Source organism: Ruminiclostridium josui JCM 17888 (assembly GCF_000526495.1).
GTDB classification, from domain to species: Bacteria; Bacillota; Clostridia; order Acetivibrionales; family DSM-1351; genus Ruminiclostridium; species Ruminiclostridium josui.
Genome location: NZ_JAGE01000001.1, coordinates 2048529 through 2106199, shown reverse-complemented (window position 1 = coordinate 2106199; position 57671 = coordinate 2048529). Strand labels below are relative to the sequence as shown.

General features: G+C 36.2%; 52 protein-coding genes, 1 tRNA gene, 1 other RNA gene and 2 pseudogenes (1 of these 56 only partly in view). 12 read left to right on the top strand and 44 right to left on the bottom strand.

What is annotated here, in order from left to right; genetic code table 11:
- From atpF to K412_RS20650, 4 genes are all read right to left on the bottom strand, one after another.
- Window positions 1-223 carry the beginning of a F0F1 ATP synthase subunit B gene (gene atpF / locus K412_RS0109850; protein ID WP_024832955.1) on the bottom strand. The gene continues 263 nt to the left of window position 1, outside the view, so only the first 223 of its 486 coding nucleotides appear in the window; it begins with the start codon at window positions 221-223; its stop codon lies beyond the left edge, outside the window.
- Window positions 224-417: 194 nt separating this feature from the next.
- The gene (atpE, locus tag K412_RS0109845; RefSeq protein ID WP_024832954.1) at window positions 418-648 is read right to left on the bottom strand and encodes an ATP synthase F0 subunit C; all 231 of its coding nucleotides are present in this window, start codon (window positions 646-648) and stop codon (window positions 418-420) included.
- A gap of 12 nt (window positions 649-660) precedes the next feature.
- A complete protein-coding gene (locus K412_RS0109840; RefSeq protein WP_024832953.1) occupies window positions 661-1368 on the bottom strand; it encodes a F0F1 ATP synthase subunit A in 708 nt (235 codons plus the stop codon).
- Window positions 1368-1634: a hypothetical protein gene (locus tag K412_RS20650; RefSeq protein WP_242835596.1), complete on the bottom strand. Its 267-nt coding sequence runs from the start codon at window positions 1632-1634 to the stop codon at window positions 1368-1370. The genes K412_RS0109840 and K412_RS20650 overlap by 1 nt, the downstream gene beginning before the upstream one ends.
- A 381-nt stretch (window positions 1635-2015) precedes the next feature.
- On the opposite strand from K412_RS20650, the gene K412_RS0109830 reads away from it, so the two are divergent.
- Together K412_RS0109830 and K412_RS0109825 are read left to right on the top strand one after the other, a co-directional pair.
- Entirely contained in the window at window positions 2016-2816 is an 801-nt protein-coding gene (locus K412_RS0109830; RefSeq protein WP_024832951.1) for a motility protein A, read from the top strand.
- 2 nt (window positions 2817-2818) lie between these two features.
- Window positions 2819-3592, top strand: coding sequence for an OmpA/MotB family protein (locus K412_RS0109825; RefSeq protein WP_024832950.1), 774 nt, complete (start codon window positions 2819-2821; stop codon window positions 3590-3592).
- Between the two features lie 84 nt (window positions 3593-3676).
- Here the strand turns inward: K412_RS0109825 and wecB are convergent, their stop codons facing one another.
- The 19 genes and pseudogenes from wecB to K412_RS0109735 all read right to left on the bottom strand — a co-directional run bounded on the left by wecB (window position 3677) and on the right by K412_RS0109735 (window position 24956).
- The gene (gene wecB, locus K412_RS22735) at window positions 3677-4828 is read right to left on the bottom strand and encodes a non-hydrolyzing UDP-N-acetylglucosamine 2-epimerase (RefSeq protein ID WP_024832949.1); all 1152 of its coding nucleotides are present in this window, start codon (window positions 4826-4828) and stop codon (window positions 3677-3679) included.
- Window positions 4829-5236: 408 nt separating this feature from the next.
- A pseudogene (locus K412_RS22900) lies at window positions 5237-5836 on the bottom strand (MraY family glycosyltransferase); the annotation flags it as partial.
- 260 nt (window positions 5837-6096) lie between these two features.
- Entirely contained in the window at window positions 6097-6534 is a 438-nt protein-coding gene (locus K412_RS0109815; RefSeq protein WP_024832948.1) for a deoxycytidylate deaminase, read from the bottom strand.
- A 63-nt stretch (window positions 6535-6597) separates the two neighbouring features.
- The gene (gene upp, locus K412_RS0109810) at window positions 6598-7227 is read right to left on the bottom strand and encodes a uracil phosphoribosyltransferase (RefSeq protein ID WP_024832947.1); all 630 of its coding nucleotides are present in this window, start codon (window positions 7225-7227) and stop codon (window positions 6598-6600) included.
- 11 nt (window positions 7228-7238) lie between these two features.
- The gene (gene rpiB, locus K412_RS0109805; RefSeq protein ID WP_034847397.1) at window positions 7239-7688 is read right to left on the bottom strand and encodes a ribose 5-phosphate isomerase B; all 450 of its coding nucleotides are present in this window, start codon (window positions 7686-7688) and stop codon (window positions 7239-7241) included.
- Between the two features lie 79 nt (window positions 7689-7767).
- Entirely contained in the window at window positions 7768-8274 is a 507-nt protein-coding gene (locus K412_RS0109800) for a low molecular weight protein arginine phosphatase (RefSeq protein WP_024832945.1), read from the bottom strand.
- 20 nt (window positions 8275-8294) lie between these two features.
- Entirely contained in the window at window positions 8295-9359 is a 1065-nt protein-coding gene (locus K412_RS0109795; protein ID WP_024832944.1) for an L-threonylcarbamoyladenylate synthase, read from the bottom strand.
- A 27-nt stretch (window positions 9360-9386) separates the two neighbouring features.
- Window positions 9387-10130, bottom strand: a complete 744-nt coding sequence (locus K412_RS0109790) for a ZIP family metal transporter (protein ID WP_024832943.1) — start codon at window positions 10128-10130, stop codon at window positions 9387-9389.
- A 95-nt stretch (window positions 10131-10225) separates the two neighbouring features.
- Window positions 10226-11305 carry a peptide chain release factor 1 gene (prfA, locus tag K412_RS0109785; RefSeq protein ID WP_024832942.1) on the bottom strand — a complete coding sequence of 360 codons (1080 nt, stop codon included), beginning with the start codon at window positions 11303-11305 and terminating at the stop codon, window positions 10226-10228.
- 258 nt (window positions 11306-11563) lie between these two features.
- On the bottom strand, window positions 11564-12766 hold the full coding sequence (locus K412_RS0109780) for a DUF4097 family beta strand repeat-containing protein (protein ID WP_024832941.1): 1203 nt from the start codon (window positions 12764-12766) through the stop codon (window positions 11564-11566).
- A gap of 36 nt (window positions 12767-12802) precedes the next feature.
- Window positions 12803-13171 carry a DUF2089 domain-containing protein gene (locus K412_RS0109775; RefSeq protein WP_024832940.1) on the bottom strand — a complete coding sequence of 123 codons (369 nt, stop codon included), beginning with the start codon at window positions 13169-13171 and terminating at the stop codon, window positions 12803-12805.
- Window positions 13172-13449: 278 nt separating this feature from the next.
- Window positions 13450-14754, bottom strand: coding sequence for a hemolysin family protein (locus K412_RS0109770; protein WP_024832939.1), 1305 nt, complete (start codon window positions 14752-14754; stop codon window positions 13450-13452).
- 147 nt (window positions 14755-14901) lie between these two features.
- Window positions 14902-17283 (bottom strand): CotH kinase family protein, encoded by a 2382-nt coding sequence (locus K412_RS0109765; RefSeq protein ID WP_024832938.1) that lies wholly within the window; start codon window positions 17281-17283, stop codon window positions 14902-14904.
- Between the two features lie 15 nt (window positions 17284-17298).
- A complete protein-coding gene (locus K412_RS0109760; protein ID WP_024832937.1) occupies window positions 17299-17970 on the bottom strand; it encodes a DUF4956 domain-containing protein in 672 nt (223 codons plus the stop codon).
- 24 nt (window positions 17971-17994) lie between these two features.
- Window positions 17995-18681 (bottom strand): polyphosphate polymerase domain-containing protein, encoded by a 687-nt coding sequence (locus K412_RS0109755; RefSeq protein WP_024832936.1) that lies wholly within the window; start codon window positions 18679-18681, stop codon window positions 17995-17997.
- 172 nt (window positions 18682-18853) lie between these two features.
- Window positions 18854-20500 (bottom strand): putative manganese-dependent inorganic diphosphatase, encoded by a 1647-nt coding sequence (locus tag K412_RS0109750; RefSeq protein WP_024832935.1) that lies wholly within the window; start codon window positions 20498-20500, stop codon window positions 18854-18856.
- Between the two features lie 90 nt (window positions 20501-20590).
- Window positions 20591-22060 carry a sensor histidine kinase gene (locus K412_RS0109745; protein WP_024832934.1) on the bottom strand — a complete coding sequence of 490 codons (1470 nt, stop codon included), beginning with the start codon at window positions 22058-22060 and terminating at the stop codon, window positions 20591-20593.
- Window positions 22050-22727 carry a response regulator transcription factor gene (locus K412_RS0109740; RefSeq protein ID WP_024832933.1) on the bottom strand — a complete coding sequence of 226 codons (678 nt, stop codon included), beginning with the start codon at window positions 22725-22727 and terminating at the stop codon, window positions 22050-22052. The genes K412_RS0109745 and K412_RS0109740 overlap by 11 nt, the downstream gene beginning before the upstream one ends.
- Window positions 22728-22952: 225 nt before the next feature.
- A complete protein-coding gene (locus K412_RS0109735) occupies window positions 22953-24956 on the bottom strand; it encodes a methyl-accepting chemotaxis protein (protein ID WP_173585610.1) in 2004 nt (667 codons plus the stop codon).
- Window positions 24957-25125: 169 nt separating this feature from the next.
- Here K412_RS0109735 and K412_RS0109730 point away from each other — a divergent pair, with 169 nt between their 5' ends.
- Window positions 25126-26730 carry a helix-turn-helix transcriptional regulator gene (locus K412_RS0109730; protein WP_024832931.1) on the top strand — a complete coding sequence of 535 codons (1605 nt, stop codon included), beginning with the start codon at window positions 25126-25128 and terminating at the stop codon, window positions 26728-26730.
- 105 nt (window positions 26731-26835) lie between these two features.
- Here K412_RS0109730 and recR read toward each other — a convergent pair whose 3' ends face one another.
- The 8 genes from recR to yabG all read right to left on the bottom strand — a co-directional run bounded on the left by recR (window position 26836) and on the right by yabG (window position 34066).
- The gene (gene recR, locus K412_RS0109725) at window positions 26836-27435 is read right to left on the bottom strand and encodes a recombination mediator RecR (RefSeq protein WP_024832930.1); all 600 of its coding nucleotides are present in this window, start codon (window positions 27433-27435) and stop codon (window positions 26836-26838) included.
- Window positions 27436-27478: 43 nt separating this feature from the next.
- Window positions 27479-27838 carry a YbaB/EbfC family nucleoid-associated protein gene (locus tag K412_RS0109720; protein WP_024832929.1) on the bottom strand — a complete coding sequence of 120 codons (360 nt, stop codon included), beginning with the start codon at window positions 27836-27838 and terminating at the stop codon, window positions 27479-27481.
- A gap of 61 nt (window positions 27839-27899) precedes the next feature.
- On the bottom strand, window positions 27900-29588 hold the full coding sequence (gene dnaX / locus K412_RS0109715) for a DNA polymerase III subunit gamma/tau (RefSeq protein WP_024832928.1): 1689 nt from the start codon (window positions 29586-29588) through the stop codon (window positions 27900-27902).
- Window positions 29589-29701: 113 nt separating this feature from the next.
- An RNA gene (gene ffs / locus K412_RS21800) (signal recognition particle sRNA large type) lies at window positions 29702-29965 on the bottom strand.
- Between the two features lie 399 nt (window positions 29966-30364).
- The gene (locus tag K412_RS0109710) at window positions 30365-31264 is read right to left on the bottom strand and encodes a DUF350 domain-containing protein (protein WP_024832927.1); all 900 of its coding nucleotides are present in this window, start codon (window positions 31262-31264) and stop codon (window positions 30365-30367) included.
- 19 nt (window positions 31265-31283) lie between these two features.
- Window positions 31284-31883 (bottom strand): hypothetical protein, encoded by a 600-nt coding sequence (locus tag K412_RS0109705; protein WP_242835594.1) that lies wholly within the window; start codon window positions 31881-31883, stop codon window positions 31284-31286.
- 30 nt (window positions 31884-31913) lie between these two features.
- Window positions 31914-32900, bottom strand: coding sequence for a hypothetical protein (locus tag K412_RS0109700; protein WP_024832925.1), 987 nt, complete (start codon window positions 32898-32900; stop codon window positions 31914-31916).
- Window positions 32901-33247: 347 nt separating this feature from the next.
- Window positions 33248-34066 carry a sporulation peptidase YabG gene (gene yabG / locus K412_RS0109695; RefSeq protein WP_479691916.1) on the bottom strand — a complete coding sequence of 273 codons (819 nt, stop codon included), beginning with the start codon at window positions 34064-34066 and terminating at the stop codon, window positions 33248-33250.
- Window positions 34067-34286: 220 nt separating this feature from the next.
- Here yabG and K412_RS0109690 point away from each other — a divergent pair, with 220 nt between their 5' ends.
- The 4 genes and pseudogenes from K412_RS0109690 (at window position 34287) to K412_RS0109675 (ending at window position 37653) form a co-directional block, all read left to right on the top strand.
- Window positions 34287-34649 (top strand): ArsR/SmtB family transcription factor, encoded by a 363-nt coding sequence (locus K412_RS0109690; RefSeq protein WP_024832923.1) that lies wholly within the window; start codon window positions 34287-34289, stop codon window positions 34647-34649.
- Window positions 34650-34679: 30 nt separating this feature from the next.
- Window positions 34680-34898, top strand: a complete 219-nt coding sequence (locus K412_RS0109685) for a cation transporter (RefSeq protein WP_024832922.1) — start codon at window positions 34680-34682, stop codon at window positions 34896-34898.
- A gap of 32 nt (window positions 34899-34930) precedes the next feature.
- Window positions 34931-36786, top strand: a pseudogene (locus K412_RS20640) (heavy metal translocating P-type ATPase).
- 279 nt (window positions 36787-37065) lie between these two features.
- A complete protein-coding gene (locus K412_RS0109675; protein ID WP_024832921.1) occupies window positions 37066-37653 on the top strand; it encodes a dienelactone hydrolase family protein in 588 nt (195 codons plus the stop codon).
- Window positions 37654-37917: 264 nt separating this feature from the next.
- Here the strand turns inward: K412_RS0109675 and K412_RS0109665 are convergent, their stop codons facing one another.
- The 5 genes from K412_RS0109665 to K412_RS0109645 form a co-directional block, all read right to left on the bottom strand.
- Window positions 37918-40083 (bottom strand): glycoside hydrolase family 9 protein, encoded by a 2166-nt coding sequence (locus K412_RS0109665; RefSeq protein WP_024832920.1) that lies wholly within the window; start codon window positions 40081-40083, stop codon window positions 37918-37920.
- A gap of 235 nt (window positions 40084-40318) precedes the next feature.
- The gene (locus K412_RS0109660; protein WP_024832919.1) at window positions 40319-40795 is read right to left on the bottom strand and encodes an NUDIX domain-containing protein; all 477 of its coding nucleotides are present in this window, start codon (window positions 40793-40795) and stop codon (window positions 40319-40321) included.
- 158 nt (window positions 40796-40953) lie between these two features.
- A complete protein-coding gene (gene putP / locus K412_RS0109655; RefSeq protein WP_024832918.1) occupies window positions 40954-42516 on the bottom strand; it encodes a sodium/proline symporter PutP in 1563 nt (520 codons plus the stop codon).
- A 98-nt stretch (window positions 42517-42614) separates the two neighbouring features.
- The gene (nagZ, locus tag K412_RS0109650; RefSeq protein ID WP_024832917.1) at window positions 42615-43943 is read right to left on the bottom strand and encodes a beta-N-acetylhexosaminidase; all 1329 of its coding nucleotides are present in this window, start codon (window positions 43941-43943) and stop codon (window positions 42615-42617) included.
- A gap of 111 nt (window positions 43944-44054) precedes the next feature.
- A complete protein-coding gene (locus K412_RS0109645; RefSeq protein ID WP_024832916.1) occupies window positions 44055-44651 on the bottom strand; it encodes a DUF4352 domain-containing protein in 597 nt (198 codons plus the stop codon).
- Window positions 44652-44835: 184 nt separating this feature from the next.
- Between K412_RS0109645 and K412_RS0109640 the strand changes: the two genes are divergently transcribed.
- From K412_RS0109640 to K412_RS0109630, 3 genes are all read left to right on the top strand, one after another.
- A complete protein-coding gene (locus K412_RS0109640; RefSeq protein WP_024832915.1) occupies window positions 44836-45381 on the top strand; it encodes an RNA polymerase sigma factor in 546 nt (181 codons plus the stop codon).
- Complete coding sequence (locus K412_RS0109635) at window positions 45378-46058, top strand: DUF4367 domain-containing protein (protein ID WP_024832914.1); 681 nt, start codon at window positions 45378-45380, stop codon at window positions 46056-46058. The genes K412_RS0109640 and K412_RS0109635 overlap by 4 nt, the downstream gene beginning before the upstream one ends.
- Window positions 46059-46141: 83 nt before the next feature.
- Window positions 46142-46585, top strand: coding sequence for a hypothetical protein (locus K412_RS0109630; RefSeq protein ID WP_024832913.1), 444 nt, complete (start codon window positions 46142-46144; stop codon window positions 46583-46585).
- Window positions 46586-47179: 594 nt separating this feature from the next.
- Here K412_RS0109630 and K412_RS0109625 read toward each other — a convergent pair.
- From K412_RS0109625 to K412_RS0109605, 5 genes are all read right to left on the bottom strand, one after another.
- Window positions 47180-47428 carry a GNAT family N-acetyltransferase gene (locus K412_RS0109625; RefSeq protein ID WP_024832912.1) on the bottom strand — a complete coding sequence of 83 codons (249 nt, stop codon included), beginning with the start codon at window positions 47426-47428 and terminating at the stop codon, window positions 47180-47182.
- 142 nt (window positions 47429-47570) lie between these two features.
- Window positions 47571-47662 (bottom strand) — tRNA-Ser (locus K412_RS0109620).
- A gap of 244 nt (window positions 47663-47906) precedes the next feature.
- Complete coding sequence (locus K412_RS0109615) at window positions 47907-48560, bottom strand: ABC-2 transporter permease (protein WP_024832911.1); 654 nt, start codon at window positions 48558-48560, stop codon at window positions 47907-47909.
- Entirely contained in the window at window positions 48553-49413 is an 861-nt protein-coding gene (locus K412_RS0109610; protein WP_024832910.1) for an ABC transporter ATP-binding protein, read from the bottom strand. The genes K412_RS0109615 and K412_RS0109610 overlap by 8 nt, the downstream gene beginning before the upstream one ends.
- Window positions 49406-49789: a GntR family transcriptional regulator gene (locus K412_RS0109605; RefSeq protein ID WP_024832909.1), complete on the bottom strand. Its 384-nt coding sequence runs from the start codon at window positions 49787-49789 to the stop codon at window positions 49406-49408. The genes K412_RS0109610 and K412_RS0109605 overlap by 8 nt, the downstream gene beginning before the upstream one ends.
- 364 nt (window positions 49790-50153) lie before the next feature.
- On the opposite strand from K412_RS0109605, the gene K412_RS0109600 reads away from it, so the two are divergent.
- Complete coding sequence (locus K412_RS0109600; protein WP_024832908.1) at window positions 50154-50465, top strand: hypothetical protein; 312 nt, start codon at window positions 50154-50156, stop codon at window positions 50463-50465.
- 48 nt (window positions 50466-50513) lie between these two features.
- Here the strand turns inward: K412_RS0109600 and K412_RS0109595 are convergent, their stop codons facing one another.
- Window positions 50514-51152 carry a class I SAM-dependent methyltransferase gene (locus K412_RS0109595; RefSeq protein WP_024832907.1) on the bottom strand — a complete coding sequence of 213 codons (639 nt, stop codon included), beginning with the start codon at window positions 51150-51152 and terminating at the stop codon, window positions 50514-50516.
- A 46-nt stretch (window positions 51153-51198) separates the two neighbouring features.
- On the bottom strand, window positions 51199-52707 hold the full coding sequence (locus tag K412_RS0109590) for a helix-turn-helix domain-containing protein (protein WP_024832906.1): 1509 nt from the start codon (window positions 52705-52707) through the stop codon (window positions 51199-51201).
- 291 nt (window positions 52708-52998) lie between these two features.
- Between K412_RS0109590 and K412_RS0109585 the strand changes: the two genes are divergently transcribed.
- Window positions 52999-55887: a cellulose binding domain-containing protein gene (locus tag K412_RS0109585; protein ID WP_024832905.1), complete on the top strand. Its 2889-nt coding sequence runs from the start codon at window positions 52999-53001 to the stop codon at window positions 55885-55887.
- A 99-nt stretch (window positions 55888-55986) separates the two neighbouring features.
- Here K412_RS0109585 and K412_RS0109580 read toward each other — a convergent pair whose 3' ends face one another.
- The gene (locus tag K412_RS0109580) at window positions 55987-57567 is read right to left on the bottom strand and encodes a ClC family H(+)/Cl(-) exchange transporter (protein WP_024832904.1); all 1581 of its coding nucleotides are present in this window, start codon (window positions 57565-57567) and stop codon (window positions 55987-55989) included.
- Between the last annotated feature and the right edge of the window lie 104 nt (window positions 57568-57671).

The window sequence follows — 57671 nt, the reverse complement described above, 5'->3', positions numbered from 1 at the left end:
CGCCATCTAATTTTATGTTCTTTATTTGCTCATCATATTTCTTGCGAGCTTCAGCTGCTTCTATCTTTGCATTTTCAGCATCCTTTAACCCCTGCTCTATGGAACTTTTTCTCTCTTCCATGAGGTTTGTAATGGGTTTAAAGAGGAATTTTCTCATAAAGAAAAACAAGATTAACAGGTTTAAAGCAACAAATATAAATGTATAACCATCAGGCTTTAACATGTTCTCACATCCCCTTATTACTGCCCGTATTTTTTCTATTTCAACTCAATAAATACTTATTTATATATAGTATATTACTAAGCTTTATTATTAATTTACTTACTGCTGCATATCTGTGAAAGATATTATTAACACCTCTCACAGATATGCCTAGTACAAAACAATATACCGTTCTCTCTTAAAAAACTTTGCTATTACATTTTTAAGAAAACCAGTACCAAAGCTACTACCAAACCATAGATAGCCGTTGCCTCTGCAAGAGCTGCACCTAGAAGTAGAGATGTTCTAATTGAACCTGCTGCCTCTGGCTGTCTAGCAATTCCTTCAACAGCTTTACCTGTCGCCAAGCTAATACCTATTCCTGCACCAATACCTGTAAATGCTGCTATAGCAGCTGCTATAGCTATTATACCTGTTCCTGTCATAATTTCACCCCCTTATTCTAATGCCTCTGAAATATATATAGAAGTCAAAAACATAAACACATATGCTTGAAGAATGCCATCAAATAAATCAAAATAACAGCTTAGTACTGCTGGTGCAAATATCGGAAATGCCATATAAATAAGCTCCATAACTATAAATGCACCTAATATATTACCAAATAGACGTAATGCTAACGATGTCGGCTTTATTACATAGTCAAGAATATTAAAAGGAAGCATAATTGGCGTTGGCTTGGCAAAGCTCTTTATCCAGCCGCCTACTCCCTTATATCTTATACCTGCGTAAGCCACTACACAAATTGACATTACAGCCAAGCATACAGTAACATTTATATTTCTTGTAGGGGGTCTTAATTTAAAGCCTTCTTCTCCTCCAGGAATAATATTAAATATTGAAACTGTATTTGCTAAAACTAAGAATAACATAACAGTACCAAGATATGGTGCAAATGCTTTCCAGTGATGGGGAATTGCATCCTTAACCATATTATTAATAAACTCTACGATTATTTCTGCAATATTCTGTCTCTTATTTGGAATTAAAGAAAGTTTACGTGTTAAAACAATAGCAAGAACGATCATTATAGCCATTATTATCCACATTGTGACAACAAGATCAGAAACGGGAATTTTAAGTCCAAACAGATTCATGGTAAATGCATTGTGTGGCTCCATTGCATGAGTAAGTTTTTCTCCCATTATATCACCTTCTCTCCAAACTGATTTTTTGTAATACCTAAGGTTTCTGTTATAGTATTCACCATTATAACTATCACAACCGATAAAGTACCTGTCAATGCAGCCAGCAAAGTATATACGCCAAAGTTCAATGCAAGGACAAATGTGATAGTAATAATTCCAAGATTAAATAAATATAGCACTAAATTAAGTGCAACTGCAACTTTTTTTTTGACACCGTTACACAAGTTCTTCAATACAAAATCAAATGCCGCTAATCTCAACACTGAAAATATCACACTGATGGTGAATATAAGTATTGTTGGTAGTGTATGACGTTTTACAAAAAAACATGCAATTAGTATCACCAAATATAAAACAAAAACCCTTTTTATAAAAAACTTTATTATATCACTCATATATTATTATTTTATTCTGCCAATCTCAATAAAAAGTTGTTAAGTTTTTCGCCAAAATTTACGATATTTATTTAGGTTAATTATCTTCATGCAATGATAATTAACCATTGGTTGGTAAGAAATTAATTAAATAATAGCATAGTAAAAAAGCTAAATCAATGGTACTTTGCTGAAAAGTGCTATAATGAGGTTAGTGAATTTAGTAAAAATGCACAAAAGAAATTCAAAAAATTCAGGAGTGGTCATTCTATGGATATTACAACCATTGTAGGTTTGGTACTAGGTCTTGGTGGGGTTATTGCAGGATATTTGGAAGAAGGAGGCCAACTTGGCGCCCTTTTCAAAGTAGCTCCGTTTCTGATTGTTTTTATCGGAGGTTTTGGTGCGACACTGGTTGCATTTCCTTTATCAGAAGTTAAGAAAATGCTTTCGACATTAAGTATGTTGTTTATTCAAAAGAAATATAACGAAATAGATATTATAAACGAGCTGGCAGATTTATCTGAGAAGGCCAGAAAAGATGGGCTTCTCAGTCTTGAGCAGGATGCCCAAACTAATAAGAATGACCTTATTAGAAAAGGCTTGGCTCTAGTTGTTGACGGTATCGAAACTGAAGTAATAAAGGATATACTTGCAAGAGAAACTGAACTTCAGGCTGAAATCTATGAGTCAGGTGCAAAAATATTTGAGGCAATGGGTGGAACTTGGCCTGCCATGGGAGTTTGCGGAACAGTTATGGGTATGATTAGTATCCTCAAAGATTTATCAGATTCCGCAGCACTTGGACCTAAAATATCCAGTGCTTTTATTGCAACCATGTACGGTGTTGCCTTCGCTAACCTTGTATGGTTGCCATTCGGCACCAAAATAAAGGCTAAAGCAGCACGTGAAACAATGATTAATGAAATAATAATAGAAGGTCTCTTATCCATACAGGCCGGAGAAAATCCACGTATTATTAAGGAAAAACTCAACCTTAACCTGATGGAAAAGTTAAACGGTGCTAAAAACAAATCAGCAGCTACTGCGGAAGAAGGAGCTGAGGCATAAGAATGGCTAAGGAAAAAATTGTCAAGGATAATAATGAGCGTTGGCTCTTGACTTATGCTGACCTTATGAACTTGTTGTTAATACTCTTTATAATATTGTATTCCATGAGCCAGGTTAACTCTGAAAAATTTCAGCAGCTCTCACAGTCTCTGAGTTCTGCTTTTGGTAATGGAGAACGACCGTCTATAGTTCATGGTGGCAGTTCAGGAAATTCTTTGATTGATTTTCCTGCCACAATGCCGTCTCCCGTAATACCTTCAAAGATTGAAGATCAGCAAATGGAGGCGTTGCAAGAGGAAATAAATGGCCTTGTGGACTCTGAGGGGTTAAAAGGAAACGTAGCTGTAACAATGCAGGAACGCGGTATAGTTGTTACAATAAATGAGAAAATACTGTTTAAAAGCGGAAGTGCTGTAATAGAGCCAAAAGATCAGGATACAGTAATAAAAATAGGAAAAGATATTCTGAGTAAGATTCCAAACAAGCATATCCGTGTAGAAGGTCATACTGACAACATTCCAATGAAGAGTGCCTTATATGCATCTAACTGGGAATTGTCGGCGGCAAGAGCAATAAATGTTTTGAAGCTTCTGGTTGAGAAAGGCGGTATTAACCCAAAGATGATTCACCCTGTTCCATACGGTGAATATTCACCGTTAGTTCCGAATACATCAGATGCTAACAGAGCAAAAAATAGAAGAGTTGATATTGTAATACTGAGAGATTCATCAAGCACTGGTGAAGCTGATACGGATAATGACAGTTTAGCTAAATAATCAATATTGAAAACATTTAAACTAAGAAGGGGTCGTTGCACAGTGAATATAAATTATTCATTGTACAACGGCCCCTTTAAAATATCAAACACTAAACTCCTGAGGTATTTCATCTGTTAAACCGAAGTGATACAGAAGTACCTTTACAATTCTTTCTGAAGCATGTCCATCGCCGTAAGGATTTACTGCCTTTGCCATTCTATCATAGTCTTCCTTGTCATCAAGAAGCTTTGAGGCATGTTCTATTATCTCGCTTTCAACTGTACCAGCAAGTCTTACTGTACCTGCTTTAACAGCTTCAGGTCTTTCAGTTTCTTTTCTTAATACAAGAACCGGTTTGCCCAAAGTTGGTGCTTCTTCCTGTATTCCACCGGAATCAGTCATTATCATATAAGATCTGGCCATAAGATTATGCATATCCTGGACATCCAGTGGAGGGATTAAGTGAACTCTTTCTTTTCCTCCAAGTATCTCTCTGGCTGTTTCCTGTACAACTGGATTCAAATGTACTGTATAAACCAGTTCAACATCTTCATACTTATCAACAATTGCAGAAAGTGCACGACAAATATTGTGAAGTGGTTCTCCAAGGTTTTCTCTTCTGTGGGCGGTAACAGCAATAACTCGTTTATTTTTGAAATCTATACTTCTGAGTTCTTCACACTGGAATGTATAGTCTTCCTTTACAGTTGTTTTTAATGCATCATTTACCGTATTACCTGTCACATATATTGAATCCTGACTTACGCCTTCTCTTAAAAGATTTTCCCTGTTTGTTTGAGTTGGCGCAAGATGAATATCCGCCATTGAACCAGTAAGTTTTCTGTTCATTTCTTCCGGATACGGAGAGTACTTGTCAAATGTCCTCAATCCAGCTTCTACATGTCCTACAGCTATCTGCTTGTAAAATGCTGCAAGGCTGCCCACAAAACATGTTGTAGTATCACCATGTACAAGTACTATATCAGGTTTTTCCTGATCCATAACCTTCTCAAGACCCTCAAGAGCTCTTGTTGTAATGCCTGTTAAGGTTTGTCTGCTCTGCATTATATTCAAATCATGTTTAGGTGTAATCTCAAACATTTTTAGTACCTGATCTAGCATCTCTCTGTGTTGGGCTGTTACACAGACAATTGAATCAATTTTATCGCACCTTTCCAGCTCCTTTACAAGAGGTGCCATTTTAACGGCATCAGGTCTTGTACCGAATATTGTCATTACCTTTAGTCTGTCCAACTTTCTACCTCCTATTATAGACATTCTTGACGGGTTGTACAGATAGTGAACCTCTTTTGCCTTGCTGGCACTGTTTACTTCACTCATATACATGGATCCGCCTACTATGAATATAGCTACCGCTATTACCAATATAATGGCACTAACGGGCCCTTTATAGTCAAGTACTACAGCGCATAGTCCCAATGCCGCACTTGCAACGTATATAACCAAGACCGATTGTTTCTGTGTAAGTCCCATATCAACAAGTCTGTGGTGTAAATGCCCTCTGTCTGCTTCCATTGGTGATTTACCGCTTGCAACTCTTCTAAGAATGGCAAAAAGCGTATCAAACAAGGGTAGTGCGAGAACCAGCAGCGGTACGGCTATAGCTATGGCCGTATACGACTTATATGTACCTTGAATGGATATCGTTCCCAACACAAATCCTAAAAAAGTTGCTCCCGTATCTCCCATAAAAATCTTTGCAGGATTAAAATTGTAAGGCAAGAAGCCCAGTAGAGAACCTGCAAGAATTGCAGCCAGTACTGCTGTACGAATATCGGGATCACCCCTCATTACAGAAACAAAGAACAAAGACAAGGAAGCTATTGATGATACACCTGCCGCCAACCCGTCCAAACCGTCAATAAAATTGATGGCATTTGTAATACCTACTATCCATATTATAGTCAAAGGGTATGAAATCCATGGCCCGAAGGTTGATATTCCAATGACTGAGAATGGATTAGTTACAAATTCGATTCTAGTACCGGTTAATGCAACTATAAGAGCAGCTACTATCTGAATAGGAAATTTAAGTTTTGCACTTAATGCCATCTTATCATCTATAAAACCCAATACTGCAATTATTAAACTACCTGCTATTAATCCAAGAAAACGTTTATCAAAAACTAAAGCAGTTTCTACATTTAATAGTTTGGAACTAACTATACTAAATAGTATAGAAACAAAAAATCCCGCAATTATAGCCAATCCGCCCAATAATGCGGTTGGTTTCTTGTGCATTCTTCGACTGTCCTTGGGAACGTCAACAACTCCTAATTTAAAAGCAAGGCTTTTTACTGCCGGAGTAGCTGAAAAAGCAACTATAAATGCAAGGGTGAAAGAAATAAAATACTCATATACACTCGACATTTAAACACCTTCTCGTATTATAACCATAGACAAATCCACACAAAAACATACCATCCAAACATCAAAATAGAGGGAGGCAGTCCCCCTCTGTTTAATATCATGTTTTTAGTGTCAACGCCCAGGTCATAGTTCTATAATCTAACAACCTCTATACCGGCTTCACCAAGTAGCGTCATCGCCAGTTCATCAGGATATTCACCATTAAATACGATTCTCACAATACCCGCATTAATGGCCAGTTTGGCACACAGAACGCAAGGTTGATTTGTAACATACAACGTAGCTCCGTTTACACTGATTCCGCTGTATGCAGCCTGAACAATGGCATTTTGCTCTGCGTGAATTGCTCTGCATAATTCATGTCGCTGCCCCGACGGAATATTCAACTTTTCGCGCGTGCATCCAACTTCAGAGCAGTGCTTACAGCCAACTGGAGCACCGTTATACCCTGTAGCAAGAATTCTCTTATCTTTTACGATAACGGCACCCACTTGTCTCCTTATACAGGTAGATCTGGTCTTAATCAGCTCTACAATCTGCATAAAATACTCATCCCAAGACGGCCTCATAAAGAACCCCCTAAAGCTAAAACTTTTGCTGAAGATAAAATCCAGAAATTATAACTGTTTGAATTATTTTGTTCCGAATAATCTGTCTCCAGCGTCTCCAAGTCCAGGAACAATATATGCATGATCATTAAGAATTTCATCTACTGCAGCACAGTAGATTTCAACATCTGGATGATCCTTCTGCATTCTTTCAATTCCTGCTTTTGCAGCAATAAGGCACATCAGCTTTATATTCTTTACGCCTCTCTTTTTTATAAACTGGATTGCTGCTGATGCTGAACCACCTGTTGCGAGCATTGGGTCAAGAACAACTATCTCTCTCTCCTCAACATCAACTGGCAGTTTGCAATAATATTCAATTGGCTCTAATGAATCAGGGTCTCTATATAACCCAATATGTCCTACTTTTGCCATTGGGATAAGTCTCAGCATACCGTCAACCATTCCCAGTCCTGCTCTCAATATTGGAACTATTCCAAGTTTCTTACCTGAAATAACCTTTGTTTTGGCCATTCCTATAGGAGTTTCAATTTCCACTTCTTTTAGGGGCATATTTCTGGTAACTTCATAGCCCATAAGCATTGCTATCTCTGCTACTAATTCTCTGAATTCCTTTGTATTTGTGTTCTTATCTCTAAGCAACGATATCTTATGTTGTATAAGCGGGTGGTCAAAAACAAACACATTCTCCATTTTTAAATTCCTCACTTTGTTAAATATTTTTTTTCAATGTCTGAAATTTTGTCAAGCCTTTTCTGGTGTCTGCCACCAAGAAATTCTGTTTCCAGCCATGTTTCAATTATATCGAGAGCAAGTCCCGGTCCAACAACTCTTTCACCTATGGCGATTACGTTGGCATCATTGTGCTGTCTACACATTTTTGCCATATAGCTATCTGTACACAGCGCTGCTCTTACACCCGGAACCTTATTGGCAGCAATTGATATACCAATACCGGTACCACATATAATAATGCCCTTTTCACATTCCTTACTGGCTACAGCCTCTGCTACAGCTCGTCCATAATCAGGATAATCGACTGAATCCGGGCAGTTTGTACCAAAGTCCTTCACCTCAAGTCCTTTACTCTCCAAAAACTTTATTATATCTGCTTTTAACAGATATCCCGCATGGTCACTTCCTATTGCAATCATAATTCCTCCAAAAATTGACAAAAATACTCTTCAACTATAATCATATCTTTAATTATTTTATAGTATAAATTATTACATGTCAAAAAAAACTCGTTTTGCTTAAAATCAGTTTTATACATTCATGTAATTCCTTGGCACAAGCCTCATACACGTCGTATGACATTCCATAGGGATCACTTATGTCTGCTGCACTTCCATCTGGGTTTAAATCCGGATATACATACTCTTTTAGTGTAAAAACCTGATCTTTTTTCTGTGGGTACAATCTTTTAATAATATCTCTGTGCTGTCGTGTCATTGTCAGAATTAAATCCGCCTGTTCTGCATCCGTATTGGTAAGGATTTTTGCCTTATGGGAAGATATATCTATATCCCACAGGTTTTTCATGGCTTTAACAGAATGTCCCGAAGCCGGATCACCGTCAAATGCACTTATTCCTCGAGATGTTGCTATTATCCTTGGGGAATCCTTTAAATCCTTTAATGCCTCTTTCATCAATCCTTCTGCCATACAGCTGCGGCATGTATTACCGGTGCAAACAAATATTATCTTTATGGAATCTGTTGTTGAACTACTTTCTTTCATTGTCAACCTCCAAAATAAAACTAAACAAGGTCCGCCTTTACAATATCATATCCGGCTGCTTTTACCATCCTATTCATTATTGCCAATCCTACGCCTTTTTGATCAACGGCTTCTGCCAGAATAATGTCCACTCCCCTGTCATCAAATTCTCTTAAAATTGAAAACAGACTGGATGCAATCGTTTCAGGACGATTTCTGTCTCCCATGGAAATCGTTTCATAGAGAATATACCTGTCAAAGGTCTGATCTGTAGAACAAACTCCTACTTTTTTGTCTTCCTTTTTATATTTTTCCGCTAAGCGGCAAACTACTTCAACCTGTTTGTCCATATCACCACTTTCAACTATAATAACATGGGCCTTGGGTGAATAGTGTTTATACTTCATCCCAGGTGACTTTGGTACATTTTCAGCAGTCACTTTCTCCATAATTGTTCTATCAATATCTATATGTCCTATAATTTCTTCAATTTGCTGTGGTGTTATTCCTCCAGGCCTTAAAAGTACCGGAGGGTCTACCGAAACATCAAGAACTGTGGATTCAAGTCCTACTTTGGAATTGCCTGCCTCTACTACTATCTCTATTTTTCCGTCAAGGTCATCCAGTACATGCTGCGCCGTAGTAGGACTCGGTTTACCCGAAACATTGGCACTTGGAGCAGCAACCGGAATCCCCGCAAGTTTTATAAGTTCAAGAGCTACAGGATGTCCTGGCATTCTTATTGCAACCGTATCCAAACCCGCTGTTATCTCATTTGGAATGACAGAACTCTTTTTCATTACAAGTGTAAGAGGTCCGGGCCAAAGCTTGTCCATTAGTAAAACCGCCTTATGGGGGATAAAGGAAGTCAATTCCGAAACCTTCTCTTTATCTGCTATATGTACTATAAGAGGATTATCAGAGGGTCTTCCCTTAGCCTTAAATATTTTGCTTACAGCTGCTCCATCAAGGGCATTGGCTCCCAAGCCGTATACTGTTTCCGTTGGGAAAGCCACCGTCATCCCTTGTTTTAAAGCCTCTGCAGCCGGTTCTAATGCAATTTTATCTATATTTTCTGCATCTATTTTAATAACCTTTGTTTTCAAATATTTCACCTCTAATATAGTTTGCTACTAATTAAGCATTGTTACTATTATACCACATACTATTCCCAATATATTGCCTACTGATGACATTCTCCCCAGATAAATCCTCTTGGATTCAGGAATAAGCTCACCAAACACTACATATAGCATGGCTCCTCCGGCAAACCCAAGACAAAGGGCAATAAATTGCTGAGAGACATGCCCTAAAACTGCTCCAATAAAAGCTCCCAAGCCCATTGGCACCCCGGACAGTATGGTTAACAGGAACGCCTTTTTTGCAGAAAAGCCGCCTATTTTCATGGGAAGTGCCATTGCAATACCTTCCGGTACATCGTGAATTGCAATTATAACAGTAAGGGTTAGCCCCAGTTTCATAGAAGCCTCAAAGCCTGAACCAACAGCAAAGCCTTCAGGTAAATTGTGAAGTGCGAGACCTACCGATACAAGTATACCTGCTCGCAGTAAACTTGAGTTACCTTTTGTGTTCTTCACACTATCAAGTCTTTTCACCACATCATCAAGGATTATTACAATTAGTATTCCCAATCCCATTCCTATTATTGTTAAATTCAATCCTGCAACCTTAAAGGCTTCGGGGACAAGTTCAAAACATACTACAGCTGTCATTAATCCAGCCGAAAATTCCAAAATTGAACTAAGCAGCCTGTTGCTTATCCTTTTATCTACAAAAAAGGCTATCAATCCGCCAATACCTGTTCCGGTAATGCCTGATATCAAGCCCACAATTGTTATCTTTATAATATGTTCCACAGCAATATCCTTCTTTTTTATATAGTAGTCTACTAAATACTATTCCGGTTATCTGTGAAATATTATTAAATTGTCCTACTTTTTATTTACAATCATTAATCCTCATCATCAGCACCGCTTCCAAGCTTCTCAGATTGGTCGGTAGTTATGAGGGCATCAATCAACTCGTCAAGGTCTCCGTCGAGCACTTGATCTAACTTGTATAGAGTTAGATTGATACGATGGTCGGTTACTCTTCCCTGAGGATAGTTGTAAGTTCTGATTCTTTCACTTCTGTCACCAGTTCCAACCTGATTCTTCCTGTCCTGAGCAACCTCGTTTATCTGCTGTTCCTGTGCTATTTCATACAGTTTTGAACGAAGTATCTTCATGGCCCTATCTTTGTTTTTATGCTGTGAACGTTCGTCTTGACAGCTTACGACAAGCCCTGTAGGTATATGGGTTATTCTTATTGCAGAATCAGTTTTATTAATATGCTGTCCTCCTGCACCGCTGGCTCTGTATGTGTCTATCCTTAAGTCACTTGGATTTATATCTACATCAACTTCCTCAACTTCTGGCAAAACAGCAACAGTTATAGTTGATGTATGAATACGTCCGCTGGATTCTGTAGTAGGTACTCTCTGAACTCTGTGTACTCCGCTTTCAAATTTAAGCCTGCTGTACGCACCCTTTCCTTCTATTGAAAACACAACTTCCTTAAATCCACCCAATTCGGTAGGGTTAGAGTCCAATATTTCATACTTCCAGTGCTTTTTTTCTGCATACTTTGTCATAGCTCTGAAAAGTACTCCTGCAAATAAGGCTGCCTCTTCGCCCCCAGCTCCTCCACGTATTTCAACAATAACGTTTTTATCATCATTTGGGTCCTTAGGGACAATCAATATTTTAAGCTGTCGTTTTATTACCTCAAGTTTTTCCTGAGCTTCTTGAAACTCCTCCTGAACCATTTCCCTAAAGTCCTTGTCCAGAGTCTGGTCAAGAAGTTCTCTTGCCTCTTCAACTTCTTTTGTTACTTTTTTGTATTCCCTGTACTTTTGAACGATTTCTTCCAAATCAGAATACTCTTTCATATACTTTTTATATTCATCCTGGTTGTTAATGACATCAGGGTCACTAAGCTTGTGGCTTATCTCCTCGTATCTGTCTTCTGCAGCCTGAAGTTTGTCAAACATAAATTCCTCCGTAAAACAATCTTTTCATTTTTTTGGTTAATAAGTAATAGTTTTATATATAAATTGACGAATATGCGTTAATTTGCATAAATGCTGAATATAGCGTAAAATCCTATACGCAATTTAATATTATATCATGAACAATTAATTTAATCTACAAAAAATAAACAGTCTGGAAAGCTTGGCTTTTCAGACTGTTTATTTGGGTGAAAATATCTATCTACTTATGGTTGGGTAAGTTTTCAGTGATTACTTGTGCTACTTTACAATTTCTACATGGCCGTTCATAGTTTCTGCTGTTATGTTAACCTTACAAAGCCCAGCCTCATAATTTTTGCTTTCTGCTTCAATAAAGCTTCCGCCTGTACCCTGACGGTTAACATTATGATATAGAATTTCCGGAATTAGCAGGTTGATAGTTCCGTTAGTTGCATGAGCCTTTACTTTGTAAACCCTGCTGTCCATATCATTCATATTAACCTTTATTCCTCCATTGGAGGTTTTAAGGTACATATCCATATCAGTTTCTCCATTAATATTTTGAGCATTTTCAATACTGATTCTGCCGTTCTTTGTAAATGCATTAACTGACTTTGCCTTAATGTGTTTTATATCTATAACAGCATTTGAGGTATTTATATCAATGTTGTTTCCTATAATGTAATTTAACTGGATTCTGCCATTTTTTGTGTTTACAGAAATACTGTCACTGTTTACTCCCATTAACTCTATATGTGCATTTTTTGTAACAGCTGTTATCTCTTCTGAAATAGAATCTTCAATATATATTTTACCGTTTGAGTTTTGAATAGCTATTTTTTTGAATTTAATGTCAGGAATAAATATTTCATGGGATACACTAACATTGAAAGCGGTACTATTAACTTTTATAGAAATATTGGCCGGATCATCGGAAAATGTAACAATTCCCTCTCCATTAGGGACTGAGCTTTTAATTCTTGATATAATAACGATTTTTGAATCGAGATGTTTTTTTATAGTAATTGCTCCGTTTACTCCAGTTATGTCAAAGGTTGCATTTTCTGAAGGATATACCTCAAAGTTCTTTTGAACCGTTTGACAGTTTCCGAAAATATTAAAGGAATTTGTATCAACGAAACTTCCTACATAATCTATTACTTTGTCTACAATTCCGAATGTTGTTGAAGCAAAATTTTTACCTATCTTTTCAGCTTTATTGGCAAAGTCATCAATCATGTTATCAAAATCAGCCTGACTATAATTGTTTTTAAAGCCTTTTCTCCATTCGTTAACTTTCTCTCTTACTTTTGCAGCCTCTTCGGTAAAAACATTTGCCTTTTGATTACCCTTATATCCGTCAGCAGTTTCTTGTTCTGCCTTTTCATCAAGAGCTGCCAGTAATTTTGCAGCTTCTTCGCTTGTAATCTTCTTTTCTTCAAGCATCTTTAGTATTAATAATTTTTCTTCGCTTATAGACATTATTTTAATCCCTCCTAAAATTCAGATAGAAAAATGTTATTCCTTCATTAATTCTATTGCCTCTTCAACACTAATTTCTCCGCTGTTAAGCTTATCAAGTATTTCCTTCTTTCTACCTGGAACTTCAGGCTGCGGTTCGCCTTTATGTCCAAGTGCGGCCGCTACATCTTCCAGCTTATTCTTTACTGTGGGATATGACACGCCCAGTTCTTTTTCAACTTCCTTTATATTTCCTCTGCACTTTATGAATACATCCAAAAATGTTCTTTGCTCATTTGTAAGCTTGCAAAACTTGCATAGTTTGAAATGCCCTTCTATAACAGTGTCACAACTGTTACATGTTATCCTTGTTACTTCAGTCTCATTTCCGCAAACTGGGCATTTGCCGATTGCTTCTCTTGCCATAAAATCACCTCTTGAATTTAATTAAGTTAAATTTGTTTATATTGGTTAATGTTAATTTTCCCGAACAACTAATTAATTTTTTTAATCAATTAATTAATATTATTAATCTTATATTAATATATTATGCTTAATCTCATATAATGTCAATATTAATTTTAATTTTTTTAACTATTTTATTAATTTTTATAAAATGTATATTAAAATATTTAATTATCATAAAAAAACTGTCTCACAAGATGTAATAATCTAATCTGTGTGAGACAGTCTAATAACTCTTTTTAATCATTCGGTTTTTTACTCGCCTGTACCTTTACAATTCTCTTTCCTTCCATTTTCGTTACTCTGAAAACTATATTTTCATACTGAGCATTAGGCTTCTCATCAGCTTTAGGTATTCGGCCCAGAAGCTTTAGAATAAACCCTCCCAAGGTATCGAATTTGTCAACTGGAAGTTCTTCGTCCAATACTTCTTCAACCTTGTCAAGACTGATTGCACCATCGAATACATAAGTGTCATTCTCAAGATACTCTATATCCTTTTGCTCTACATCGTATTCGTCAAAAATGTTTCCCACTATCTCTTCCAACAAATCTTCTATAGTAACTATTCCTGCTGTACCACCATATTCATCTATTACAACTGCCAAATGAACCTTGTTCTTCTGCATTTCTTTGAATAACTCGTCAGTTCTCTTTGACTCCGGCACAAAGTAAGCACTTCTTATTATTTCTTTCAGGTTAAAATCCTTAACAGTATTTTGGGTATACTCCAATAAATCTTTTACATGTAGGATACCTACAATATTATCCAAATTTTCACTATAAACAGGAACTCGGGTATATTTGTCCCTGTTCATGACATGTAAAACATAATCAAGGTCAGAATCCACAGGAATGCCATCTATATTAGTACGATGAGTCATTATCTCAGATACGTGTTTATTATCAAACTCAAATATATTGTCAATCATTTCTTTTTCCGAATCCTGAATAACGCCTCTCTCTTCGCCGACCTCCATCATCATCCTGATTTCTTCCTCGGTTACTTTTTCATTGTCCGCACCTGCTGGATTTCCACCAAAAATCTTAATGAAGAAGTTTGTTGAAAATGTAAGAAATCTGACAAAAGGATTCGTTACGCGGGATAGAAACATTAAAGGCCCTACAGCAATATTGGCTAAGAACTCTGCCTTTTGCATAGCCAATCTTTTAGGTATTAACTCACCAAAAACCAATGTAAAGTATGAGAGAATTATAGTAATCACTATAAGTGAAACACTTCTGATAACGGATTGCGCAACAGGCAAACCTGTCTTTATCAATAATCCCGTTAAATGGTCTACAAAGCTCTCGGTTGCAAATGCACTTGCAAGAAACCCTGCTAATGTTATACCTATCTGAATGGTTGCCAAAAACCTGCTAGGCTCACTAAGAAAGTTATAAAGCTGTTTTGCTTTTTTGTCCCCATCCTCCGCTTGCTTCTTAATTATTTTGTCATTCAAAGAAATTAGGGCAATCTCAGACCCCGAAAAAAATGCATTTAACAATACAAGAACCACAAGCAGTAATACTTTAGTTAACAAATACCCAACCTCCGCGCCATATATATACAAGGTTTATTACTCTCATTAAATTCAATATACTAAAATTCAAATTTTTGTATCAAATCATTGGAACAGTCCTGAAACCTTGTTTAATATAGCTTTTCTCATTTTGGTCAGATATATTTATCAACTACTTTTTCTGCGTTTAAATTTTATGACAAACAACAGTCCTGCTGCCATAAACACTAAACATACCCCCAGGGTCACAGCATCCTCAACTGACATTTGTGTTATTGACTGCATATTACGGCTCCCTACACCATCCTTACCATTTCGTGCTGGGAATCCGCCTCCTCCCATACCCCTGTTGCCAAATGGCATGTTTTTGGCAAAATTTATTTGCTCGTCAGTCATCCCAAGTTCTTTTAACTGCTGTAGTTGTTCGTCAGTCAAATCTTTTCCGTTGGCGGATTGTATTATCTTCATTGCCTGCATCATCACATTCATATCAGGCATATCTCCAAATCCCCCCATACCGCCAGGAGGCATCTGTCCATTGTCCGGCTGCTGGTTTCCTTGGTACGGCTCTATTCCTTCCTGTGGCATTCGCCTATCGCCCCCTTGTTGGTTTCCTTGGGACGGCTCCATTCTCCCCTGTGGCATTCGCCTATTGCCTGCTTGTTGTTCTCCTTGAGGTGGCTCCATTCCCCACTGTGGCATTTGATTATTGCCCAGTTGTTGATCTCCTTGGGGTGGCTCCATCCCTCCCTGCGGCATTTGTTTATTACCCGGCTGTTGATTTCCTTGGGGTGGCTCCATTCCTCCCTGTGGCATTTGATTATCACCAAGCTGTTGTACCCCTTGGGATTTGTTTGCAGCATTTCTGCCCATGCCTCCACCTTGCGAGCCCATAACCGAAAGATTTATTGCAGATGCATCTATTAATTTGTCAGCAGCCTTTGACTGTCCTTGGGTTGTTGAAGGAATACTTCCATCAAGCTGCCCCTGAATACTTTTTGCTCTTAGTTTTCCAAATTCTTTTAGCATGTCTATCCCTGCAGTATATTTGTCATATGAGAAAAACGCCGTTGCGTCATTTTTAACGTATTCCCCAATTAAAGAATTCAGTTCATCCACTTTTTTGTCAAACTTACCGTTATTAAAATATCCGTCTAGTATTTCCTGCAAATAGTTATGATATTTTTCCTTATACTCATCAACTTCAAGAAGTTTGTTTATAATCGGTCTCTCAGACAAATCAATGCCGGATACAGGAGTATCTATAGGGAAGTTTACAGCCGCAGACGCCGAACCTGATTGAAATCCTGCAAAAGCCAGATTATAATCCCATGGGAGCATTGAAATCTGACCGTTCTCCTCATAAAGGTAGTAGTTATGCTTCATATTACTGAAATAACTATCCAGATTAACTACCACTGTATTTACTGCAAAATATCTAAGACATTCATCCACATTAACATATTTTTCAAGTTCATATCCGTTGTTTAAATTCTTAATTGCTTTTATAACTCTTTTATAGTCAGCATCAGTACCTTTAAATATTTCTCCTTCAAATATGTTTGAATAGCTGCTTATTTTATCATCAATATATTTCAGGTCAGCACCACCGCCCTGATTATTTCCAAATCCGCCGAATCCGCCAAATCCCGGTCCACCAGGAAAGTCTCCTGGACCTCCTTGATTTTCCCACGGATTTTGATTATTTTGGCCTTTTTGATTATTTTGGCCTTTTTGTTGGTTTTGATCATTACTTTTTGTGTCAGCAGTTTTTGTTTTGCTATTTATTCCATTTCCTTTTGCAGTAGCACCTGTATCTGCTTCTGATTGCTGCTTCCGATTTCCGTTTTCAGGTTTTATATCTTTCTGGTCTTCATTATTACCCGGGAATGGAAAATCTTTCATCATTCCTTTTCCCGGACCTCCCATAGTTTCGGGCTTATACAATTTTCCAAAATCATCACCATAATTTCTCTGGGCAAAGGATTCCTCCATAGCCTCAATTGCCAAATAGAAACCCCACTTTTCTCCGTTTAAGGTTACATCTGTGTATGCATATAGAGGAGTAGTAACACCCATATAGGACATCATATCAAGAGAAAGGTATTCCTTCATATATGTGGAGTCGGCCTGTATGTTGTTAATAACCATTTTGTCCATCCCCATACATGTTTGTCCATCTATATAGTGATCAAACTCCAATTTGAAACTGTATCTGTCTGAATTGCTGCCTGCTACCATGGATAAGCTTGAATTACCTTTCGGCCTTATACCCACTGATTTATAGGTTGTACCGTTTATAGTTACATCACATGGAATATACTCTTCCTGCATTGCATTTTCCAACATGTCTTCCCATTCATTCTTATCCGCCTTTATATCAATAGAAATTATCTTATTCTTGTCAAATAATTTTGTGGCATATTCAGGCTGGGATTTATCGTTGGCTATTCCTATTGAATCTGGTACAGTCATAAATATTCCGGTAAAGACAACCACCACAAGCATAACAACAGCAATTAGTACATTTATATATTTGCTGGTTATCATAAGCTGCCTCCAATTTTATGTCATATATTCCCCGTTATAGCTCACAAGTACTGTGTTTGTTACTCCCCCGATTTCTGAAATTCTGTTTACAAATTCAGTAGTACTGTCTTTTAGTCTGACTTCTACAGTAAGTTCAATTCCACTTGTAGTAACAGCCTTTGACTTAATCATATGCTTTTTTACACTATCTTTTATAGCACTGTTGACAAGCTTTTCCGATTTTTCGTCGTTGCAATTTACTACCAAGATGTATGGATTATCAGTTGTTTTCTTGTTTACAAACAATACCATGACGACTCCTATAAATAATGAGCCAAACACACCCAAAGGTATAAGTCCTGCACCTGTCACAATACCTGCTGAAATGGACCAGAACAAAAATGCTATGTCCATAGGTTCCTTTATAGCCGATCTAAAACGTACAATAGACAATGCACCAACCATACCAAGGGAAAGAATAACATTAGATGTTACCGCCATAATTATCAGCGTTGTAACAAGTGTCATTGCCAATAATGAAACTCCAAAGCTTGCGGAGTACATTACGCCGTTAAAGGTTTTCTTGTATACATAAAATATAAATAGTCCAAGTGCAAAGGATACCACCAATGCAATTACCATATCTAGTGGTGAAAAAGATGAAACTTTTTCAATAAAATTGGATTTAAAAATATCATTAAAATTCATTTACTTAGTCCTCCTAGTTTTAGATTATCCGAATATCCTACAGGCCGCATATTTTGAAAACGATGAATTTCGCCTATCTCCAAGCTGAATGATGTCCCTGATTATTTCTGGCAGGAACTCATCGAATTTTACTTCCAATATTATCTTGTTAATGGCGTGAACATTCATGGCAGCAGTTTGTTGATTAAAAAAATCTTTTGAATTAAGACCGGTTTTTATGCCACTGTCAAAAGTAATCCTTACGTTACCCGGTTTATAAATATACGGTTCTCTGATGTAATCTACCAAAGTTCTGGGTCTCAACTGTTGAAAATTCATTTTAGCATACAATTCAACTAGTAGCGGATCCCCCGAAAATCTCATCCATTTTATATCACCGTTAATTATTTGTTCACACTGTTCCACCGTTAAGGGAGTGGATTTTTTATAGCACAATCCGTTTATTTTCCCTTTCTTTTCAAGCTTTATATAACGAGTATCATTATTATAATAGCGGATTCTGAATTTCTCCCTGTTATTAAGGCCTATAATCTTTTCTTTAAGTGCTCTATCATCAACATTATCAAAATATAAACTCCTGATTTTGTACCTGCCGCTTTCATCTACATTTGGGTCCTTTTGGGCTATAAATTTAAGCCGATGTTGTAAGGCAATGTAGTCAGTTGTTGAAATCTCATGCTTTAATTCGTGCCTTAATTTTAGTTTTTCCATGTTTCACCTCCCGAAATTTTTTAAAAACCGACGTAACAATTACATAAAAATAATATATTTAAAATGTGATGATTTTCTGAACATTGAGTGAATTCTGGAAGTAGAATTGTTACGAAATTGAAAATAAAAAAGTACCAGTAATGCACTGATACCTTGTTATTAAATACGGTTTTTAAATAAATTCCCTTTGAATTGTGCTGGAAATTTGTGGCACAACCTGTTTTTTTCTGGAAACTACACCTTTTAGGAAAACACTGTTTTCCCCTGTTTTTATATTAAAGGCTTTTTCCATTAAAGCAGCGTGGTCATCTCCTACAAACAGAAGTTCTGAGCCTTCTTTTATTATATCGGTAACCAATAGTAAAATTAGGTTGTAGTCTTTGTTTTCCAGAACAGTTCTCATATGCTTCAGCAATTCATCTTTTATCTTTTGAAGCCCCTCTGAGTCGCTGGAATTTATTTGTCCTATGCCTATTTTATATTTGTTGAATACAAAATCCTTAAAGTCATAATCAAGAATTGTCTGAGGAGTCATTCCCTGGAGAGATGCATTTGCTTTAAACAAAGATGTTGCAAATTCGTCTATATTAATATCCGCTATTTTTGCCAGTCTACTTGCAGCCAACTCGTCTGCATATGTGCTTGTTGGAGACTTAAATTTCATTGTATCGGATAAAATGGCTGCGCATAATAGGCCCGCTACACTTTTAGACGGATTCATTCCGTTTTCAAAATACATGTTTGCAATTAATGTAGATGTACTTCCTACCGCATCATTTTTGAAGAATATGGGGTACCCAGTCTGAATATCACCTATTCTGTGGTGGTCTATTATTTCAAGTATGTCTGCCTGATCTATACCATCAATAGTCTGGGCTCTTTCATTGTGGTCAAGAAGAATTACTTTTTTTCGGCGTTGCGTAATGAGATGATATCTTGAAATAAAACCCTTGATGATACCATTGTCATCAACTACAGGGTAACTACGGTATCTGGTTTTAAGCATTTTATCTTTTATATTGTCTATATAGTCATGTATATTGAAACAGATTAGTTGTTCCTTTGTCATGATATGACTGACAGGAATACTTTGGTTGATAAGCCTTGCAGTAGTAAATGTATCGTAATAAGTATCCATTACTATACAGCCTTTTTCCTGGGCATACCGTATTACTTCCTCATCTGCCGTTGCACCGCAAGTAATTATCAAACTGCTTGCACCAATCTCTATGGCTTTTAGCTGACTGTCTTTCCTGCTTCCCACCAGAACAATATCTCCTTTATCAACAAAAGGAGCCATATCCTCAGGTGCCATGGCTGCTATAACAACCTTACCTGCTGATTTAAAATCTTCTTCGTTTCCGCAAACAAGTTTTGCAGCAAGTGTATCCATTATATTTCTGCAAGGTGTTCCACTTGCACATAAAATATTGTTTTCCAGTGCATCCAGATAACTTCCAGTAATATCTGACAATGTAATAATACCTATAAGCTTTCCTTTAACATCTGCCACCGGGAGCACTTTTACGTTATTTTTCACCATTATGCTCCAAGCTGCCTTAATTGATATATCCTCTGAAACAGGACTTATTACGTCAATATCAAGATCCGAAATCTGTGTTCTGACTGTTTCTCGGTATTCCGGTACCTCTACTCCAAAATATTTCAGTACAAATTCCGTTTCCTTATTTATATCTCCTATTCTAATTGGAACTGCGTGAGTAGCATGTCTTTTTTTTAATTCTGCATAGGCAATAGCTGAACATATTGAGTCTGTGTCCGGATTTTTATGTCCGGTAATATATATTACATCTTTCAATTATAGCATTCCTCCAAATTACCATTATTTGCAGTTTTGCATTTTTATTGTACACTAATAGATTTTTGACTGCAACAAACTTATGTAATCTCAAAGCTCAATGTTTTTATTTATTGTCAGTTCAAACCAAAAAGTGCTTCCTTTACCTAAGGTGCTTTCTACTCCGTATTTAGCTCCGTGCATATCCAGTATTGTCTTTACTATTGAAAGTCCCAAACCCGTTCCTATTGCTGCTCTCTTATGAGCCTTGTCAACCTTATAGTATCTGTCCCAAATGAGGGGAAGCATTTCTTCCGATATTCCTTCGCCTGTATCTGAGATTTCAATCTTCACTCCTTTTGGAGTACTACTTTGAATAATAGCAACTGTCTTATCTGACCCGGTGTATGTTATCGCATTATTAATCAAATTATATATTACCTGTGAAATTTTAATGGGATCAGCATTTACCCATATATCCTTATCACTTTTAAAGTATATCCTGTATCCTTCCTGTTCTATAAGTTTATTGTACCTTTCTAGTATTCCTCTGATACTTTCTGTAATATTGAATGTCTCAACATTGATTTTACGAGTGCCAGATTGAAGCTGAGATATATCTAGAATGTCATTTACAAGAGTGGTAAGTCTTTTTGCTTCATCGATTATTATCTGAACATTCTCAGGTGTGTTTTCTCCAGGAAGATCCCGCATAACTTCACCATACCCCGTTATCATAGTAAGAGGAGTTCTCAGATCATGGGAAATATTTGCAATTAACTCTCTGCGTAGCCCCTCTACCTTTGAGAGTTCTTTTGCAGCGTAATTGAGAGTGTCATTAAGCTCAGTTATTTCCAGATATTCCCGGCCATGGAAAGTAGTTTCATAGTTGCCCTTTGCAAGTTCCTTTGCAGAACTGTTAATTTTGATTATAGGCTCAGAAACCTTTCGTGAAATATAAAGTCCCATCAATAAAGCCATCAGCAGGGTTATTCCGGTAACCCAGATTAACTGGATTCTCAATGTATTTACAGTGGCATTTACGGGAGTTATAGTTGTATTAAGCATCACAATGGCATGCGTGTCATTACCTGTACTTAATATTTTAACGTAGATAATATTACCGGGCAAATTTCTTGGGGGCGCAAAGCCATTTGTAAAAGGATATCCTGTAGGAGCACGCTTATCCATTGCCTTATCCATTGAGAATACCTCCAGATATGTACCCCCATTTTGTTCTGCCTTACTGTAAAATCTGAATAATTCAGATGATGGCAGCTTGTGTATAATGCAATCTGGCCGAGATTCAACAGAATACTTTGTTTTACCTTTTTCATCTAATATTCTGATGCATACGTCCTCCTCTTGGGCCAGTGAAGCAAGAAATTCTTGAAAATTCTCAGTTTCTACGTTATTTTCGATAGTTACTGCCATTGACTTAATACTGTGAATCTTAATCTGCTTATAGAAATCATCAAGAAAAACTATCTGAAATAGCCATAATAATATAAGTATTACTGTGGCAAACGCCGTAATATATAGAAATATCTTGTATTTTATACTTATTTTGTCATGTTTCAAATCTATACCCCACCCCTCTAAGGGTAACTATATTTTTACTGTAACAACCTAGGCTTTTTCTTAGCAGTTTTATGTGAGTATCCAGCGTTCGGTCATCCCCAAAAAAATCATATCCCCAGACATCTGTTATAAGTCTCTCTCTAGTAAGTGCAATTCCCCTGTTTTTAACCATATAGAAAAATAAATCGTATTCTTTTGGTGACATATCAATTTTTTCATTATCAATATATACAAGCCTTCCCGTAAAATCCACGGTCAAACCTTCAAAAGTAAAAATATCTTTTTTATTTTCTGCTTCAGATGTACCCTTGCTTCTTTTTACAATGGCATTTATTCTCATCATAAGCTCTTTTGGAGAAAAAGGCTTAACTACATAATCGTCTATACCTAGTTCAAATCCATGAATTTTGTCATACTCTTCTCCACGGGCAGAAAGCATAAGTATCGGGGTCATACTAAACTTTCTGATTTCCTTACAAGCGGAAAATCCATCAAGTTCAGGCATCATTATGTCCATTACAATAATATCAAACTCCATTTCCCTACATACTTGTATTGCTTCCATTCCGTCCGCCGCTTCTACAACCTCATGTCCTTCGAAAACCGCATATTTTTTAATAATAGCCCGTATTCCGGCTTCGTCATCAACAATCAGAATTTTATACATGCATCCTCCATTAAACATAATATTACAATATATTAATTATACATCATTATGCCATTAACGGGATGTCTTTGGATTCATTACACATATTTCATTCTAAATATTGATACTGTTCTCCGAAGACTATACCTAAATAATATAGTTTATTAAATAAAATAATCATGGTTAGAAGGCTTTTAATTTCTATCCTTCCAAACCATGATTATTAATATCATCTGACTGTTTTATTTAAATTTTGAACTTTGAAACTGCTTGTATAAGGGCGTTGGATTTTTCTTTTGCTGATTTAGATATATTGATAGTCTCATTTGACTTATTCATTATTTTTTCAGATTCCTGCGCTATGCTAGAAGTTCCTTGAGCTTCTTCGTTAGCAGAAGTTGCTATCTCTTCTGTAGCTTTAACCATATTATGAATTGAAGCCAAGAGCTCCTCTGAAGTTGCACTAAAATCCGTAACCATGCTATCTATTTCGAATGAGCTTTCACTATATTTCTCACTGGATTCCACAAGAGTATTATAATCACTCAATACTTTTTTATCAATGAACTCTAATATCTCACCTGAACTAAGTGAAAGATTATTCACAGCTTCCAATATTACAGTAGTGCTCTCCTGTATTTTGGTTGCCATATTTTTAGAATCGTCTGCTAGCTTTTTGATTTCATCGGCTACAACTGCAAATCCCTTCCCTGCTTCTCCTGCTCTAGCAGACTCAATGGCTGCATTTAAAGCAAGCAAATTAGTTTGAGAAGTTATTGCAAGTATTCCTTCCGCTAATTCATTGATTTGATTTACTTTTTTCGATTGCTCAATGGCTTTTTTCACACTGTCTTTTGTAGTCTCATAAATCTCAATAGCACTTTCTTTTGATGTAATTGCGTTTTTCTTCATTTCTTCGGCCATATTACTTACTTTATTTACAACTTCAGCACCTTCCTGTGCTTTTGAAGCAATAGATTCTACCGCTCTTTCAACCTCTTCAGAAGTGGCACTCATTTCTTCAGTAGAAGATGCTATCTCCTCTGCCCCTGCCGATAATTCTTCTGTTATAGATGAAATGTCCTCTATCCCTTTGTTAAGCTGTTCCATATTACTATTGACATTATTAAGCATACTGCTTACAGCTGATGACTCATTAACAACTTCCTCTATAATATCTTTTATTGATGTCTGCATAGTATTAATGGCATTTGCTAGTGCACCTGTTTCATCCTTTGCTTTTAGAAGTTTTGCGGGTACTTCCTTTGTAAAATCTCCTGTGGCTACAACTTCAAGATATTCTGAAGCTGTTTTTATTGGTCTAGATATATTTAATGCTATAACGTAGGTTATTGCCAAACTAGCTAGTAAAATAATTGCGGCTAGAATTATAAGTGCTTTTGAAAGAGTAACTACTTTTTCCATTACTTCTGACTTTGGCGCAGTTACACTCAATGCCCAGTCAGTCCCTTTTATTGGAGTAAATGCCATATATTTAGTTGCACCGTTAAAAGTATATTCACCCACTCCTGTTTTTCCTTCTATCATTTGCTTTTGCAATTCAGCTAGAGAAGTAAGTCTAGAATCTTTTTTGACTTCCTCAAAAACATTGTAGCCATTTACAACAAGGCTTTTGTCTTTGTGGGCAACAAGAGTTCCGCTTTTGTTAGTCATATTGGCTTCTCCGCTTTTACCAAATTTAATGTCACTTATTAGCTGACTAAATTCATTTCCATCACGTGCTGAGATAAGTACACCCTTTATCTTATCCCCATCTTTAATTGGAACCGCATAAGCAATTATCAAATCATTAGTTATTACACTTTTATATGGATCTGAGACTGCATTTTTCCCGGATTTTGCTGTTTTGTAATAGTCTAAATCTGAAACATTTGTGACTCTGCTATCTGTTGTAGTTGCATTTCCGTATTCATCAACAAGAAGCATCCATAGATGATTAGCTCTTTGGGTCTCAACTTTTAATATTTCCAGCTTTTCATTTGTGCTTAGTTTATTACTTTTAATAATGTCACTTTCAGCTAATACTTCCAGCGCATTGAGCTGGCTGTCGATTCTTTCCTGTACAACCTTTGAAGCTTGTTCAGCCAAATCAGGAAGTAATTCATTTATATTGTCCGTCATGGCATTTTCAGCAAGTAAACTACTTATACTTCCAAGTACAGAACAGATAAACAATATCAAAACTCCAAAAATAATTGATAATTTGATTTTAATACTTTTTATTTGCATATGCATCCCCCCTGTTTAATTCGAACTTTGTATAATATTGCATGTAATTATGTGCAATTATTATCATATAATAAAATTTATTAAATGTACTTTTTTTAAACCAAATGTCATAGCCACAGCAATGACACTTGTGTTTTATAATTATATTGGCTCCGGGGGAATAACTATTATGCCAACAAATATGAAATTTGGAGAATGCCTTCGCTATTTGCTCTCTATTTTTGAGGTTAGTATTGCTAAACTGTCAAAAGTCATAAATGTTGATAATTCTCTTGTCAACCGCTGGGTTAACGAGAAAAGGACTCCTGCATATAATACAGATTATGTCGAAAAAATTTCTGAATACCTTTCAGGCTGTATACTAAACTCTTATCAATTACAATATTTAGATGAGTTCTTCATAAAGGTATGTGGAGATTACAATATTGAAATTGACACAAAAGAAAAAATAAAGAAAATTTTATTGCAGGCCCAAGGGTATTCCATAGAATATAAAAAAAATCTACCAAAGGAAAATAAAAATTTATTCAAAGTCAAAAAAACTTTAAAAGAAATGAACACAAATAACGTTGACTTATTAAATGCGCAGGATTCTGATTTATCCATTAACTTATCCAGTGAAGATAAAATACTGGTTGGGTGGAAAAATGTGTTATCCGCAAGTATTTCTTTATTAGAAGCTACTTCAGACTATAAATGTAATAATGATTTGATTTATATTTCATTTAATGAGAATATGCTTATTGATAGATATTACAATGACTTGGAGAATTTTAGGAATGCTATGTTTAAAGCTATAAATAATGGTTGGAATATACTATTTTTATTGAAGCTAAGCAGCAGCATTAATAATATAATTAATTTTATTAATTTCGCTCAGCCACTTGCAATTACCGGTAAGTTTCATCCATATTATTTTAAAAAATATAACCATATTCACACATATCAGGAATTTATAGTTATTCCTGGTATAGGAGCATTGTTTGGATTTTCAGATAACCTTCAGCCCAAAAGTAATACAGCCTTCTATTTCAGAAATAAAGTAGCTGTTAATATATTAAAGAAAAAAATTGACATATTAATTAACAACCAGATTAAATCTGTTGTCAAATATTACAAGTCTAATAATGCTATCGATTATTCTAATTTTTTAGCTGAACAGGAAGATGTTATAGGTAATCGTATTTTGTACAAACGAGACTTTAGTGTTTTAATGTTTCCAAAAAATTTATATAAGAGACTTCTTGAAGTAAAAAATCTTAAAAGTGATGAAATAAATGCATCTTTGGAATTTTACGACAGACGATTGAAATCTTTTCTATCAAATATTGATAATTACAAATATACAGACATTTACCACATGAATTGTATTAACAATTTAGTTAAACGCAGAGAACTTACTCTTTACTTGTACAGCAGAGTATTAACAATTAATTTGGGTGTAGAAGATGTTATTGCAATATTAAAAAACATAGTAACTTTCCTCAAAACCCATAAAAATTTCAATATTGCATTCCTTTCTCAAAATTTTAAAATATCAAATTTAGTATTCTATTGCGTGATTAAGGAAAGATCTGCCGTAATGGTAGAAACGTATGATGATTCAAAAGACTCACCAATACTTCGATTGTCAATCAAAGAGCCTATATTCGTCAAAGCTTTTGAAGCATATTTTAATGAAGTATTAGATCAGATTGCTCCTATGAATAAGGATAAAAACGAGATTATTACTTGGATAGAAAATGAAATCAAGTTGCTTGAAAAGAGCCATTAAAACAGTTTATAGCAATAAAAAATCACGGCCATAAATAGCATATTTTACACCTAATGACCATGATTTATAACACATTATACAGGTAAGACACCTTGTATTTTCATCCTATATTTCCCTTCGGCCTTCCAAAGCTTTTGCAAGCGTTACCTCGTCGGCGTATTCCAAATCCCCGCCTACAGGTATGCCATGTGCTATCCTTGTAGTCTTTACACCTAAAGGCTTTATGAGTTTTGATATATACATTGCAGTTGCTTCTCCTTCAACATTGGGGTTTGTTGCAAGAATTACTTCTTTTACTTCTCCGCTGCCCAATCTTGAAATCAATTCTTTAATACGAATTTCATCAGGCCCGATTCCCTGCATTGGAGAAATAGCACCATGTAGAACATGATACAGACCTTTGAATTCACGTGTCCTCTCCATGGCAACAACATCACGGGAGTCCTGAACTACACATATAATCGATTTATCTCTCGAGGTTCCGCTGCACAGTGGGCAAGGATCGATATCAGTAAGGTTGCTGCACACCGAGCAGTATCTAGTCTTTTGCTTTGCCTCTAATATGGATTCTGACAACTTTTTAACCTTTTCCATGGGCATATTTATTACATGAAAAGCCAGACGCTGTGCCGACTTGTGTCCAATGCCCGGAAGTTTCTGAAATTCCTCTACCAACTTTGCAACGGGAACTGCATAATATTCCATTTATTAACCTCCACAGGGGCATGCCCTGAATGACCGCATTTTTTTAAAACAATCCCGGTAAACCGCCTAATCCGCCTGTTATTTTACTCATTTCGGAGTTAGCTAGCTCATCAGCCTTTCTCAATGCTTCATTAACCGCACTCAGAATCAAATCTTGAAGCATTTCAACATCATCAGGGTCAACAACCTCTGGTTTTATAGTAATTTCTTTGATTTCCTTTTTACCTGTAGCAACAATATTTATTGCTCCGCCTCCAACAGAAGCCTCAACTGTCTTGTTTTCCAAGTCCTGTTGTGCTTTCTCCATATCTCTCTGCATCTTCTGGGCTTGTTTCATCAGGTTGTTCATATTTCCGCCTAAGCCGCCTCCGAAACCGCCTCCTGGGAATCCACCTCTTGCCATCTGCACTTCCTCCTGTTATTTTAAATTAATAGTTTACAAATTTATCAATTTATATTATATCCTATTCGTCTATTATATCAAGCGGGACATTCAATCTGTCTGAAATTTCCCTTGTCAGCTTTACCAATGGGTTTTCTTCTGAATTCTTTGCAGAAGAAGGTTCACTTTGAACCATACTTTCCAATGCTTCTTCATCCACTACCTTTACACGGATACTTCTCCCAAGTCTTCTTTCCAAAGCATTTTCAAGTACGTCAATGTTCTCGGCCTTTGCTACAGTGTCCTTTAATGAGACTACCGCCGGCGGAAATACCACAAGAACCGTAGATTCATCCGCAACCACTGCTTTTGTAGATGTAAGGTATGATAGCAGCATCATCCTTCTACTGGCTTTAAGGTCAGCCAGTATATCGGCCCATTCTTCCAGTTCATTATAAGAATTACCTTTAGCTGATGTTTTCGGCTGGGAACTGTCATTATCCGCAGGCAGGCTGTCAAACTTTTTCCCCGTCGAAATAGGGCTGCTGTTCACTGCCTTTCCTTGAACCGGTGCACTGCTTCCGTCTTTTGAAGTCGGTGCTATAGCCACAGCCCCTGTTCTAACTGCACTTTCAAGATTGGCTATTCTATCTGCCAGATTATCATCGCCGCCCCTTTTCCCATAACTTCCTACACTTATTGAAATAAGCATTACTTCAAGGAAAACTCTTTGGTTTAGTGCATACTTAAGCTGTGTTTCAAAGGAAGACAGCTCCTTTATTATTCCAATCAATTGTTCCTTTGAAAAAGCCTCCGACTGTGCAATCATCTTGTCCAGGTGCTGTTTCCCCGCATCAAGGATATTTGATGGATTCGCGCTCAACTTGCAAATCAAGAGATTTCTAAAATACAGCACCAAGTCCGATGCAAACCTAAGAATATCTCTACCGCTGGCAGAAAGCTTTTCCACATCTGCTACAAGTCCCTCAACATTTTTGCTCTCTATATTGTCCACTATTTCCGATATAAAATCATCACTTACTATCCCTATTGCATCAAGTACATTTTGATAGGTTATGTTATTGTTACCTTCTGCAATACACTGGTCAAGAATACTAAGAGCATCTCTCAGTGCACCATCTGCCAGTCTTGCAATTAATAATGCGCCTTCATCCTCTATCTGTATACCGCTTGCCTTTGCAATTTCCTTTACTCGTGCTGCAATACCTGCAGGTGTTATTTTTTTAAAATCGAATCTCTGACACCTTGATAAAATAGTTGCAGGCAATTTATGAGGGTCTGTTGTTGCCAATATAAAAACAACATGTCCTGGGGGTTCTTCAAGGGTTTTCAGCAGTGCATTAAATGCACCAGAGGAAAGCATATGGACTTCGTCTATTATATAAACCTTATATCTTGCCTGGGAGGGAGCATAAACGACCTCATCCCTTATTTCTCTTACGTTGTCAACGCTATTATTTGATGCAGCATCTATTTCAACAACATCCAGAATTGATTCATCCAGGATTCCTCTGCAAATCTCACATTCGTTACAAGGGTCCCCGTCTTTGGGGTTAAGGCAGTTGATAGCTCTGGCAAATATTTTTGCCATTGTAGTTTTGCCTGTACCTCTTGTACCACAAAAAAGATATGCATGAGCTATCCTTTCAGATTTTACGGTATTCTTAATTGTTTTGACTACATGCTCCTGTTCAACAACATCTTCAAATACAAGAGGCCTCCACTTTCTATAGAGTGCCGTATAGGACATATCCTACCTCCTCCTTTTATGTACACTGCAATTCAAGGATCATCGGTGTTCTATCTACAATATAATACAAGCCTGTTCATTTGAACAGGCTTGATTTTTTATAAATTGAATGGCCGTACACCCATCATCGATAGAAGCATATAGCCGTTACCTTTACAGTTAGCTCTAATCAGGTAACCTAGCGGCACACAGAATTTACTGCTTATCGCTGCTTCCTTCCGGACCTGACGAGGTTCACAGAATTCTATTGCGCAAGACCAAATTGTCATTGCCACTTGTAAAGGGCTGGCACTACACGCTAAAACCTCAAACGGGAATTCAACCCTGCTATAGCGGATTGCAGGTACAGGGCACCGCTGCCTCCCCGTCTAGTACGGCCAAAACTGGCTCTTTTAATGTATTCCCGAACTCATAAACCAAATAAGTTCAGTGCACTTTTAACATTATAACTTAAATGTTGTCCCATATCAAGAGATATTATCATTACAATTTATGTATTTATTTCAAGTAAATTTCAAGTGACCTAGTGTATTTTAGGACAGAAAAAAAGCACCTCAGTATATAATTTATAATAATTCCTGATAAATGGGTGCCCTATGTAACAAAAAATAAAATAAATATGTTTAAAGGAGGAACAAAATGAAAAAGCTTTTAATGGCTTTACACTTTGTATTATACCACTAATTTCTAAGTCTGATTATTAAAATTGTATAACAAATATTAACAATGTGTGAATGTATGTAGAGTTACTTGTTCCCCTTACTAATATTGTGAATTTACATTATGAAATTCACTATTATCATGGCAATACCAATGTAAAGTGCAGCCTGTCCAATTGCTGCCCCCACGTTATTCTGTTCGTATATTTCATTCCATACATCCACTTTTACTATAGCTGTAAAAATTCTCTTAAACAATACAGATAATATTCCATATATCACAAGACAAACAGCAATTACCAAAGCCACTGTAATTATCTCAAAATCCGTTGTATATGCATCAATTATTCCAGAAACAATTGTCTGCACCGCAAAAATAAACCCCAAAAGTCCGATACCAGCAGCTGCATTATTGTCTATAAATATTTCCTTAAACAGAGTAGTCTTTTTCCTCAAAACTATGCTGTAGCACACCATTGCAACTAAAACAAACAATATAAACAACAGAACCTTTATTAGTATTGATGCTCCAATCCCTTCAATTATATCTATAAAATCTATGTACTTTATAAAAGACACAAATATAACTGAAAGAGTAACGGAAAACAGCGCTGCGCCAACGTTTTTCTGCTCACATATCTCTTTATTCAGACACACCTTGCCGTGATCATCTTCAGCATTTATCAAACTTACTATTGATTTGGACAGAAGCCTTAATACTGTTAATATTACTATGTAAAAGACGGTATAACCGGTACAAACCGCAAGATCAACAAATATATTGTCACTGGCAGCCCCCTTTATGGCATGTGACGAAAGATAAAGTACCGGAAATACAAAAGCTCCGATAAACTCTATCCATGCTGCAAAGTTATCCTTATTAAACAGTGCATCTTTAAGGGAAACATCTCTAAGAACTAAATTATTATAAATAATCCATCCTAATATAAAACCAACCGTTAGTATTACAAAACTAAATGACAAGTCTTTCAAGAAAAAACTAAAGTATTCAAACATTCTATTATCCTCCTAAAAGCTATTTTTCTTCCATTCCTTGGTATACTTTGTATAGTGAGCCTTCAAGCCTCTGGCCTATAAAAATTCGAAACATCCCGTTTGTCTTAAGCATTTCTATATTAAGGTACTCTGTAATACCTTCGGCATCACGTTGATAGTCCCACACCTCTACTTCCGATTCGTATTCTATTTTTTCCGAGTTGAGATCATAAACCTTTATGGAGCCCTGTACACCGTCTATCCTATAATCATATTCCGGCGTTGTACACCTTTCATACTCCGTTCCATCAGGAGTGGTTATACACTTCTGGCCCACAACCTCCAAAAATTCTTCTGAGAACGGAATCGTATCATCCAGAAAGTAAACGTAGGTTTCCAACTGGCCTTCTTCTTCCCCCTTGTACACCTCAAAAACATATTCCGTCTCTTCTGATCTAGAATAAACCAGGTATCTAGTAAAAGGCCTCTGGCCTATATCCATTTGTATAATTTTCCCAAAACAGAAAAATCCCTGTTCTTCAAGTTCCTTAAGTTTAAATTCAATCATTGAGTTTTTATTGATATTCAAAGGATTCTGTATATCCTGACCACCCTTTTTTTTGAAACCGAACAAAGTCATCACGTCCTATTCCTTTTAAAGTTTAAAAGTCTAATATATTCTGCTGCTGCGTGGATTTTTAGGTTTTGGCTTTGACAGTTTTCTTATTACAATTATCAAAGCTACTGACGTAATTATAATAACTACTACAACTGCCCCAGTATTTTTTGCAGGATACTTATCCGTATAATATAACTTATCAGGATTCTGCTCCTGGTATTGCTGTGAAAGCTGTAAATCCGGGTCTACTCCTTCTTCCATATAATTCGTGTCTCTCTGCACTCCCTGTTTCTCCAACTCCTCTACCCTTTTTTCCATTTGTTCATACTGATTCTGATCAAAATAATTCTTATAAGGTGAAATTTCATCCCAGTGATGATACCAGAATAAATCAGATGCCCTCATCAAAAACCACAAATCCCACGGACCTACATATGCATATCCGTAAGAAAAAGGACTACTGAATATGGAGCGGTTTACATTAATCAAAATAGGCCTGCTGTTAAATATATTTATTCTGGACGCCCGAGTTTTCAATGCATCCTCAAAATTCATTTTCCTTGAAGCTGAGCCATAACTTTTTTTCATGGAATCGGTATAAACCTTTTGCTGTTGGCTATTGAGTTTTTGCTTATAGGTTTTATAATTTTTACTTGAAACCTGGCTCTTGTAGGTATCCTGCATATAGGATTTCTTTTTTGACGCTGCTTTGGCAGTAAACCCTGAAGTATTGGCTTTTTTGCTAGATGACCCGGTATAGGATTTTGAACCCGGAGCACTTCTTGAACTGCTGCTTTTAGATTTAGATGAGCCAAATAAGCTGAAACTCTTTGAGCTACTTTTTGAAGTACTGCTTTTAGACTTTGACGAGCTAAAAATACCTGAACTCCTTGATGAAGAACTCTTATAGCTGCTAAAAGATTTTGAAAAAGACTTGCTGCTTTTTACGAAAGAGCGGGCACTTTTTGCATCAACCCCCATAAATGAAGCAGAAACAAATGCAAAAATAAGCAGTATAGCTAAAATTCTTTTTTTCACAAACTATCCCCCACATTTTTCAAATGTATTTACATGTAAAATTTAGTATTATTTTAAGTATTATATCATGAACACTTTTTAGAATGTATATTCTTTTTTATTTTTAAAGAAATGTATAAGAAAATTTAAATAAGGCAATAACTATAACTGACCCCACAAAATACATTTTAACCCCCTAAAAATGTTCCGGCTTTGCCGGGCATTTTTTTTATGCATTAAAAAAGGCTGTTGCAAATCATAAAGTTTTTCTCTTTTAACATCAGTACCCCCGTATATGTTAAACAAGAAAAAAATTAATTTTACAACAACCCTTTTAATGTATATGAAGTTGGACAATGCTCGACAAATTATCTCATCTGCCCTCTTGTATCTTTTCCTCCAATACCGGCACTTCCTGTTATTGTTAGTTCTATTACCGATTCAGGAGAAAGTATAACTGAGTTATCTGTAACGGACACTTTCTGCGCAACAATTGCCGGGTCTAGTGCATTTATCAAAATTCTTTTAGGTGAGCTGGCAAAATTGGCTCCCGCCTGCATAATTGCCTCAAAATACGACTGACATGCCCCTGCAAAGATACATAGCTTATCAGGATCAGGTTCATAACTTCTAGCAATTTTCACTGATTCAATAAAATATGCTGAATTGGCATAGCTGTCTAAAGACTGAAAATTACTGGCGCCCTTTTTCAAACCATCATGTCCTGTCAGTACCAGTATATCCGGTTTATACGCTTGCAGATACTGCTTTACTACCGAAGGCTGTCTATTTTCACTTACCCATTTACCGAAACAACTAATCTTACTTTTCTTATAAAAGTCCAAACATTGGTTCATAAAGTCCTCTGCTGAGTCTATATGAAGTATTCTTCCAGGTCTGTGCTTGATTCTGGATAGAAATGATTTGAATACAGGTCTGCAACAATCAATGCTTTTCTTAACCTGATCAAGTTCATTTATTGCCCTGGTATATGCTGTTCTTGCATCCTGTTTAATAAGGTCGTCTCCCTGTGAATCAGCTTCTATTCTATATGACAAACCTCTTAATACATATGATTCCGATCCGTTAAAATTTGTCTTTATGTTTACAATCCTAAAAAGTATGTCTCCTCCATAAGACCTTCTGATTACAATATCTCCAATATGAAATTTAGTCAAAAAAATCACTCCAAATTAACTTTTTATTGCATAATATGCAACCAAATTTCATTTGGGGCTTGTACAGCTTCCTTGCCATGAATTTTTATGTAAAAAAATTGGTTTATTTTTGAAAATTTCTGGTTGACTTTCTAAATATCAAAGTATATTATTATATATGAACAATCATTCATATGAACGTATGTAAATGGTACACTTAACTTGTATTAAGATAGGAAAGGAATGTTTTATGAATACAGATAAAGATATTGAACGCTGCGAGTATATATGTCTTCATAAAGAGGTAATAGATCAGGTACTGTCAAATTTGCCTAAAGAGACTCAGTTATATGATCTTGCAGAACTATTTAAAATCTTTGGTGATACCACAAGAATCAAAATTTTGTATGTTCTTTTTCAGGCAGAAATGTGTGTTTGTGATATTGCCCAACTGCTGAACATGAGTCAGTCAGCTATTTCCCACCAGTTGCGCATATTAAAACAGGCAAAACTGGTTAAGTCAAAACGCGACGGAAAGACTATTTTTTATTCATTGTCTGATTCACATGTAAGAGCAATAATTGACCAGGGTTTTGAACATATTGAAGAATAATTTGCTAATAAGAATGGGGAGAGATTTATTATGAAAAAAAATTATAGACTTAATAATTTAGGCTGTGCAAACTGTGCTTCTAAAATGGAAAGAGAAATCAATAAGTTGGAGGGCGTTAATAGTGCCACTGTTAACTTTATGATGCAGAAACTTACTATAGATGCAGTTGACGAGAGTTTTAACGATATTATGATATCCGTACAGAAAATAATAAAAAAATTTGAACCTGACTGTACTGTAAATATGTAATATTGGTAACTTTTATTTACAAGGAGATTTTTATGAGTATAGCTAAAAAGGAAATTATCCGTATAAGTATAGGAATTTTGGTTCTTATAATTGCAGTGGCAGCATCATTTCCGTCTTATATTAATCTTGCATTTTTTCTTGCAGCCTACTTTATAATCGGCGGAGATGTTTTATGGAGAGCAGTCAGAAATATTTTACACGGTCAGGTATTTGATGAGAACTTTTTAATGAGTATTGCAACAATAGGTGCGTTTTTCGTGGGAGAGTATCCAGAAGCTGTTTCTGTAATGCTATTTTATCAGGTTGGAGAAATGTTTCAGAATTATGCCGTTAACCGTTCAAGAAAATCCATATCTTCGTTAATGGATATCCGCCCTGATTATGCAAACGTTAAGCGTAACGGAGAACTATTTACAGTAGATCCTGAGGAAGTTTCAATAAATGAAATTATAGTTGTTAAAGCAGGTGAAAAGATACCCCTCGACGGTAAAGTCATAGAAGGTAATTCATTGGTTGATACCTCTGCATTAACAGGGGAATCTGTACCAAGGGAAATTAATATGGGCAGCGAGGTTCTAAGCGGATGTATAAATCTCAACGGCCTTCTCACAATTCAAGTTACCAAAGAATTTGGTGAGTCCACTGTTTCTAAAATTCTTGACTTGGTGGAAAATGCAAGCAGCAAAAAAGCAAAACGAGAAAATTTCATCACCAGATTTGCAAGGTATTACACTCCCGTTGTTGTTATAGTGGCAGCCATTCTTGCAGTGCTACCGCCGCTGCTTGTCCCGGGAGCAACCTTCAGTGACTGGATATACAGGGCATTAACTTTTTTGGTTGTTTCTTGTCCCTGTGCACTTGTAATCTCTATTCCTTTGGGCTTCTTTGGAGGTATAGGCGGGGCCTCAAAACTTGGTATTCTCATAAAGGGCGGCAACTATTTGGAAGCTCTTGCAGATACCCAACTGGTTGTTTTTGATAAAACAGGAACACTTACAAAAGGAACTTTTAAGGTTACTGAAATTAGTCCCATAGATATTTCAGATACAGAATTATTGCAGCTTACCGCCTACGCTGAAAGTTATTCAAACCACCCTATTTCTCAGTCTTTGAAAAATGCTTATAAATCTGAAATTGATACTTCCAAAATTACAGATGTCGAAGAAATGCCTGGTCACGGTGTTAGAGCAGTTGTTGACGGGAAAACGGTTTATGCTGGTAATTCCAAGCTAATGGAAAAAATAGGCGTTAAGTATATTAAAAATAAAACCGTAGGAACAGTTGTACATGTAACGGTAAATGGAGTTTATGCGGGTTATATAGTTATTTCAGATGAAATAAAGGAAGATTCCTCATCTGCCATCACAATGCTCAAAGCATCTGGAATAAATAAGACAGTAATGCTTACAGGGGATGCAAAGGATGTAGGTGAAGCAGTTGCCCGAAAGTTGGGTATTGATGAGGTGTATACTGAGCTTCTTCCTGTAGATAAGGTTGAGAAAGTTGAAAAACTTCTAGCTGAAAAGTCTCCAAAAGGTAATTTGGCTTTTGTAGGGGATGGTATAAATGATGCTCCTGTTCTTTCAAGGGCAGATATTGGAATCGCCATGGGAGGTCTTGGCTCTGACGCTGCTATTGAAGCGGCTGACGTGGTAATCATGAATGATGAGCCTTCAAAAATAGCCACTGCCATAGCTATCTCCAAAAAAACCTCCGTATAGTTAATCAGAATATTGTTTTTGCTCTCGGAGTTAAGGCGATTGTTTTGGTAATGGGTGCCTTTGGCATATCAAATCTTTGGGAAGCAGTATTTGCAGATGTTGGCGTATCTGTAATAGCAATTCTCAATTCTGCAAGAGCTTTAAGAGTAGATAATACATTTAAATAGTAAATTTGAAAAGCAGAGACGCTATTTGGATACAGCCTCTGCTTTTTTATCGTTTATGTATTGTTCCATTATTTCAGCGGCACATTTTACATATTCAGCACATGGACGTTTTATATAAGTTATATCCCTGTTTAAACAACTGCTGAGCCTTTTCTGACCTTGTTTCCATGTGGTTTCTCCCAGTTTTGTATTTTATTTAAAGTTTACTTTTTCTTCTTTTGAGTGTCAACAAATGTGTAGTATATTATATTTGTAAAGAAATGGATTAGACGAGGAATTATGTTAAGTATAATTAAAAATTCTGAAAATTTAATAATCCTTATACATGAAATTTACGGTGTCAACTCCTTTATAAAAGATACTGCCAACAGATTTGTCATGGATGGCTATGATGTTGTATGTCCTGATTTGTGTGGTCTGAAAAATCCTTTTGATTATAATGATGAAGAAACCGCCTATAGGTACTTCTTTGACAATGTTGGTTTTGACATGGGAACTGATATTGTCCTTAACTTAGCAAAGCAATTTGAGAGTGACTATAAACGTATTTTTTTAGTTGGCTTTAGTGTTGGGGCTACCATAGCATGGCTTTGCAGTGAATCAGGCCCTTTTTCAGGCGTCATCTGCTGTTATGGCTCAAGAATACGAGATTATGCCTATATTTCTCCTTCTTGCCCCTCTTTGCTTATTTTCCCAAGCCATGAAAAGTCCTTTAATATAAAGAATTTTGTCAGCGGTTTTAAAAAGTCCAGTGTTAAAGTTCATGTGTTGAAAGGAAACCACGGTTTCGCCGATTCCTATTCAAACGAATACAATAAGGATTCTGCTGTAAAAGCCTTTGATTTGATTAAAGGGTTTATAGAATAAATGGTTATTGCAAAGCATGTCTCCCGTATAAAATTATATCAATGGTTGCTTCCAAAATATTTGCAAGAGTTTCTGGCGGCTCATCATAAGATATTTTACCGTCGCTCACATTCATCATCCATGATTCATTGTGTCACTAAAACTTTCATCCTGAAGGTTTTCCGGTAAAATATCCATGCTTCGCCGACAAACATCTGCAAATATCTTTAACCAAGCTCCCATTGATACAATTTATACTCACGTCAGGTTAAAACAATCATTTTATTAATTACCCCTCTGTAAATAGCTCTTTAATGCCGCATAATCAATGGCATTTATATCGCCATCCTTGTTGAAGTCAGCGGCAACCAGATTTAGGTTTCCTGATGTGTCTCCCATAAGTATTTTTTTGAGCAGTGCAAAATCTATTGCATCTATATTTCCGTCATTATTTATATCTCCGTACATGACTTCTGGTTCCTCTTCGCCCGGTTCACCTCCGTTTGGTTCTTCTCCCCAAAGAAGCTTACCATCGTCATATACTGGTATGTACTTAGACATTCCTGCAAAGGATACCGCATCAAAGTCTGGCGAATCGCTTAGGTTCTGGTATGACCAGTCATTTTCATTGGAACCCACACCATTCTTGTATTCGATTTGTACTGTTGCATCTTTTTCGCACATTTCCCACTCAGCAGGCATTATCTGTGTACCTGTGAAATCTAGTGTAAAGTAATATATATTATCCTTGTATTGCTTTAGTCCTATAAGCTTTGCACCCTGACTGTCCTCAAGGGTTAGTTGTACGTCATCTACCGTACCTCCGGCTTCAAATATCTCGGATAAGTCCATAAAGTAACGAGTTGACAGCTTATCCTTCATTGTTGCAGGCCAAGCTGAGCGGTTATTTATCTGGAACATAATTTTCAGCTTACCGTAGCCCTCATAAATAATCCAACCCCTTGTAAAATATTCTGTCAGGTTATCTTGAGGTGATCTGAAATCTTCAGGTTTTGGCCAATTTTCCAGTGGATCTCCTCCGTACATATCGTACATTTTAGCCAGACATCCTACAAAACCTGCATTATAGTCAGTTGCTACTTCATTTAATGTATAATCCTTAATATCATCCTTCCAGCTGTCATCTGAGGAAGGTCCTCCTACTAAAGCCCCGTAAAGAATATGTCTATGGAAGGTTGGAACGTTAAGCATACTTGTCCATGAACCATGGGCAGTTCTGTGGTGAGGATGTTCAGGTGCATTTTCTCCGAATCCTACTTCGTAACTACCTCCACGAGGATTATCACCGAGTGCATAGTTTACCTGTCTTTCTGCAAAATCATGATAAGCCTGCTTTTTAGAAGCAGTTCCTATTGTTTTGTCATCAGCCCAAACAAATGCTAAAAATGCTGCAGTTGTTGCATAGCGGAGTGAGCCCCATTGTGAAAGCCATGCAAGTCCTCCCGGAGTGTATTTTATTCCTGTTCCCGGTAACCAATAATCAAGATTCTTTTCAACCATTGCAGCGTAGCTCTCATCATGACTTGCCTGAGCTATTTTGAGGGCTGCCCCGTAGCTAACATCATCCCAACAGTGGGTATGCTGTCCGCCTAAAATAGACACAGGGAGAACTTCCTTTGCCTTGTCAAGATATGTTGAATCCTGTGTTTTAATATACAGCCATATTGCGCCCCAAGCAAGGTCATCCACATAACTGCCTGATGGATATAGTGTTTTTAGAGGGTTTTTTCCTCTGTATGTATAACCAAAATCAAACAGCTGCTTTGCATGTGTAAGACAGGTTTCTGCATATGTTGGGTCTGTGGGCTCAAAAATAATTGATGCAATAGCCAATGCTGCCGCAGTTTGGCCTGCTACGTCTGACCCCGGTGTTGTAGTATCAACCTTAAATGATTTTCTGTCAGTTTTGTAATCCAACAATTCATGAGGTATCCATACAGAATGGTCTGAATCTTCGTAGCCACACATGTAATACAATACATTCGGGCTTGGGTGTGCCTTGATAAAGAAGTCTGTAGCCCACTTAATCTCATCAAGAATATCGTCCAGTTGTCCTGATTTTTCAAAAGCATCACGATATTCGTAAACTGCCCATCCCAACTGTCCTGCGGCATATGACATAGGATGCGTAAATTTTATTCCGTCCCCGGCATCAGCCCATCCTCCAGTTAAGTCAAGGCCTACATCCGCTCCGTCAGTCATTGCTGCATCGCCCCTGTAGGGTAAAATATAGTCGTCGGGTAAGTCTCCAAGACGATTGGCCTTATAAAAGAGAATTGCCTTCTGCATAGCTTCGCCATAGTTGTAATACGCGCCTCCTGCACGTGGCGAAGTAGCTGCTTTTGCAGTTGTCGGAGCACAAACAAATAGCGACAACAGCAGTGATGTTATTAGCATGAAGCTGGTTGTTTTAAGGAAATTTTTCCTCATGATAATACCTCCATTACCAATTTAATTTTTTAAAAATTTGAGTTTTCGGCTGGAATAATATCAATTAAGTGAAGTGTGTTTATAAGTAGGACGTTGAATTGAATTACTGCTAATTTAAATTAATACAAATATTACTTTACTTTCTTAATTATACAATTTAAACCTGCAACTTGTACAGGTTTAAACATAAAAAAATAGTTGCTGTAAAGCAACCCATATCCCAGGTTTACTCTTATTAAATCCCATAAAATGAGTATTCCCCATGTTTTTCACGAGAAACAAAAGGCTTATTTTCAAGTGCATTATCTTTGTTTTCTATAACCCCTTTCAGGATTACTCTTGTCAAGTCAGGTACATCAGGAGATTTTATCGCTTCGTTTATATCCATAAACAAAGCCTCACTGTTTTCTCTATTGTCTGAATTTGGTGTTCCTTCTATATAGTCCATCAGGAACACTGCGTACCAGTCTTTTAAGTTAAATCGTACACCTACCAGCCTAGTTGGTTTCGCGATAACGGTAGTTTCCTCTAAAACTTCTCTGCATAATGCTTCCTGGGGTGTTTCGTTGATTTTAACATATCCGCCGGGAATAATAAGTTTTCCCTTACCTGCTCCATATGTGTGTCTAACTAAGAGAACTTCGTTTCCCTTTAGTACGATTCCTCCTACGGATTGACACCAATTTGTATTCTCATCTCTTTTTCCGTCCAATGTACAGTTCCTCCGGCTATTAATTAATTTGTCCCTAACAGGATATCATAAAATAATAGTATATGCGAATTAGCAAGTCATATGAAAAAAGCCGCTCTTATAACTAAGAACGGTCTTTTTTATGCAAACAACAATATAAGTAAATCAATTGAGGTTTTTTAACATTCTAATGTCTTTGCGCGTTCAAAATCATCCTGAATTTCTTTTGATGGTGCCTTTGAAACAAGTGAAAACACTACGATGGCAATACAGGAGAGAACAAATGCTGGGAACAGTTCATATATACCAAAAACTCCGCCTATTGGCTTTATAAGTAGTGCCCATACAAAAACCATTCCTCCACCTGTAAGCATTCCGGCAATGGCACCTGATCTTGTGGTTCTCTTCCAGAACAAGGAAAACAGCATGATAGGCCCAAATGTCGCACCAAATCCTGCCCATGCAAATGCAACAACCTTAAATATGATACTGTTTTCATCCAATGCAATGATTACCCCTATAAGTGCAACCAATACAAGTGTAATACGCGAAACCAGCATAACCTGTTTGTCGTTGGCCTCCTTCTTCATAATTCCCTGATAAATGTTTTTTGAAAAAGCCGAAGCAGCTATAAGAAGATAGGAATCTGAAGAACTTATAGTAGCTGCAAGAATCCCCGCCATAACTATGCCTGCTATCAATGCAGGAAGCAAATTGGATGACAATACTATGAATATGCTTTCAGATGCACTCTTTGACAGTAATTCGGTAGGATACAGACTTCTACCTATTATACCTATTGCAACTGCCGCAAACAGTGATATTACGCACCAAACAGTGGCAATCCTTCTTGATTTTCTAAGTTCATCAACTTTTCTGATTGCCATAAATCTAAGTAATACCTGAGGTACTCCGAAATAACCTAATCCCCATGATAAAGTTGATATTATTGTAAGGAAACCGTATTTCCCGGCATCACCAAACAAAGGCTTTCCGTCACTTCCCAACTGCTGAACGTCATTGACTGTTTCAGGCTGTGCAATCCCAAAGAAATCTAGAAAGCCAGGTATTTGTCTGGCATTGTCAAGAACACTGGAAACACCTCCTGCGACACGCACTCCCACTATCAGAATAGTACTGAGGGCAAATATCATTACTACTCCCTGCATAAAGTCTGATACACTTTCTGCAAGAAACCCTCCTAAAAAAGTATATATAATAACAAATGCCGCTCCCGCAATCATCATGTACTGATATTTTATGCCAAATAAGGTACTAAAAAGCTTGCCGACAGTTACAAAGCAGCTTGATGCATAAACAGTAAAGAACACCAGTATAAACAGCGCTGCTATAGTCATAAGTACCTTTCTTTTTTCCTTGAATCTGTTACTGAAATAATCTGGAATTGTAATCGAATCTCCTGCTAAAGCTGAATATCTTCTAAGCCTTTTTGCTACAAGCAGCCAGTTTATGTATGTTCCAACTGCTAGACCTATTGCCGTCCATATGGCATCACTAAGTCCGCACCAGTATGCTACCCCCGGCAGACCCATCAAGAGCCATCCGCTCATGTCCGAAGCTTCCGCACTCATGGCCGCCACCCACGGTCCTAGTGACCTGCCACCTATAAAATAGTTTTCACTGCTCTCGTTAGCACGCTTTGCAAAATAAATCCCAATACCAATAACCAATACCATATAAGAGCACATAGCAATGAAAATTTTGGTTGTATCAGCCCCCATTAACTTTCCTCCTTTAATATGTTAAATAAGTATAGTTATTATATCAGACGCAGATACTCATTTAAAGTACTTTTTTAAACAATAAACTACAAAATATGCTATTCTAGCAAAGCTCTTATTTTATTGTTTATTGACTCAGTATTTACTGCATTTAAAGGTTCATCAGTAATTTGGTGCTCCTGCTTTAACTTCAATATTCTAGTAACACTCTGGTCAATCCTATCCATAGGTAATTGTCCTGACTCAGCGGCATTTATCAGAGCAGAAATTACTGCTTGCTGTTTATCAAAATCATGGCACACAAGGACTATATCGCTTCCTGCAAGTATTGATTTTACTGCTGCCTGACCGATATTATAGTTTTTTACTATTGCTCCCATTGTAAAATCATCCGTAATAACAACGCCATCATAATTCATCTCTTTTCTAAGAATGTCAGAGATAATGGTTTTGGAAAAAGACGCCGGGTTTTCAGAATCTATTTTGGGTAAAAGTATATGTGCTACCATTACAACCTCTGCCCCATTTTCTATTGCGGCAGCAAAAGGCTTTAGCTCAAAGCTCCGAAGTCTTTTTATATCGTTATTAACCCTTGGAAGTCCCGCATGAGAATCTGTTGATGTATCCCCATGTCCGGGAAAATGCTTTACAACAGAAATAATGTTTTGTGACAGCAAACCCTGCATAGTCTGCACTCCAAGTTTACTTACCAAGTCTGGATTTGTCCCAAAGGATCTGTCTCCTATAACCGGATTCTTCGGGTTGCTGTTAATGTCAAGCACCGGTGCAAAATTCATATTCATTCCAAAGGACTTTAGTTCCTCACCAATAATACTACCCACTTGATATGACACAGAACTGTCATTGCGCTTACCAATAATTTTATTTGGGGGAAGTTTAAGAAATTCGTCAGGAAGCCTGGAAACTCTTCCTCCTTCTTCATCTACTGAAAGAAATAAAGGTACCTTGTTTATTTGATTTATATTTTTTAAGGAATTTAGCAATTCAAGCGTCTGGTTGGAATTTTGAATATTACTTTTAAAGAGGATAAATCCTCCCACATTATATTCTTCTATCATTTGCCTTGCATGTTCATCTGCTGAATATCCATCTAATCCGACTAGTACCATTTGGCCGATTTTTTCATTTAGACTCATCCCTCTAATCTGTTCCCTAAGTTTATCATCTTCTTGAACCTGTGCCTTTGAAGTATTAACAGGGGACGGCGATGTAGATGTTTCTTCGGTATTGGATTGATGTGAAATATAAGAACCACTGTTTTTATCTCCGTTGCTGTGGCTCCCATGGCTATTACTGCCATAAAACAGAGCAACATATCCTGACACAGCTGCTACGGCAACCAGAAAAACTACTATAAATATTGTTAAAAACTTTCTACGTCTGTTCTTATATTTGATTTTACGCACAAAAACCCCTCCCTACTTTCTATGCAGATGCCTTTTAGAATCATGATATATTATATAACAATTATATACTAGCATCTGTTTAAAATAGCTTTAGGGGTAATATGTTTTAATCTAGTAGAGTATTACCGGGGAACGGCCATCTCCTGCAGGCCCTTGAATAATTAACCTCAAACCTTTTGTGACTTTTGGTATTTCAAATGCAATGCCTCCCCTGAACTCAGAACCTGCTGCTATTTGTCCGTCCAATTGCTCCATTTTTTCATCTTCAAGACACGAAAGAGCTCCTAATGACGTATTATAGGATGTTCCAAACCTGTCTGTAAGGTCGAACATTGTATTTGAACTTATAGTTGCTGTTTTCTTTGAATTATTTTTAACGGTTATATCAATCAGCAAAAACGTTTTTCCTTCGTCTGCCTCAAATAGTTCAGATCTCTCACTTTTTTTATATGCATTTATAATGTAATTCAATCCTTTTACGGTTACGCTTTTATCTACTATTATCCAATCTTCATTTTCTACGGTTGTTTTATGTGATTTTTTTATGTTGGAATCAACGCTTGGAATGTTATCTTCTGATAAACTGTTATGTGTGGTTGTTGCAGATGATGTTTCTACTGAATTGTCTTTAAAATTTGATACTGATTCGCAAGCACATAATGCTGAAACGATAACGGCAGCAAAAAATAATAAAAAACTCCTCTTCATAGATTGTCCTCTTTGTTATGCCCTTGTGTAATCTTAATCCATATTTAAAACTCGTTACATAATACACCATAATATGTAATATGTCAATAAAAGATATATTAATTTTATCATTGTAAAAATTAATAAAATATTGTAAATTTAGTATGTTTGTTCATATTTTAACAAATAAATAGGGGGGATTATTTTGCTGGAATTTTTTCTATCAGTTCTCGAAACAGAAGAAGAGAGAAATAAGTTTACTGCTCTTTATACATATTATGAAAACGCAATGTACAATGTTGCCTTTAGTATTCTAAGAGACCGCTATCTTGCAGAGGATGCAGTACATGATGCACTATTAAAGATTATAAATTATATTCCTAATATTTCGGATATTCAATGTCACAAAACAAAGGCTTTAATCGTTATTATTATCAAAAGCACGGCCATAGATATTTATCGCAAGCGAGACAAGCAGTATGTTAATGAAAAAACTGTGCTGCCTGAGGAGGTTGATACAGGTGAATTACCTCTAGATCATATTATTGCTGACGAAAGCTTTAACGAACTGAAGATAAAACTTAACAAGTTAAATAAGGATTATCTGGATATTATTATGCTAAAGCATTTATATGATTTGACAAACAATGAAATAGCAGATATTTTGTGTATTTCAGGCGACGCTGTACGACAACGTCTTAGTCGGGCTAAAAAGGCCATAAGAAAAATAATTGAGGAGGAAAATAAATGAGTTCACCAAAGACGTTGCAGGACGTTTTGATTTCTGTTGCAAAAGATACTCAAAAAAATTTATCATCTGAATTGGATCTATATATGAGCCCTTTGCATAAGTTCTCAAGAAGTTATACAAAACGTAAAAAAATGATTCTCAGATCACACGATGAGTATTTACCTATTAATAGTTTTAGAAAACGGATTCTCATTCCCATAGTAATAATCCTTACTATTTTAATATGTGCAATGAGCGTGCCTGCAATCCGTGAACCGATGATTACCTTTATTGTTAACGTTTATAATGAGATGACAGACTTCATTATAAGGTCAGATAACGGCGAAATTCAATTTACTACCAATGATTTTATATTAAATTATGTTCCCGAAAATTATACTTTGCAAGATACACAGATAGCCGCAAATATAAAAACAGAAGCCTATAAGGATAATTCCGGTCATAGCTTTACATTTACACTGGAGTATTATAAAAATGGAATAAATTTTTCAATGGATACTGAAAATGCCAAAGTAACCAAAACCAAAATACAAGGCCTTAAAGCCGTTATTGCAAAGAAAAGCGATTTTGTAAATATTGTAGTTTTTGATAACAAAAGACACCAAGTCTGGAACTTAACAGGGAATATAGATTACAATGTTGCACTAAAAATTGTACAAAATGTCAAAATCAAATAATTTTTTTAAAAAAATAGCATTTTATGTGTCACACCCCCCCTCTCTCATTCGTTATATATATAAATGAGAGAGGGGGTTGTTTTATGAAATACGCTTTTTTTAAACATTTTATTGTGTTGCTCTGTGTATTTTCCTTGGTGATACCTGTGTCGGCTAATACGATATATGCATCAGTTGAGTCAGACAACATAGAAATAATAACTCAGCCTTTAAATCTGTATATAAGTTCTACATCGGAAAATGTAAGTATATCCAATGGTGTTGCGACTTGTTCTTCCTCTATAAGAGCAACTCCAAACATAACAGAGGTAATAATAGTCGCAAAGCTTCAAAAATACCAAAATGGTAGTTGGGTAACTCAGGAGACCTTTACAGAAATCTCTTATACATACTATGGTGCTTTAAGCAGAACATGCATTGTAGATCACGGATACTCATACAGGTTGGTTACTACTTATCAGGCTGTGGTAAATGGTGTATCAGTGGAAACTATAAACAAAACATATAATTATGGATTGTATTTGTAATTTCTCATTTGCAGATATTTAAATTAGCTATGATATATGATTTTCTTTATCTGGATTATTTTGGGTGGTAAGGATTAATCATATTTAATATGTAATATGCGATGTTATTTTTTTCACACAAAGATAGTCATAGTTTTTGCAGCAAAATATTAAAGAAGGATAAGGTGATCATTAGAACCCCATATTGCAGAGTGTATTATCGTCGGGCGGTAAGTTGCTAAAAACATTTGCAATGCCGCATAATCCAGCGAAGCATCCTTGGTTATGACATCTAGTAAAGCTGGGTAAAAAGACTCAAGTCAGAATATAAAAATTATACCTCAGTTAAGTATAATCCCGATTTTATTTTCACTTGAACGACGTAAATTCATTTAGATTATTCATTCTACTTTAATATGACTTTGTAAATATTATAAATATTGCGTACTTCAGAATCATTTAGCCAAGTTTATTGTATTTTTTATTTTGGCTTACCACCCAAAATAATCCAGATAGGAAGGTCTTAATTTCATATGCGTTACATGCGCAAACTTCAGAAAGAATATGGCATACAGGCATTAAAACCGTGTGGCATATTCTTTTTTTATCCCTAACTTATCTCGGCTTCATATCAGAGGAAAGAATTCCATATATATAATAGTCACACCATGTATTTACCATTTTTCCTTGTCTGATTAGACCTTCCTTAGTGTAGCCACACTTCTCCAGCATTCTACAGGATGCAATATTTCGCACATCTACTTTTGTCCACAGTCTTTGTATTTCTGTATTCTCAAAACCAAAATCACTGCTCTCTTTACTTTTATATTGTTCATTATCTGAACCTCCATATAAATTTTCCATCGAGGGCCCGATATATATTCTGCAAAGTGTTAGTTATACTTCAACCCCTAATTTAAAGATTTTCAAAAATATTTTTGCAATGGCGTAACAGCCCCAAAAACAAAAAAGGTAGCAGATTTAATAATAAAATCTACTACCTTTTTGGCGGAGAAGAAGAGATTTGAACTCTTGCACGGCTATTAACCGCCTACCGCATTTCGAGTGCGGACCCTTCAACCACTTGGGTACTTCTCCACGGAATACATGTAATATTGTACACGTAAACCTAAACGGTTTCAAGCCTTTTTCCTGACATAATTTCTTCACAAAATTTCAATAAAATAGTCATAATTTTAAGTTATGCTTATTAATGGCACAGCAAATGTGTATCAGTAGGAACTTGCCCTTTTGGACGCCACCCTCTACTTCTTTGTCCTATACATCCTTTTGACCGGGTTGCGGTAACAGAACATAATTTCATGCAGCCCGGTACTTTATTTTATTCCAATCTGCAAAATATTCTTTGTGATATACCTATAGATATACAGTAGGAAAGTACACCAAATAAGATACTAAATATAAATATTCCATACGGATTATTTAATATTGCTATAGAAGATAATTCTTCTAGTTTATCAGGACTCATTCTTTTTGCTACTTCACTTATTGAGAAAATTCCTAGAAAAGGCAGGAATGCAAAGAATCTTCCCTTTATACCTCCAAATTTAAAGAAGAATGGCAGCTGTACTGCAGTAAAGAATGAGTAAGTTAACAGGCCTATGCTAATGCCGATTAAAATATCACCAGATGTAAAATTTACTTTTAAAGTAGTCAACATAATAGCATTTGCCGATACCCCTAATACATTTAAGACTATTCCTTGTATAATTATAAACAGGTACTTCCCAGTTACAATATTGTTTCGGCTTATGGGAAGAAGTCCGTAAAGTCTCCCAAGGTCATTCTTTTCTGCAACTGAAAAAGTGTATCCTGAGGTCATTGCCATAAAACACATTAGGAATAAAATCCCCGAAATCATATCCTTCATGGAGTACATTATAATTAGCGGAGACAACATTGCAATTAGTATAATTTTTATATATGGCTTTATTAATGCAAAATCTAATTTTACAATTTTTAAAATGTTAGTCATTGTCTCTACCTCCTCTGTTTGTAAAAACGATTATATCGTCAATAGAAACGGGCTCACAGGCTAGATTTTTGAAAAACTTTAAGTCCTCTGTTTTAACCAATCCCTCAAAACCTGTGGAATACTTCCTTATGCCAATCATTTTATTTTCCTGCTCAGTGGTAATATGGTTTTTGTCTCCTTTTACCATTCTGAAACTGTCAATAAACTCATCCTTTGTTCCCGTATAAAACAGGCATCCCTGATTTATAAAGGTAATGTAATCAGCAATTTTATCAAGATCTGATGTTATATGAGTGGAAAATAGTATACTTCTTTTTCCGTCTCCTATGAATTCTGTCATTATATCAAGGAGCTCGTCTCTTGCCACTGGATCCAGTCCACTAGTTGGTTCATCTAGTATCAAAAGCCTTGCATCGTGGGATAATGCACAGGAAATCATCAGCTTCATCTGCATTCCTCTTGAAAGATCTTTTACCTTTTTATCTGGACTTAGTCCGAATTTGCTTATTAATGATTTATACTTAGCTGAATCCCAAGTATTATAAAATATACCTACATAGCGCTCAACTTCTTTTACAGTCCAATCCTGAACAAAATAATTCGTGTCAAATACTGCACCTATGCTTTCCTTAATCTTATTCTGCTCGGCAACACTATCCAGTCCCAGAATCTTTATATCTCCAGATGTCTTTTGTATCATGTTAAGCATAAGCCTGATAGTAGTGGTTTTTCCTGCACCATTCGGCCCTACTAAACCCATAATATATCCTTGGGGTAAAGAAAAGCTGATATCACTTAGTTTAAAAGTATCAAAGTTTTTACATAGATTTTTTATTTCTATATCGTTATTCATATCCCTCATCCTCCATAAGAATTTTCAGCATTTTAATAAGCTCCTCTTCTGATACATCGGCTCTTCTTGCAGACTTTATGGCTGCAGTCAGATTTTCCTCTATATCCCTTAAAAGCTGCTCCCGAATCAGTTCAGAACCTCTCCCAAGTACATAGCAGCCTTTGCCCTGTACATTAGTTACATAACCCTCCTGCTCCAATTCGGTGTATGCTCTGGTCGTGGTAAGTACACTAATTTTCAGTTCTCTTGCAAGCTGTCTCAACGAAGGCAGCAATTGGTTTTCTTCAATTTCACCCGATAGAATTGAGCTTTTTATCTGTTCTTTTATCTGTTCGTATATGGGTACTCCGGATGTATTGGAAATTATAATTTTCAATTTTACCTCCCGATTATTACTGTGTAACTCTAAATGTTATAATTGTTCTTACTGTTATTGTTGTTACATATACAGTATATACACACCTATATCAGGTGTCAAGAAAAACTTGTATTTTCCTTATATTTGTATTAATAGTATAATATAGATACAATAAGCCATTACAAGTAGGAGAAATATAGGAGAAATACTATGAGACAAATATATTATATCGGGGGTTCCCCCCTGCTGTGGGAAAAGTACAGTTGCAGAAATAGTATCCAAGAAATATAACTTTCAATATTTCAAAGTAGACGACTTATTAGAGGTTTATATTAATAAAGGTGCAAAACTGAGTAAACCTTTATTATCTAAAATAGCAGTGATGTCATTAGATGAGATATGGCTAAGAGAGCCGGAGATTCAAAACCTGGAAGTACAAGCTATTTATAATGAAATGTATTCAAAAATACCGTGGGTTATGCAATATTTAGAGGGATGCAGCAATACGGAACTTGATTTTGAAAACTGGATGAAAAGGGATTATCTGTTTGCAGACTCAGTGCTAAAAGATGCAACAAAATTAGGATATTCAACACTGGTTGTAGATGGAGAAAGAACTATAGATGAAAATTTAGATATCATTGAAGAAGTTTTTAAAGTTAAATGTCGGAGTTGCTTACCAAAAACAGCGTAAAATACACTCCTAATTCCTCTCCCAATTTTCCAGTTTCCTGATATAAACCTACTTTTGTTTATAAAAATTAATAACCGGCCCAACTTCCAGATAATCAAACGGCATCTCACCGTTTAACTTCTTCCAATGATATGGGCTGTGATAATAGTCGAAGTGAACTGCTCCATCAATACTTTCGTAATACCGAAATCCATAATTCTCAACTTCAGAAATCAACTTACCAAGGGAGTACTTTCTTCTTTTTCCACTTGAATCCCTGAGATATTCACATTCAAACGGCGCTATAGAAAGAATCCCCTTTGGTTTTAATACCCTTCTGGCTTCCTCAAACATCTTAAATCTTATGGGTAACTTCTCCTGTGTGTTACCATGAATAAAGTCATACATTAATATCATATCAGAATAGCAATCAGGGAAATCTATTGATAGAGACCCATCTGCCTTGACAAGGTGTACGTTTGTTATAGAATGAGTCTCTATTTTGGTCTGTACAATTTCCAACATTTTTTTATTCTTGTCAACAGCGTATACAGTGCAATCCTTATTCGAAAGTGCCAATGAAATAGTATATTCTCCATAACCACACCCAAAATCAATAAATACGGAGTTATCCGGTAATTTCATTTTATGAAACAAATATACCCCATCTTCTACTTGCCACTTTTCAATACGTTCATGTATATTCATATATCTCTTCCTTTCTTACGGACTCATGCTCCTACAAAAAAAGTTCTTATACCTTGCTAATTAAGGTTTTTAATTCATCACAAGCCTTAGCCTCATTCCGCTGTGCCAGTTTTATTAAAGAAACAATTTGCATTCTGATTTCTTTATCAGTAATTTTTTGTACTGCATCCTCACCGCCAAAGCCTCCTAGTATATTCGACATTTTTGTTACACAATCGGCTACGGCATTAAGGTATCCTGCACAATTTCTACATTCATTTGACACTTCCGGATTTGTTTCTCCTATCCAGTTTATATATCCTGCCGCATATGAGCGGCCTTCACCCACCATTGTTACGGCATCACCAAAGCACATCATATGCTCTATTTGCAAGGAAAGCGGTGTTTGTTTTGAGAAATTTAAATCATCTTCCATAGCACTGGCCCATGCAGAGTAGGCTTTTTGCCCTCCAAAATATGTACTGCGCTTTTCCACCTGGATTGTATCTGTAGTGAGTAGATAATAAGCATTTTCAAGCAGCTCTTTCATTGAAGACATTACAGAAATTTCTTCACCAATTGACATAACTGCTTCTGTATTTTCCCACCAATTATTGCAGATAAAATACCCAGATTCATCAAAAGTAATATTTTCTGAAAACTCCATATTATCTTGAAACAAACTCCACCCTAATACAGTTTCACAATTATCTTTGTAACCTGTTATGATGCTGGCTTCAGGTGGACCAACAACTCCAAGGGCAATCACTGGACGCCCCTCATCAATTTCTAACTTAATGAGATTAATAAAATCTTTCTTGCTATATGAATTGGAATCTTTATTTAGAATTTTAAACTTTCTTCCTACTGCTTTAAATGCCAGTTCAAACGGCATTAACGGTTTTTCATAGATATTTCTAATATCAACAGCACTTAAATCCCAACCATTTACATTCCATCTTAATCGAAATGATGCACCTGATGCTGCCATAATATATGAATAATGGACATTTTGTCCCATGTAATTCAGCACAGCCTGTAGGCACATTGGAAATGGAGTACCTTGCCAACCACCGTCAACATTACGTCCATAATACACTTTAGGTACACCATAAAGAATACAACTATCCTGTGTTTTAAAAGTTTTACTCACAAAATCAACCTCCGATAAATTTTGAAGGACAGATTCTTGATTAAGATTTAAAATAGCCGGAGCATATACGCCCAAACAAATGTGCTTTCTTCCGCACACAAGTCCAGATTTTTTAAATTCTGATGGCCTGATACCTGTTTCACGCTTAAAAGCCCGAGTAAAAGTATCATAGTGGTCAAAGCCATATTCGAAAGCTATTGTTGTCAGGCTTTTTGGTGTCGAAACAATTTCAAGAGCACAATTAGCAATCTTTCGAATCATAATGTAACGCGACAAAGACATGTTGGTTCGTATCTTAAATATCCCTCTTATGTGACGATAAGAAAAGTTCAAGATTTTTTCTAGTTCAGTAAAATCAAGCTTCTGCTTTATTCGTTGCTCTATAAAAGTTATAATTGCGCATATTTCAATGAAATAATCCAAATTCTATCCTCCTTCTAAGTTATAACTTGCGGAAGTGATTTTATTATACAGTAATCCGAGTATCATTACTCGACATTTTTGACAATTTATAAACCTAACTGTCAAAAAAGTTTGATTAAATAAAAACGTAATGGTAAAATAATGCATAAATGTTTTATTGAAACATTTATGCATTATTTATTATATATATATGTAACTTCAAGTCCTGCAATATTCATCATTTACTATTTGAATTGTTAGCTGGCCAGCTTTCAATAAATAAAACTACTTAGTTAAATAAAGGAGATTCTTATGCAAAAAAGAAGTAAAATAATTTCTGCAACCTTAATATTTTTGCTTTTATTCCAAATATTTTCATTCGTTGCAAATCAACCTGTTAATGCTGCAGGCAGCGCTTTAAGAGTTGAGATGTATATGAATAGTACCTCTCCATCATCAGCAACTATAACTCCTAATTTTAAGATTTGCAATTATGGAGCAAGCTCTTTAAATATGTCAGCAGTTACTATTAGATACTATTTTACTAAAGACAGTAATAGTACACAGAATTTCAATTGTAATGTTCCGGGAGTAACAGGTAGCTTTATAGACATGACCGAACCCACTGTCAATGCCGATAACTATCTGGAAATAAGTTTTCCGTCAAGCATGTCCCTTGCTCCAAATACTAGCATTGAGCTTAACGCAAGTATTTCTAAAGCTGATGGATCAATTTACAACCAAGCGAATGATTATTCCTTCAACTTGACAAATACCGATTATACCGAGTGGAGCAAAACACCTGCTTATATAAATAACATTAAAATATGGGGTTCTGAACCAGTTTTTGACCCTACCAAGGGGTTTCTGGTAATTGCAAGCAGTAACATATATAGCGCATGCCAAAGTGATTTAAATACATACTTGTCAGATTTAGCAAATGAGGATTGGTCCCCTACACTCATAAAAGTTAACAACGTACCGGACAGCAACTTTTCAGGAGATGAAAATTTCTATGTTTGCGAAAATCCTGATGACTTGAAACAAGTAATTCGCGGATACTACGATCAAGGTTATAAGGGCTTTGTAATTATAGGTTCTGCCCCATCAATTCCTAATGCTTATTGGGAATCAAGTCCTACTTCCAACGACAGAGTACCAACAGACCTTTTTTATGCAGATATGAGCAATTGGTCTGACTTGGATGGAGACGGTTTATATGAATCATCTTACAATCCTGATACAAGTGCACCTGATATGATTTATGGCAGAATATCTGCAGGAGCTATTTCAGATTCTGACCAACAAGCAAGCCAAAAAACTTCAGAATACCTTTCAAAAATTCATGCCTTCCGTATGGCGGGTAGAAATATGACTTATGAGCCTAAAGGCTTTTGCTTTGCTGACGATGATTTTGTAGAATATGAACCTGATATGGTATCTGGATTATCAAATTTAGAAAAAGATATTTATAGTATATCAAATAAATCTTCAACAACTAAAGACAGTTTTTTAGATCTTCTTCAAGGAGAATACAGACTAGGGTATGAGATTATCCATTCAAGTCAGGAAAGCTGGACCATTCCATCCTATCCAAATGGTTCAGAGGATGCCGCTAGTTTTGAACAACCGTCTATAGACGATATTAACGACATAACTGTCAAAGTAAACTATCTTCACATTAATTCCTGTTCAGCCTGTGATTTTAGTAGAAGCAATCTCGGTGCTACTTTTCTGTTCAACAGAAACAGTACTACAGGTGAATCAAATGTTTATAATGTTACGGGAATAACCATCAGCAGTGGTTTTTATGTTGATCCTCAATATTTTGAAGATTTGAAAAGCAATTGTATAGGCACCGCCTTTAAAAATGTAGTCTCAAGGTTTCAGGATAAATATGTTAATGTTAGACCTGAATACATCCTCCTTGGTGATCCTACATTAAAATATAATTTCACTAATCCCCAAAACAAGTGCCCTCATATCTCAAATGATCTTAGTGATGTAAATGCTTACCCAAATAAGCCATTTAAAATTATTTTGCAAACTACGGATCCTGAAAACGATGAGGTTTATTTGAATGTTTCCGGACTACCTAATGGAGCGTCCTATAACAGCACTACCAAAACAATAGAATGGGTACCTCAGGTTTCACAGGCAGGTAACTCCTATAATGTAACCGTAACTGCTTATAACAAAGATTCTTCGGGAATACCTATTAATAATTATTCTCAGCAATTTACTATTTATGTTTCAAGAATGAATTTATATTCTCAAGATATCCCTAATCCAGGATTTGAATCATTAAATGCAGATGGTACACCATCTGGCTGGACTCACAATGCTTGGTTTGGAGAAACATATTTAGATCAAAATGTTGTTAAGAGTGGCAACTACTCTGCATGCATTACTGGAAATGATATTTATGCCACTGGATATTATGAACTTAATACAACTGTAGAGCCAAATACCTATTATCTGATTAGCGGATATATAAAAACCTCAAATGTTTCTGCTACTTATGGCAGAGGTGCATGTCTGAATGTTCTCGTTCCGTCGTCAACCCCTGGTATAATGGATAACTTATTTAGTAATTCAATAGCTGGTACTCAAGACTGGACTCCGGTATATATGCGCTGGTACTCAGAAAGTAACACCAATCTGAAATTACAATTATCGCTCAGCTCAAGCGGCACAGCATGGTTTGATGATATTAAGCTTGAAAAGGATTATAATCTAGGATTTGAACTTCCAAAACAGACTTCACCAAATAGAGCCTCCAGATGGACTTTCTATAGTTCTAATAAGGACTCGGATACCTTCTCTATACATACTTTAGATAACCAGCAACCTCACAGTGGTGTGCATTCAGCCACTATAATGTCTAGTCAGGCTGCAAACTATTCTTATTTGAGCAACGAAATAGATGTTTTACCTAACACTGATTATCGTTTTAGTGCTTGGGTAAAAACAAAAAGCGTAATCTCCGGAGCTGGTGGTGCAAATCTGGCTGTAATCTCCGGAACAGGCCTTTCAGTGTCCAGTTCCGTTGTTGATACAAATAATGAATGGACACAGATATATGTTGATTTCAACTCAGGAAGCAATACAACCGCAAAAATTTATTGTAGACTTGGTGATGCATCTAACTATGCAAGAGGAATTGTATCATTTGATGATGTAACCATAGAGCAAAGATAAAGTCAGAAAATTAAAATTATTAAACCAGCTTCCTATGGCATTAATTTGTCTTGGGGAGCTGGTTTTGTCTTTTTAATGTAACCGTAGTTCTGGTTTACTTTATGGAATGTTAAATTTTTCACCTGCTTCAGATAAACATTCCCTTACTTCTGAAGCGTAATTTTCATTAGACAACACAATAAGGTAATCACCTGTAAGAAGTTTAGTGTCTCCATTTGGAATTAGTTCAACTCCCCCCCTTTTAACTCCAACAATTAAACAATGGGCAGGCCACTCAACTTCCTTTATCTTTTTACCTTCCAACAATGAGCCCATGGAAATTGCAGTTTCAATGATTACTTTAGTATCCTTCTTACCAATAAAAATATTATTCTCTTTATTTAAAATTCTTTCCAGTAATACTTCATATATAGGTCTTGAGTTTAAAACATCCGCAACAATATATGCTGTTAAGCATACCAGTCCAATGGAAAGCAAATGTGAAAAAGAACCTGTCATTTCAGTAATTAATATACACCCTGTAATTGGCGCCTTTACAGTAGCTGCAAAATACCCGGCCATAGCAAAAATAATAAGGTTGGGAATATAGGTTTGGTTAAATCCCAACATAAAATTTGAAATATTGCCATAGATAACACCAATGAGTGCTCCTATAACCAAAAGAGGCATGAATATTCCACCTGGTGCAGATGAGCCATAACTTATCATGGTAAATAAAAACTTAACCACCAAAATAAGTAATAATGTGATTAAAGGAAAAGATACTGTAGATAGAGATATTACGATGTCACTTCCCCCACCCAATACTTCAGGCATGGTCAATCCTACTATTCCTGCCGCTAAAAACGCTATTATCGGTTTAGCTTCTGATGGAAGCCATTTTTGCTTTGCATAGATATTCTGTGTTAAAAAAATAGTTTTGTTAAACACTATTCCAAGTAATCCAACAACTACTCCTAAAACTAATAAAAATAAATAATTATTCAGCGGAATTGCACTAATATGTTTAAAATCAAATACAGGTGTCATACCAAAGAACTCTTTTGAAACAAAGTCTGCTGTTAAAGATGCTGCCAGTGCTGAAGTCATAACCACAGGTGAAAAATTTTTATGCATTTCCTCCAATGCAAAAATAACTCCTGCAAATGGTGCATTAAAAGCAGCAGCGAGTCCGGCGCTTGCTCCACATGTTATTAGAAATTTCTCTTCGAGTTTGATTCTTTTAAACAACCGGCTAAAGCCCTGTCCAGTAGCAGCACCAATTTGAATAGATGGGCCTTCTCTTCCCAGGGATAATCCAGCACATATGCATAATAGTCCCCCAGCAAATTTACCTAATATAACTTTCCACCAGTTCATTTGAAGTTTTCGTAATACTACCCCCTCAACTTGTGGAATCCCACTTCCTGAAATCATAGGTTCTTTTTTTACAAGTATTCCCACAATCCATCCGCTTACAATTAAGGCTATGAGCCATATGGGAATCATCCAGTAATTCCTCAATTGCAATACATACATATGCTTAGAAAATTGAAGTGCTTTCTCTAATAAATATCTATAAAATACAACAACTATTCCAGCAATGACACCTACTATCATACCTTCAATAATTATCTTTAGCCTAAAATCATACCAATTCGATAAAATATTAGTTGTACTATTTTTACTCAACCTGTCCAACCTGCTCTCTTTATATATTAACTCATTATAGAAAATATCCTTAAATATCTCTACCACTATTGATTAATAAATGTCTAGTCTCTGTAAATTATGGATAATGACTT

Excerpts from the sequence above, each read along its gene's own strand:
- atpE (WP_024832954.1), bottom strand. The coding sequence starts at position 648 with ATGACAGGAACAGGTATAATAGCTATAGCAGCTGCTATAGCAGCATTT.
- K412_RS0109840 (WP_024832953.1), bottom strand. The coding sequence starts at position 1,368 with ATGGGAGAAAAACTTACTCATGCAATGGAGCCACACAATGCATTTACC.
- K412_RS0109830 (WP_024832951.1), top strand. The coding sequence starts at position 2,016 with ATGGATATTACAACCATTGTAGGTTTGGTACTAGGTCTTGGTGGGGTT.
- K412_RS0109825 (WP_024832950.1), top strand. The coding sequence starts at position 2,819 with ATGGCTAAGGAAAAAATTGTCAAGGATAATAATGAGCGTTGGCTCTTG.
- K412_RS0109815 (WP_024832948.1), bottom strand. The coding sequence starts at position 6,534 with ATGAGGCCGTCTTGGGATGAGTATTTTATGCAGATTGTAGAGCTGATT.
- upp (WP_024832947.1), bottom strand. The coding sequence starts at position 7,227 with ATGGAGAATGTGTTTGTTTTTGACCACCCGCTTATACAACATAAGATA.
- rpiB (WP_034847397.1), bottom strand. The coding sequence starts at position 7,688 with ATGATTGCAATAGGAAGTGACCATGCGGGATATCTGTTAAAAGCAGAT.
- K412_RS0109800 (WP_024832945.1), bottom strand. The coding sequence starts at position 8,274 with ATGAAAGAAAGTAGTTCAACAACAGATTCCATAAAGATAATATTTGTT.
- prfA (WP_024832942.1), bottom strand. The coding sequence starts at position 11,305 with ATGTTTGACAAACTTCAGGCTGCAGAAGACAGATACGAGGAGATAAGC.
- K412_RS0109780 (WP_024832941.1), bottom strand. The coding sequence starts at position 12,766 with ATGTCTATAAGCGAAGAAAAATTATTAATACTAAAGATGCTTGAAGAA.
- K412_RS0109775 (WP_024832940.1), bottom strand. The coding sequence starts at position 13,171 with ATGGCAAGAGAAGCAATCGGCAAATGCCCAGTTTGCGGAAATGAGACT.
- K412_RS0109765 (WP_024832938.1), bottom strand. The coding sequence starts at position 17,283 with ATGATAACCAGCAAATATATAAATGTACTAATTGCTGTTGTTATGCTT.
- K412_RS0109760 (WP_024832937.1), bottom strand. The coding sequence starts at position 17,970 with ATGAATTTTAATGATATTTTTAAATCCAATTTTATTGAAAAAGTTTCA.
- K412_RS0109755 (WP_024832936.1), bottom strand. The coding sequence starts at position 18,681 with ATGGAAAAACTAAAATTAAGGCACGAATTAAAGCATGAGATTTCAACA.
- K412_RS0109740 (WP_024832933.1), bottom strand. The coding sequence starts at position 22,727 with ATGTATAAAATTCTGATTGTTGATGACGAAGCCGGAATACGGGCTATT.
- K412_RS0109735 (WP_173585610.1), bottom strand. The coding sequence starts at position 24,956 with ATGCAAATAAAAAGTATTAAAATCAAATTATCAATTATTTTTGGAGTT.
- K412_RS0109730 (WP_024832931.1), top strand. The coding sequence starts at position 25,126 with ATGCCAACAAATATGAAATTTGGAGAATGCCTTCGCTATTTGCTCTCT.
- recR (WP_024832930.1), bottom strand. The coding sequence starts at position 27,435 with ATGGAATATTATGCAGTTCCCGTTGCAAAGTTGGTAGAGGAATTTCAG.
- K412_RS0109720 (WP_024832929.1), bottom strand. The coding sequence starts at position 27,838 with ATGGCAAGAGGTGGATTCCCAGGAGGCGGTTTCGGAGGCGGCTTAGGC.
- dnaX (WP_024832928.1), bottom strand. The coding sequence starts at position 29,588 with ATGTCCTATACGGCACTCTATAGAAAGTGGAGGCCTCTTGTATTTGAA.
- K412_RS0109710 (WP_024832927.1), bottom strand. The coding sequence starts at position 31,264 with ATGTTTGAATACTTTAGTTTTTTCTTGAAAGACTTGTCATTTAGTTTT.
- K412_RS0109705 (WP_242835594.1), bottom strand. The coding sequence starts at position 31,883 with ATGACTTTGTTCGGTTTCAAAAAAAAGGGTGGTCAGGATATACAGAAT.
- K412_RS0109690 (WP_024832923.1), top strand. The coding sequence starts at position 34,287 with ATGAATACAGATAAAGATATTGAACGCTGCGAGTATATATGTCTTCAT.
- K412_RS0109685 (WP_024832922.1), top strand. The coding sequence starts at position 34,680 with ATGAAAAAAAATTATAGACTTAATAATTTAGGCTGTGCAAACTGTGCT.
- K412_RS0109675 (WP_024832921.1), top strand. The coding sequence starts at position 37,066 with ATGTTAAGTATAATTAAAAATTCTGAAAATTTAATAATCCTTATACAT.
- K412_RS0109665 (WP_024832920.1), bottom strand. The coding sequence starts at position 40,083 with ATGAGGAAAAATTTCCTTAAAACAACCAGCTTCATGCTAATAACATCA.
- putP (WP_024832918.1), bottom strand. The coding sequence starts at position 42,516 with ATGGGGGCTGATACAACCAAAATTTTCATTGCTATGTGCTCTTATATG.
- K412_RS0109645 (WP_024832916.1), bottom strand. The coding sequence starts at position 44,651 with ATGAAGAGGAGTTTTTTATTATTTTTTGCTGCCGTTATCGTTTCAGCA.
- K412_RS0109635 (WP_024832914.1), top strand. The coding sequence starts at position 45,378 with ATGAGTTCACCAAAGACGTTGCAGGACGTTTTGATTTCTGTTGCAAAA.
- K412_RS0109630 (WP_024832913.1), top strand. The coding sequence starts at position 46,142 with ATGAAATACGCTTTTTTTAAACATTTTATTGTGTTGCTCTGTGTATTT.
- K412_RS0109625 (WP_024832912.1), bottom strand. The coding sequence starts at position 47,428 with ATGGAAAATTTATATGGAGGTTCAGATAATGAACAATATAAAAGTAAA.
- K412_RS0109615 (WP_024832911.1), bottom strand. The coding sequence starts at position 48,560 with ATGACTAACATTTTAAAAATTGTAAAATTAGATTTTGCATTAATAAAG.
- K412_RS0109610 (WP_024832910.1), bottom strand. The coding sequence starts at position 49,413 with ATGAATAACGATATAGAAATAAAAAATCTATGTAAAAACTTTGATACT.
- K412_RS0109600 (WP_024832908.1), top strand. The coding sequence starts at position 50,154 with ATGTCATTAGATGAGATATGGCTAAGAGAGCCGGAGATTCAAAACCTG.
- K412_RS0109595 (WP_024832907.1), bottom strand. The coding sequence starts at position 51,152 with ATGAATATACATGAACGTATTGAAAAGTGGCAAGTAGAAGATGGGGTA.
- K412_RS0109585 (WP_024832905.1), top strand. The coding sequence starts at position 52,999 with ATGCAAAAAAGAAGTAAAATAATTTCTGCAACCTTAATATTTTTGCTT.